Raw genomic sequence first — 54989 nt, forward strand, 5'->3', positions numbered from 1 at the left:
ACCTTGTGCGCGCCGAACGCGGCTTCCATCGCCGCGCGGTCGCGGATGTCGGCCTCGACGAATTCGAAAGCCTTCCCCGTGATGCGAGTCACCCGTTCCTGCACGGAACGGTTGGCGTTGGACAGGTTGTCGACCACCACCACCTCGTGACCTGCGTTCTGCAGTTCAACCACGGTGTGCGAACCGATATAACCCATGCCGCCGGTAACCAGAATCTTCATCAATACACTTCTTTCTAAATAGTTTTGTAAATATTTGCAAGGCACGGAGAAATAGGCAGATTTCCTTGCCCTTTTCGAAGGATGCTTTCCTCCAGGCATCGTCAATAATTGTAACGTGAATGAGCCACTGCGCCCGCCGACCAATAGCGACCGACTGACGTAACACCTGCCTGCAAGAGCGGAGACCAACGATGAACGTGAAGAAATTTACAGCCCCGACTTCCCGTGAGGCCCTGCGCAAAGTGCGTGATGCCCTGGGACCGGACGCGGTCATCCTGTCGAACCGCCCGGTGGACGGCGTGGTCGAGATCCTGGCGCTGGACAACGACGACGTCGCCTCGCTGGCTTCGCCGGCGCCGGAGTCGGAAATGGCGGCCCCGCGCCCCCAGCTGAACCATCTGGACGATGCGCCGGCGGCACCAGCGGCCCGCACGCTGCATGCAGCGGGCCGTATCGACGGACCGGCACCGCGCCCCTACAGCGCGCCGTCATTCGAAGTCCCGGCCGAGCCGGCAGCAGCAGCGCCCCGCACGCCGATGGCCCGCCCGGCCATGCCGTCCTTCCACGACCTGGAAGAACCGGCCCCGCAAACCTACGCCAACCGCCGCGCCCCGCAGCCGGAAGCGCCAGCCTTCGACATGGCCGCGATGACGGCCATGATGTCGGCCGCGATCGCCCAGGCCAAGGAATCGGCAGCAAGCGCGGCTGCCAGCGCCGCCGCCGCCGAGATGCAGGGCATGATGAGCGAGCTGCGCGCGATGCGCGGCATGATGGAATCGCAGCTGTCCGAGCTGTCCTGGGGCAGCACCCAGCAGCGCGAGCCGCAGAAGGCCGCCGTGCTGCGCGAGATGCTGGGCGCCGGCTTTTCGGCCAGCCTGTCGCGCTATCTTGTAGACAAGCTCCCGGCCGGCAAGGATGCCGCCGAATCGCTCCGCTGGATCAAGACCGTCCTGGCGCGCAACATCACCACCATGAGCGACGAAGACGCCATCCTCGACCGCGGCGGCGTGTTCGCCCTGGTCGGCCCGACCGGCGTCGGCAAGACCACCACCACCGCCAAGCTGGCGGCGCGCTGCGTGATGCGCCACGGCGCGGAAAAGCTGGCCCTGATCACCACCGACGCCTACCGTATCGGCGGCCACGAGCAGCTGCGCATCTACGGCAAGATCCTCGGCGTGATGGTGCACTCGGTGAAGGACGAGGCCGACCTGCGGATCGCCCTGAAAGAGCTTCGCAACAAGCATACCGTGCTGATCGATACCATCGGCATGTCGCAGCGCGACCAGATGGTGACCGAACAGGTGGCCATGCTGACGGAGAGCGGCGCCAACGTGCAGCGCCTGCTGTGCCTGAACGCGACCTCGACCAACGAGACCCTGAACGAAGTGGTGCGCGCCTACCAGGGCAGCGGCCTGGCCGGCTGCATCATGACCAAGCTGGACGAAGCCGCTTCGATCGGCGGTGTACTGGACGTGATGATCCGCCAGAAGCTGAACCTGTATTACGTGTCGACCGGCCAGCGCGTGCCGGAAGACCTGCACCTGGCCGACCGCGCCATGCTGGTCGACCGCGCCTTCCGCAACAAGAAGGAGGCCGCGGCCCAGTTTTCCGACGCCGACCTGCCGCTGATGATGGCCGGCCTCGGCAACCTGAACAGCGACCGTTCGCTGCGCGAGGTGTATGTTGGCTAGTTTCGACTTCGACCAGGCCGAAGGCCTGCGGCGGATGCTGGCCGGCCCCAAGCCGCGCATCGTGACCTTCCTTTCGGCGACCCCGCAGGACGACAAGGGCGCCATGCTGATCAACCTCGGCGCCTCGCTGGCGCAGAGCGGCAACGACGTGCTGATCGTCGACGCCTGCGAGCGCGACTACGGCGTGGCCCGGCGCCTGGGCGTGGACCGCGGTCCCGGCCTGCTGCAGGTGGCGCGCCAGGAGTGTGCGCTGAACCAGGTGATCCATCCGGCGCCGCAGGGCTTTTCGGTGGTGACGATGAATAGCGTCGTTCCCGCGGAGGCGGGAACCCAAGTTCCTGTGAGTGGCCGGGGACGCCAGCAAACTTGGCCCCCCGCCTACGCGGGGGCGACGGAGGATGCGCGCCGCCTGGCGAAAACCTTCGACGTGCTGGTCAAGCAGGCGGCCGGCAGCATCGTCATCGTCGACGGCGAATTCAGCGAGGAGGGCGGCTTTCCGGTGCCGATCATGGCCTCGTCGGAGATCGTGGTCCAGGTCTCGACCGGCGCGACATCCATCACGAATGCCTATGCCTTGATCAAGCGCCTGTCCCAGCATCTGGGCCGCCGTCCCTTCGGTATCCTTGTCACCGGCGCTACCGAAGCCGAGGCGAAGGTGGTATACGATAATATGTCATCAGCGGCAACACGTTACCTGGCGGTAACACTCAATTCGATGGGTTCCGTACCCGCCGACGAGTACCTGCACCGCGCCGCACGCCTCGGGCGGGCCGTGGTCGACGCTTTCCCGCTGGCGGGCGCTTCGGTGGCATTCCGCCGCCTGGCCGGCCGTTTTGCGACAGGCATGAGCCACGCGGCATAAGAGAATACGAATAAGCAAAAATGTACACGGTTAAAGGGAAAGCGGACAAGAATCACTTGCTGACGGAGCATATGCCGTTGGTGAAGCGTCTCGCCCACCAGATGAAGGCGAAGCTGCCGCCGTCCGTCGAAGTCGATGACCTGGTACAGGCAGGCATGATCGGCCTGCTCGATGCGATCGGCCGCTACGAAGAGAACCACGGCGCCCAGTTCGAGACCTATGCGGTACTGCGGATCCGCGGCGCCATGCTCGACGAACTGCGCAGCAGCGACTGGATGCCGCGCTCGACCCGCCAGAACATGCGCAAGGTGGAGCAGGCGATGGCCGCGCTGCAGCAGCAGCTCGGCCGTCCGCCCAGCGAATCCGAAGTGGCGAAATCGCTCAAGCTGCCGCTGGCCGACTACCAGGAGATGCTGGGCGATTCCGGCGGCCACCAGCTGCTCTATTACGAAGACTTCCACAGCGGCGAAGGCGACGAGGGCAGCGACAGCTTCCTCGACCGCTATGCCGTCGACGAGGACGACCCGCTGCGCGCGCTGATGGAAACCGACTTCCGCCAGGCCGTGATCGACGCCATCGACGCCTTGCCGCCGCGCGAAAAACTGCTGATGGGCCTGTATTACGAGGAAGAGCTGAACCTCAAGGAGATCGGTGCGGTGATGGGCGTGTCGGAGTCGCGCGTCTCGCAGCTGCACAGCCAGGCCGTGGCCCGCCTGCGCGCCTACCTGCGGGAGCGCGCGTGGACATAGCCAGCCTGCTCGGGCTGCTGCTGGCGATCGCCGGCATCATCGTCGGCCACACTCTCGACGGCGGCAAGTTCTCCTCGCTGGTGCAGCCGGCCGCGTTCGCGATCGTGGTGGTCGGTACCTTCGGCGCCGTCCTGCTACAGACCAGGAAATCCGCCTTCATCCGCGGCCTGCGCATGCTGCGCTGGGTGTTCGCGCCGCCGCCCGACCGCCGCCAGCACCTGGCGCGCGAAATCCACCTGTGGAGCCTGTCGGCGCGCCGCGACGGCCTGCTGTCGCTGGAACAGTACATGGCGAAGGCCGATCCCTTCATCCAGAAGGGCCTGCGCCTGGTGATCGACGGCATCCATCCGGACAAGCTGCGCAGCCTGCTGGAAACCGAGATTAACAGCTACGAGATGCGCGAGCGCCAGGCCGCCCGCATCTGGGAGGCGGCGGCCGGCTATGCGCCGACGGTCGGCATCCTGGGCGCCGTGCTGGGCCTGATCCACGTGATGGAAAACCTGAGCGACCCCTCGCGCCTGGGCGCCGGCATCGCGGTCGCCTTCGTCTCCACGGTGTACGGCGTGGGCTTGGCCAACCTGCTGTTCCATCCGGTGGGAAATAAACTCAAAGGGATCGTCGCCGAGCGCGTGCTGCAGTACGAGATCCTGACCGACGTGTTCCACGACCTCGCCACCGGCGACACCACCCGCGTGCTCGAAGAACGCATCGCCTGCCTGATGGCGCAGCACTGATCGGGCCGGGCACATGGCGCGCCGCAAACCCTTCGTCGAAGACAGCGAGAACCACGAGCGCTGGCTGATCTCCTACGCCGATTTCATCACCCTGTTGTTCGCCTTCTTCGTCGTGATGTACGCGGTCTCGGTGGTCAACGTCGGCAAGTACAAGGTGCTGTCGGACGCCCTCGGCGACGCCTTTGGCGGGCGCGGCGCCGCCACGAAAATCAATCCCTCGGTCGAAACCGACCCCTTGCCGCTGCCGCTGGCGAACATCATCGCGCACAAGCGTGCGGAGGCGGCCAAACGCGAGCGCGAGCGCCTCGACCTGCTGGCGCGCAAGCTCGACAGCGTGCTGGCGCCGCTGGTCAACAGCGGCAAGGTGCGCGTCACCCGCAACGCCCGCGGCATCACCATCGAGATCAACGCCAGCGTGCTGTTCGACGAGGGCGACGCCGGCCTCACTGGCAATGCGCGTGAAACCCTCGCCACCGTGGCCGGCCTGCTGAAGGACGACCCGCATGCGATCGAGGTCGAGGGCCACACCGACACCACCCCGATCGCCAACGCGGCCTTCCCCTCGAACTGGGAGCTGTCGGCGGTGCGCGCCACGACCGTGGTGCGGCTGTTCATCGAGAACGGGGTGGCGGAGCGCCGCCTGGCGGCGATCGGGCGCGGCGCCAACCAGCCGATCGCGCCCAACGACGATCCCGTCGGGCGCGCGCGCAACCGGCGCGTGGCCGTCACCATCCTGGCCGGGACCGGCACGGAGTAATCCACCCTGCGCACGCTTGGCATTTCAGCCATGCCGGAGCACAATCGTTCAACCCGACAGGAGATGTCGATGCGCAGACGAACGATGCTGTGCGCCGCGCTGTGGCTCATGACGGCCACCGCCGCGCGCGCCGATGGAGGAGAACTGATGAATGTGCATGCGAGCCTGAGCGTCGACGCCAGGCATGACAAGGTGCTGGTGACGTTCAGGATCGAGAACCGCGGCGAGCGCAGGGTCGGCCTGCCGCGCGAGATCGCGGCGGATACCGAACTGGCGCGTCGCCTGTTCGACCTGCGCGAGCATCCCGGCGAGGCGCCGGTGCCGTACACGGGCCGCATGGTCAAGCGCGGCCCCTTGACCCTGGACGACTACGTCGAGCTGGCGCCGCACTCGGCCCACGCGCACACCATCGACATCACCCATGCCTACGCCTTCCGGCCCGGCACGCACACCTATGTGATCCGTTACGAGGGCAGCGCGCTGGCGGACGTGCGCCAGCTCGACTCCGCGGCCGATATCAAGACCGACGCGGTCATGTTCAGCCATACCCAGAAATAGGATGCCCAGGTAGCGCACCGGCAGGCCGTCGCGCGTGACCTCGAACAGCGGGGCCTCGATGGCGCCGAACGGCGTTTGCCACTTCAGCAGGTATTGGGTGGCCGCGGTCGCGTTGGTGACGCTGACGTCGACCACCACGTTGTCGCTCTTCGCCAGGTTCTGGCGTTCCGGCGCGACCCGGATCGTGACGTCGGCGGCCGCCGTCGCGGCGCCGGACGCGGCCAGCAGGCCCGTTGCCAGCGCCGCCCCGATGATCGTTTTCCAGTCCATGTTTCCTCCCTCTGCTTGTCCAAAAAACGGTTGTAGCAAGCCGGACGCCCGGGAATATTGCCGTGCCGCAAGAAACCACACGATGAGTGAGGCTTTAGCGCAACGGATTGATTGTTTGTCACAGATTAGGTTTCTTGGTGCAGTGCACGATTGTTAGAATGTAATGATGCTGGAAGAACATATGAGTTTCACGACAGAAATTCCCGCGTCCTGACCGCTCTTGCGCTGCCCAAACAACGCGCGTAACTGACCCACGAGATGCGTCCCACAGCACCCCCGAACCACCGCGCTTGCGCCTGCCGCGGTGGCTGCCGCATTAGCGCGCCCGATGGGCGCAACCATCGTCGGGCGCATTCATCGAACATGGGTTTATGAGCGGATCAGACAATTCAGTGGCAGCGATCGCAAGCGAGATCGGACTGGACGAGCGCGAGATCGCGGCGCGCAAGCGCTTCCTCGAACTGGGCGGGGAAGACGAGGCCCTGCTGCGCGAAGTGCACGCCCTCACCGGCGCCGACGGCGCCTCCTTTTCCGAAGCCTTCTACAACCACCTGCTGGAGTTCGGCGAACTGCGCGCGCTGCTGAAGGACGATGCCGTCATGGCGCGCCTGCACGACACCCTGAGCGTGTATTTCCACAGCCTGACCGCCGGCGACTACGGCCCGGACTACGTGCACGACCGCCTGCGCGTCGGCGTGGTACACCAGAGCATCGGCCTCGAGCCGAAGTGGTATATCGGCGCCTACCGCAAATACCTGGCCGAGATGATTCCGCTGCTGTGGGAGCGCTTGAAAGGCGATCCGGCGCGCTTCGGCGCCGCCTACAAGGCGGTGTTGAAGGTGGTTGCCTTCGATATCGGCCTGGCCCTGGACACCTACGGCCACGCCGGCCAGCGCAGCGTCCTGCAGTACAAGAACTACCTGGAGCAGGTCATCGACGGCATGCCGGCCGGCCTGCTGGTGGTCGACGCCGGACTCCGCGTCCGCTCGATCAACGCCACCATGAGCGCCATGCTCGGCGTTCCCGAGGACGTGCTCGGCGCCCACCCCGAACTCGAAGCCTTGATTCCGGCGCCGGAACTGGGCGAGCGGGTGACGGCCGCGCTGCGCACCAGCGCGCCGCAGGATGCGGTGGTGGTGCCGGTGTACGGCCACGCGGACGGCGTGCGCTGGTTCGAGTTCAACATCCGCCGCACCCGCCAGGCCGGCGACGAGCTGCTGCTCCTGATCGGCCAGGACGTCACCTTCCGCCGCCAGGCCAGGCTGCGCCTGCAGGAGAGCGAGGAGTTCTTTCGACTGACCTTCAGCCAGGCCGCGGTCGGCATCGCGCTGCTGTCGCGCGAAGGGCGCTTCCTGCGCGTGAACCGCAGGCTGTCGGGTATCGTCGGCTATACCGAGATCGAACTGCTGCAGCGCTTCTTCCACCAGATCACCCATCCGGACGAGCTGGATGAGGACAAATCCCTGGTGGCGCGCCTGGTGGCAGGAGAAGTCCGCGACTTCCAGCGCGAGACGCGCTACCTGTGCAAGGACGGGCGCGAGGTCTGGGTGGCGCTGAGCGCCTCGACCATGCGCGAAGCCGCCTCCGGCCAGCTGCGCCTGATCGTCGCGGTCGAGGATATCTCGCGCCGCAAGCAGGCCGAGGAAGCGCTGCTGCGCATGGCCAGCCACGACGCCCTGACCGGACTGCCGAACCGGCTATTGCTGCAGGACCGCCTGGTGCAGGCGATCGCCCAGGCCCAGCGCGCGCGCCGTCAGGTCGGGGTGATGTTCATCGACCTCGACCGCTTCAAGCACGTCAACGACAGCCTTGGCCACGAGGCCGGCGACCAGCTGATCGTCGAGATCGCGCGCCGCCTGTCCGGCGTGCTGCGCGAGAGCGACACCGTGGCGCGCCAGGGCGGCGACGAATTCGTGGTGGTGCTGGCGGACCTGGCCGGGCCGGACGATGCCGCGCTGGTGGCGTCCAAGCTGCTCGAGAGCCTGTTCCAGCCGCTGGCGCTGTGCGGCCAGGAGGTGTTCCCGTCGGGGAGCATCGGCATCGCCATGTACCCGGGCGACGGGTGCGACAGCGAAGCCCTGCTGAAGGCGGCCGACAGCGCCATGTACCGCGCCAAGGGCAGCGGCGGCAACCATTACGCCTTCTATGCGGCCGATCTCGCCGTCAAGGCCGAGCAGCACCTGCGCATCGAGAACGGCCTGCAGCGCGGCCTGCTGCGCGGCGAGTTCCTGCTGCATTACCAGCCCCAGGTCGATGCCGACAGCGGGCGCATCGTCGGCATCGAGGCGCTGCTGCGCTGGCAGCCGGACGGCGGTCCGATGGTGGCGCCGGGCGACTTCATTCCGCTGGCCGAGGAAACCGGCCTGATCGTACCGATCGGCGAGTGGGTGCTCGAGGAGGCGCTGCGCCAGCAGGCGCGCTTTGCGGAACTGACCGGCGGCGCGCCGCCGCGCATGAGTGTGAACATGTCGGCGCGCCAGTTCCGCGAGCGCGACGTGGCGGCCAACGTCGAGCGCCTGCTGCGGGAAACCGGCTGCGAACCGTCCTGGCTGACGCTGGAGATCACGGAAAGCGTTCTGATGGAGAACCCGGCCGCGGCCGCCGACACCATGGAGCGCCTCTCTGGCATGGGCGTGCACCTGGCCGTCGACGACTTCGGCACCGGCTACTCGAGCCTGGCCAACCTGAAACGCTTCCCGATCCACTGCCTGAAGATCGACCGTTCCTTCGTGTCCGACATCGCCGGCAGCGACGCCACCGAAGGCGATGACGCCGCCATCGTCAAGGCGGTGATCGCACTGGCGCAGTCGATGAAGCTGGAGGTGATCGCCGAAGGCGTGGAAAGCGCCGCCCAGCTGGACTTCCTGGGCGCGCATGGCTGCAGCCGGATGCAGGGCTTCTACTTCAGCCGGCCGGTGACGGCGGAGCGGGTGGAGGAGTTACTGAGGGAGCAGGGCGGCTGATCGTCGTGCCGGGCATTGCCCGCCCCGACGGTGATTTCGCGGGACGGCGGAATTAGCCGACCACGAACCGCCGCGAAGGCCCCGACCCCAGCGCCTGGCCGGCCGGGCCGTACACGGCGGCGCCGGCCGAAGCGGGGCGCAGTTCGTTCAGCATGTTCTGGGTGTGCGCCAGCTGCTTGTTGACCAGCATGCTGTTGACGCGATTGAGTTCCTTGGCTTCGCGCGTGAGTTCGAGCAGGCGGTTCCAGTCGGCGCGCACGTCGGCGTTGCCGCCCACCGCCAGCCAGGGCTCCATGCCGGTCTCGCCGGCGGGGAAGCCGGCGGTGCCGAGCGCCTTGTGGCGCAGTCGTGCCAGCTCGGCCGCTTTCTGTGCCAGCTGCAGCTTCTTCGGGGTAATGTTGGCGAGGCCATCGGCATCCGCATCGATCAGGAACTGCTGTTCCGATTTCATCAGCTCCACGATGGAGCCGATCAGTTGCTGTTCGTCGCGCAGCGTTGCGCCGGGGGATGCAATGGCCATGTCTTATCTATCGTTTGCGGGAGTGCAGCAGGTCGCGTACCGTTTCCAGCAGGCCATCCGCCACTTTCTCCGAATTTACCTGGAACTGGCCATCCGCGATGGCCGCCTTGATGCGCTCGACTTTCTTGGCGTCGAACACCTGATTCGTACCGCCGGCAGCCAGCGCCTGGCCCTGCGAGGACAGGCGCACGGTGTCGGATGCTGCGGGCGTGGTCGCGCTGGCAACGGCAGCCGCCGCGTTGTCGGCGCTTTTCGCGTTGGCGGGCGGCGTATTGTTCGCCTGAACGCCTGCGTTGTTCTTGAGGGTATCGTTGATTTTCACAGCATTATCCTTTGCAGTTCGGAACAGAAAGCCCGGGATCTGCATTCTGTAACGGCCTGGCTGCCGAAAACTTTAGGATACTCTCAAGCTCAAAACGCGACTTCCACCAGGCCGCCGGCCTTCGCCGTCCCGCTGACCACCGTGCCGGACGCCGTGCGCACCTGTACCACCTGGCCTTCGCCGGCGGTGCCGATCGCGCGGCCCTCGGACGACACCGAAAAACCGTTACCGGTCAAGACCAGGCGTACCGCCTGGTTCTGCTGCACCACCGGCTTGCTGCGCAGAGTGTCCAGGCGCAGCGGCGTGCCGGCCGCCAGCGAGACGGTCGGGGTGCGCCCGATCGCCTGCGCCATGTCGGTGATGATTCCGTTCGGCATCGCCGCGATGTCGCCTTTTACCAACATCAGCTGGCCTTGCTCGACCGGCTGGCCCTGGGCCAGCGGCACCGCCGCCGCCACGTAGTCCGCCTTCACGTTCACCTGGGCCTGTACATAGATGGTCCAGTTCGACGGCGCCGTGCAGCGCACCCCGACCGTGGTCTTGCCCCAGGCGCGCGCGCCCGGCTGCAGGAAGGCTTCGGGCGCCGGACAGCTGGCCAGCGCGGTGCGGGCGTCGACCGCGCCCACCTTCACCGAGACTTCGCCCGGCAGGCCGGCGGTCTGGGTCAGCAGGAACTGCTCGACCACGGCGCGCAGCGCGTTCACGTTCTGGACGCCGGTCGCGGCCGCGGCAAGGCCGGGCAGGGCGAGCAGAGGAGCGGCCAACAGGGAGACAAACAGGGTGCGGAGCATGGGAAAAAGGCTTGCGAGGAGATTCGATGCTGCCATCTTAGGCGTCCCGATCCGGTACTGAAACCTGGAATAGCCGCGGTTTGGGTCTCTTTATTGCCCGATTGGAAGACTCAACAGGCCCGTATGATCGATGCTGTCCAATAAGTGAAGGCCCGGAGGCGGCATGATCGGCAAACTCGACGATTACCTGCGTTTTAACGAAACGGCGCTGAGCCTGCGCTCGCAGCGCCAGGAACTGCTGGCGTCCAATATCGCGAACGCCGATACGCCCAATTACAAGGCGCGCGACATCGATTTTTCGAACGCGCTGCAGAGCGCGCTGTCACGCGGTGCCCAGCAGGGCGGGCTGGCCACCACCGCCCAGGGCCATATCGCCAACGGCCCGGTGGCGGCGGACGGCAAGGCGCTGACGGACGGCACGCCGGTGCTGTACCGCAACGTATCCCAGGGCGCGGTCGACGGCAACACGGTCGACATGGACACCGAGCGCACCCAGTTCGCCGACAACGGGCTGCGTTACGAAGCCGGCATCACCATGATCAACCACCAGATCCGCAACCTGCTCGCCGCCATCCAGGGAGGCCAGTAACCATGTCGCTATTTAACGTATTCAATGTCGCCGGTTCGGCGATGAGCGCCCAGTCGCAGCGCCTGAACACCACCGCCAGCAACCTGGCGAATGCCGACAGCGCCACCAGCGCCACCGGCGAAGCCTACCGCGCCAAGCAGGTCGTGTTCGAGGCCGTGCCGGTGGCGTCCGGCTCCACCGGCGTCAAGGTGCGCGAAGTGGTGGACGATCCGTCGCCGATGAAGCAGGTGTACGACCCGAAGAATCCGCTGGCCGACGGCAAAGGCTATGTGACGATGCCGAACGTGAACGTGGTCGACGAGATGGTCAACATGCTGTCGGCATCGCGCTCCTACCAGACCAACGTCGAAACCATGAACGCGGCCAAGACCATGCTGCTCAAGACCCTGACGATCGGTCAGTAACACTGAAAGCCCCTATCCATGACCACCGTGAATACCAATACCGGATCGACCACCACCATCAACGACCTGATGGCGACCATGAACGGCAAGCCCGCGGCCACCAGCGGCGACAGCGTGCAGGCCGATACCGACAAGTTCATGACCCTGCTGGTCACCCAGCTGAAGAACCAGGATCCGCTGAACCCGCTCGACAACGCCCAGGTCACCAGCCAGCTGGCGCAGTTGCAGACCGTGACCGGCGTGAACAAGCTGAACGAGACCCTGAACTCGCTGAAATCCAGCTACCAGAGTTCGGAAGCGATGCAGGCGACCAGCCTGATCGGCCACGGCGTGCTGGTCGACGGCAGCAACGTGACCCTGTCGAGCAGCAAGGGCATCCTCGGCGTGGAACTGGGCACCGACGCCGACAGCGTGAAGGTCGACATCATGGACAAGAACGGCAAGATCGTGCAGTCCATGGACCTGGGCAAGCAGAAGGCCGGCGTGATTCCGCTGGCGTGGGACGGCGTCCCCGATGCCACCAAGCTCGACAGCAACGGCAAGCCGATCACCTTGGCCGACGGCAATTACACCTTCCAGGTCACCGCGACCAAGGGCGCGGACAAGCTGAGCGACGCCAAGACGCTCTCCTTCGACAGCGTGGCTTCGGTCACCACCAACAGCACCGACGGCGTCAAGCTGAACCTGCCCGGCAAGGGTGGAGTTGCGCTGGCCGACATCAAGCAAGTCTTGTAAATTCTAGGAGCAGAACATGTCTTTCCAACAGGGCCTGAGCGGCTTGAACGGCGCCGCGAAATCGCTGGACGTCATCGGTAACAACATCGCCAACGCCAGCACGGTCGGCTTCAAGGGCTCGACCACGCAGTTCGCCGACGTCTACGCGCGTTCGCTGAACGGCGCGGGCGGCAACCAGGCCGGTATCGGCGTGGCCGTGGCCGGCATCGCCCAGCAGTTCACCCAGGGCAATATCGAGACCTCGAGCAATCCGCTCGACATCGCGATCAACGGCTCCGGCTTCTTCCGCACCGAGACCTCGGGCCTGGTCCAGTACACCCGCAACGGCCAGTTCTCGCTCGACAAGGGCGGCTACCTGGTGACCCCGCAGGGCGCCAACCTGACCGGCTACGGCGTCGGCCCCAGCGGCCAGATCCTGGCGGGCTCGCCGACGCCCCTGCAGATCAGCACCGCCGACCTGAAGCCGGTGCCGACGTCGAAGGTCGACACCTCGCTGAACCTGGATTCGCGCGCCACCCCGCCGACCAACTTCCCGTTCAATGCCGACGACCCGACCACCTACAACAAGCAGACCCCGGTCGATGTCTACGACACGCTGGGCAACGCGCATGTGATGTCGCTGTACTACGTGAAGACCGGCGCCGGTACCTGGGACGTGTACGCCGGCAGCGACGGCACCGAACTGACCAACGTGAACGTGGCCGCGGCCGGGCAGCAGAACGCCGGCGTGCAGGCCGCGCGCAACACCTGGCTGACCGCCACCAAGGCGGTGCCGCCGGATGCCAACGCGATCTCGGCCGCACTGAGCGACTATGCGAGCAAGGCATCAAGCGCCGTCGTGAGCGCCGCCACCGCCGCCGGCGCCAGCCCCGCGACCATCGCCGCGATCCAGAGCGCGGCCACCAGCGCCGGCAACACCGCCGGCTACAGCCCGGACCAGATCGACAAGGACATCGCCAAGGCCGTTTCCGTGCCGTCGGTGCCGGTCGGCCACCTGAACTTCGACTCGAACGGCGCCCTGTCGGCGCAACTGATGTCGCCGCAGACGCTGCCGCTGACCGTTAACCTGCCGGTGTACCCGCCGACCGGCGCCAATGCCAGCCTGCCGATCAAGCTGAACTTTGCCGGCACCACCCAGTACGGCGCCGACACCAGCGAGAAAAAGACCACCCAGGACGGCTACACCGCCGGTCACCTGCAGCGCTTCTCGGCCGGCCAGGACGGCACCATCCTCGGCCAGTACAGCAACGGCCAGACCAAGCCGCTGGGCCAGATCGTGCTCGCCAACTTCACCAACCCGGGCGGCCTGGAACCGCTGGGCAACAACGCCTTCGCCGAAACCTCGGCCTCGGGCTCCCCGCTGGTCGGCACCCCCGACACCGGCAGCCTGGGCGTGCTGCAATCCTCGGCCACCGAAGCCTCGAACGTCGACCTGACCGCCGAGCTGGTCAACATGATCACCGCGCAACGCGTCTACCAGGCCAACGCCCAGACCATCAAGACCCAGGACTCGGTGCTGCAGACGCTGGTGAACATGCGCTAATAAAATTCGGGGTCAGAGCACATTTCGCTGGAAATTCGGGGTCAGAGCACTTTTTCCAGCAATGTGCCGCCGGCAAAAAAAGCGCGCGTCCGATGGGCGTTGCACTGGAGAGCCAGGGCCTGCATATGCTCGTTAGCTATTTCCTCAAAAAGTGCTCTGACCCCGAATTTCGACAATAAAGTGCTCTGACCCCGAATTGAAGGGACTGGAAAAACATGGATCGGTTGATTTATACGGCAGCCAGTGGCGCCAAGCACATCCTGGAACAGCAGGCGACGACGTCGAATAACCTGGCGAACCTCAGCACCACGGGTTTCCGGGCGCAGTTCGATACGTTTCGTGCCGTGCCGGTCCAGGGCGAGGGCTTGCCGACGCGGGCTTTTGTGGTCGACAACACCACTGGCGCCGATTTTTCTTCCGGTCCGCTGCAGGTGACCGGGCGCGATCTCGACGTCGCGGTCAAGGGCAAGGGCTGGATCGCGGTGCAGAATGCGGACGGCACCGAGTCGTACACGCGCAACGGTTCGCTGCAGATCAGCCCCAACGGCATCCTGCAGACCTCGAACGGCATGACCATTGCCGGCGAGGGCGGTCCGATCACGATTCCGCCGGATGTGACGGTGGCGGTGGGCAGCGACGGCACCATCTCGACCATGTCGACCACCACCACGCCGGCCGCGCCGACGGTGCTCGGCCGCCTCAAGCTGGTGAATCCGAACGAGGCCGACCTGGTGCGCGGCGACGACGGCATGTTCCGCCTCAAGGACGGCAGCAGCGCCCAGGCCGATCCCGCCGTGGCCGTGGCCGGCGGCGCCCTCGAGGGCAGCAATGTGTCGGCGGTGGACTCGATGGTGAACATGATTTCGCTGGCGCGTTCCTTCGAAACCCAAATGAGCCTGCTGAAGAACGCCGAGAATAACGCGACGAAAGCCACCCAGATCCTCGCTTTGACTTGATTGCTGCTGGGACATAATTTCATGGTGGGCGATGGGGTTCCGTCGCCGTATGGAGAACACCATGATCCGTTCCTTATTCATCGCAAAAACCGGTCTCGAAGCCCAGCAGACCAACCTCGACGTCATCACCAACAACCTCGCCAACGTCAGCACCAACGGCTTCAAGAAGTCGCGTGCGGTGTTCGAGGACCTGCTGTACCAGAACGTGCGCCAGCCCGGCGCGCAGAGTTCGCAACAGACCCAGCTGCCGTCCGGCCTGCAGATCGGTACCGGTGTGCGCACCGTCGCCACCGAGCGCATCCACACCCAGGGCAATCCCCAGCAGACCGGCAACGACAAGGACGTGATGGTCAACGGCGCCGGCTACTTCCAGGTGCTGCTGCCCGACGGCACCCAGGCCTATACCCGTGACGGCTCCTTCCAGACCGATTCCAACGGCCAGCTGGTGACCTCCAGCGGCTACGTGCTGCAGCCGCCGATCACGGTCCCGAACAATGCGCTGTCCCTGACCGTGGGCCGCGACGGCACCGTTTCCGTGACCACCCCGGGCCAGACCGCGCCGACCCAGATCGGTTCGATCCAGCTGAACACCTTCGTGAACCCGGCCGGCCTCGAATCGCGCGGCGAGAACCTGTACGTGGAAACCGGCGCCTCCGGCACCGCCAACGCCAACACTCCGGGCACCAACGGCGCCGGCGCGCTGATGCAGGGCTATGTCGAAACCTCGAACGTCAACGTGGTCGAGGAGATGGTCAACATGATCACGACCCAGCGCGCCTACGAGATCAACTCGAAGGCGATCACCACTTCCGACCAGATGCTGCAGAAGCTGGCTCAGTTATGAAACACGTTCTTAGTATCGCTGCGGCGCTGCTGGCCTTGGCCGGCTGCGCCAGCACCCCGACCTCGATCGTCAAGGGCCCGACCTCGGTGCGCCCGATGATCGCCGACGCCGGGCTGCCTTCCGAAGGTGCGATCTACAACAGCAGCAGCTTCCGCCCGATGTTCGAGGACCGCCGCGCGCGCCACATCGGCGACATCCTCACCGTCAGCATCGTCGAAAAGACCTCGGCCAACAAGAGCGGCGCCGCCACCGGCAACAAGTCGGGCAGCGCCAGCTTCGGCGTGCCGGGTCCGCTTGCCGGCAAGCTGGGTGCGAACATCTCCGCCAGCACCGCCAACAAGTATGCCGACGGCGACACCCAGAGCGCGTCGAACGCCTTCACCGGCACCATCGGCGTGACGGTCTCGGAAGTGCTCTCCAACGGCAACCTGATCGTGGTCGGCGAAAAGCAGGTCGCGATGAACAAGGGGATCGAATTCATCCGCTTCTCGGGCATGGTCAATCCGGACACCATCCAGCCCGGCAACATCGTGTCGTCGACCCTGGTGGCCGACGCCCGCGTCGAGTATCGCACCAACAGCACGATCGACCGCGCCGAGCTGACCTCGATGATGTCGCGCTTCTTCCAGTCGATGCTGCCATTTTAAATTTTTGGGGTCAGAGCCCGAATTACTCGGGTGGGCTCTGACCCCAACTGACTAATATTTGGGGGCAGAGCCCGAATTACTCGGGTGGGCTCTGACCCCAACTGACTAATATTTGGGGGCAGAGCCCGGTTCACTCGGGTGGGCTCCGACCCCAACTGACTAGACGATGACTATGAATTTCAAGCTGCTTATCCTGGCCACCGCCCTGATCGGCCCGATCCTGTCGACCCCGGCCCAGGCCGAGCGCCTGAAGGACATCGCCAGCTTCGGCGGCGTGCGCCAGAACCAGCTGTCCGGCTACGGCATCGTGGTCGGCCTCGACGGCACCGGCGACCAGACCACCCAGACGCCGTTCACCGTGCAGTCGATCATGGCGATGCTGCAGCAGAAGGGCATCAGCCTGCCGGCCGGCACCCAGCTGCAGTTGAAGAACGTGGCGGCCGTGATGGTCACCACCTCGCTGCCGGCCTTCGCCCAGCCCGGCCAGACCATCGACGTGACCGTGTCCTCGATGGGCAATGCGAAGAGCCTGCGCGGCGGCACGCTGCTCATGACGCCGCTGCAGGGCGCCGATGGCCAGGTGTATGCCATGGCCCAGGGCAACGTCCTGGTCGGCGGCGCGGGAGCCTCGGGCGGCGGCGCCTCGACCCAGGTGAATCAGCTGGCGGTGGGCCGCATCTCGGCCGGCGCCACCGTCGAACGCGCGGTGGCATCGAACCTCGGTGCCGACAACCAGGTCAAGCTGGAACTGAACACCACCGACTTCTCCACCGCCAGCCGGGTGGTCGAGGCGATCAACGACAAGTTCGGCCCCGGCATCGCCACCGCCCTGGATGGCCGCGTGATCCGCGTGCGCGTGCCGTCGTCGAGCGACCAGCGCGTGTCCTTCCTCGGCATCCTCGAGAACATGGACGTCAGGCCGTCGGAAGCCGCGGCCAAGGTGATCCTGAATGCACGTACCGGCTCGGTCGTGATGAACCGCGCGGTGACCCTGGACACCTGCGCGATCTCGCACGGCAACCTGACGGTGACGATCGGCGCCGATACCCAGGTCAGCCAGCCGCAGCCCGGTTCGCGCGGCGCCACCGTGGTGACCCAGACCCCGTCGGCCTCGGTCAAGAAGGACGCTGGTCGCGTCATCATGCTGAACAATGGCGCCTCGCTGGCCGAAGTCGTGAAGGCGATGAACGCGATCGGCGCGACCCCGCAAGACCTGCTCTCGATCCTGCAGTCGCTGAAGGCCGCCGGCTCGCTGCGCGCGGAACTCGAGATCATCTAAACAGGAAGGCAAACCATGCTCGGCTCGACCTCTGACCTGTCCGGAAAATTCGCGCTCGATACCAACAGCCTGGGCGACCTGAAACAGTCCGCCAAGGCCGGTTCGCCCGAAGCCTTGAAAGGCGCGGCGACGCAGTTCGAATCCATGTTCGTCAACATGATGATGAAGAGCATGCGCGACGCCACGCCGCAGGACGGTCCGATGGACAGCCAGGAGACCCGCACCTTCACCACCATGCTCGACCAGCAGATGAGCCAGAAGCTGGCCAAGCGCGGCATCGGCCTGGCCGACGTGCTGGTGCGCCAGCTGTCGGTGCAGCAGCAGGGCCAGGCGCTGGCCAAGCAGATGCAGTCGGGCGCGCTGGCGATCGGCGCCGACGCCGGCACCGCGCAGGGCGGCGCCGGCACCGCGCGTCTGATGCGCGACGCCGACACCATGTCGACCGACGGCGCCGCTTCCGCTTCCACTTCCGCCTCCGGCATCACCGGCTCTGCGCGCAGCACCAGCGACGCCGGCAAGCCGGCCCACGTGCGCGCCTTCCAGGACAAGCTGGCCGACGCCGCCGAGGAAGCCGAGCAGGTCACCGGCGTGCCGGCCAAGTTCATGCTGGGCCAGGCCGCGCTGGAAACCGGCTGGGGCAAGCGCGTGATCCGCAACCAGGACGGCACCTCCAGCAACAACCTGTTCGGCATCAAGGCCGGCCCGGGCTGGAAAGGCAAGGTCGCCACCGCCGTCACCACCGAGTATGTGAACGGCCAGCCGCACACGCGCGTCGAGAAATTCCGCTCTTACGCCTCGCATGCGGACGCCTTCAAGGATTACGCGAAGATGCTCAGCAATAACCCGCGCTACGAGAAGGTGCTGGCCCATGGCGGCGACGCCGCCACCTTCGCGCACGGCCTGCAGCGCGCCGGCTACGCCACCGATCCGCAGTACGCGGCCAAGCTGTCGCGGATCATCAAGCACTCGCTTGCTTAAAGTTTTAGCGGGTCTTGCCGAAAACAACAGAGTACACAGGAAGAAGAGCACATGTCCCTCCTCAGCATCGGCAAGTCCGGTCTGTACGCCGCCCAGGCGGCGTTGACGACGACCGGCCACAACATCACCAACGCCAACGTGGCAGGCTACAGCCGCCAGGTGGTGGTGCAGGAAACGTCGATTTCGATGGGGGGCAGCAATGGCTTTTACGGCACCGGCACCCAGATCGCCCAGGTCAAGCGCTATTCGGACGAGTTCCTGAACGCCCAGGTGCGTACCGCGCAGGCGGCCAACAGCGGACTCGAAGCCTACCAGGCGCAGGTGACCCAGATCGACAACCTGCTGTCCGATTCCACGGCCGGCCTGTCGCCGGCGCTGCAGGATTTCTTTTCGTCGGTCCAGAACCTGACCGGCGACCATGCCGGCGTGCCCTCGCGCGGCGCGCTGCTGAGTTCCGCCGACACGCTGGCGGCCCGCTTCCAGAGCATGAACCAGCGCCTCGAAGAGATCCGCAAGGGCGTCAACACCCAGGTCACCTCGAGCGTCAACCTCATCAACAGCTATGCCGGCCAGATCGCCAAGCTGAACGACCAGATCGGCAAGCTCGCTGCGGGCGACAACCTGAACCTGCCGAACGACCTGCTGGACCAGCGCGACCAGCTGGTCATGGAGCTGAACAAGCAGGTCAAGGCGACCGTCATTCCGGGCGATAACAACAGCCTGACGGTATCGATCGGTAACGGCCAGCCGCTGGTGGTCGGCTCGAGCGCCTTCCAGCTGGCGGCGGTCGGCTCCGCCACCGACCAGACCCGGATGACGGTCGCCTACGTCACCAATTCCAAGGTGTCGCCGATTCCGGAGAGCGCCCTGGCCGGTGGCGAACTGGGCGGCGTGCTGGAATTCCGCAGCCAGTCGCTGGACCTTGCGCAGAATTCGCTGGGCCGCATCGCCCTGAGCCTGGCCCAGACCTTCAACGACCAGCACCACCTGGGCGTGGACGCCAACGGCAATCCGGGCGGCGACTTCTTCACGGTGTCGCCGGCCGAGGTCACCAAGAACGTCAACAACAACCAGACCAGCACCACCAAGGTCAGCGCCACGGTCGTCGACGCCACCCAGCTCACCACCAGCGACTACAAGGTCCAGTACGACGGCAGCAAGTACATGGTCTACCGCCTGTCGGACAACACGGCCACCGAGATCAAGGGCGACCCGCAGGTCATCGACGGCCTGTCGTTCTCGATCAGCGGCAGCGCCGCCGCCGGCGACAACTTCCTGGTGCGCCCGACCATCAACGGCGCCGCCAACTTCAAGCTGGCGCTGACCGACCAGTCCCAGGTCGCGGCCGGCTCCCCGATCTCGACCAGCATTCCGCTGACGAACAACGGCACCGCCAAGATCAGCGCCGGCACGGTCACCAAGGATTACCTCGCATCGCCGCTCACCGGTCCGGTGAACCTCACTTACTCGGGCGGTAACCTGAGCGGCCTGCCCGCGGGCCAGAAGGTGACGATGATGGTCGGCGGCACCCAGACCGAGATCGCCGCCGGCGACCCGGTCCCGTTCAAGGACGGCGCCACCTATACCGTGGCCGGCATCAGCTTTACGCTGACGGGGCTGCCGAAGGACGGCGACACCTTCACCATCCAGCGCAATACCGGGCCGGGCGACACCCGCAACGCCAGCCTGCTGGGCGACCTGCAGTCGAAGACCATCCTCGACGGCGGCACCGCGACCTACCAGTCGTCCTATGCCCACATCGTCAGCGCGATCGGCAACAAGACCCGCGAGGTCCAGGTCAACGCCGAAGCCGCCGCGACCCAGCTCGAACAGGCGCAGGGCGCGGCCAACAACGTCTCGGGCGTGAACCTCGACGAAGAAGCGGCCAACCTGCTGAAGTACCAGCAGGCCTACCAGGCTTGCGGCAAGGTGATGCAGGTGGCCGATACCATCTTCAACGCGCTGTTGCAGATCGGTCATTAAATAAATAAGCGGAGCAAACCATGGCTTTACGGATCAGTACGAGCGCCATCTTCGCGGCGGGAACGACCAAGCTCAATACGCTGCAGGCCCAGATGGCCAAGACGCAGCAGCAGCTGTCCAGCAACCGCCGCGTCCTGACCGCGGCGGACGACCCGATCGCCTCGGCGCGCGCGCTCGAGGTGACGCAGTCGCAGTCGATGAACAGCCAGTACGGCACCAACCGCACCAATGCCAAGACCTCACTGTCGCTGGTCGAGAACGCGCTCGACGACGCCACCAACCTGCTGGAAGACGTGCAGACGCTGACGGTCCAGGCCGGCAACGGCACGCTGAGCGATACCGAACGCGGCATGCTGGCGACCGAGCTGGAGGCGCGCATGACCGACCTGCTGGGCGTGGCCAACAAGGCCGACGGCACCGGCGCCTACCTGTTCTCGGGCTACCAGACTACCACCATGCCTTTCGTGCAGACCTCGACCGGCGCCACCTACCAGGGCGACCAGGGCCAGCGCGTGCTGAAGGTGGGGGCGATCCGCAACATGGCCATCAGCGAGACCGGCAGCAATGTGTTCGAGAACATCCCGACCGGGAACGGCACCTTCCAGGTGAGCCCGGGCAGCGCCAACCAGGGCAGCGCCGTGGCCAGCACATACTCCGTGACGGACAGCTCGCAGCTGACCGGGCATAACTACAGCCTGAAATTCCAGGTGACGGGCTCGCCGACGGTGACGACCTACACCGTGACCGACGCAAGCTCGAACACCGCCGTGTCGACCGGCACCTATACGGCCGGCCAGCCGATCACCTTCGGCGGCATGTCGATGAAGATCGACGGTGCGCCGGCCGACGGCGATTCGATGAACGTGCAGCCGAGTTCCAGGCAGTCCCTGTTCACCACCCTGACCAACCTGATCGGGGCGCTGCGCACGCCGACCGACACCCCGGCCGGCAAGGCGCTGATGAGCAATGGCGTGACGATGGCGGGCGCCAACCTGGGGCAGGCGCTGGACAACATCCTCTCGGTCCGCGCCTCGGTCGGTTCGCGCCTGAAGGAACTCGACTACCTCGACAGCAGCGGCCAGGACCTGGACATCCAGTATCAGACCACGCTGAGCGGCCTGCAGGACCTCGACATGGCCAAGGCGATCTCGCTGTTCACCCAGCAGCAGCAGACGCTGCAGGCGGCGCAGATGTCCTTCAAGACGATGTCGGGCCTGTCGCTGTTCAACTACATCAGCTGAGCGGAGCCGGCTGGCATATACTTGAGCGATGACCATCGAACCGATCACCATCCGCGCAAGATTCAACCCGCTCATCAAGCCCTTCCTGGTGATGCAGATCGGCGTCACGATGATGCTGACCATCGTCGGCATTCCGCTGGCGATCGCCTGGTTCCTGGGCGTCGGCCGTTGGTGGGCCCAGCATTATTTCGACAAGCTCGAATGCCAGCTGGGCGAGCGCAGCCTGCGCTACCGGAAGGGCATCCTGGTCACCACCGAAAAGACCATCCCGCTGGAGAACATCCAGGACGTGACCTTCATCGAAGGACCGATCCTGCGCCACTTCAACCTCAGCACCCTGAAATTCGAAACCGCCGGACACAGCGCCGGCCAGGCCTCGGACATGCGCCTGACCGGCATCATCGACGCCCAGGCCTTCCGCGCCAGGATCCTGCAGGCGCGCGAAGCCTTGCGCCATGCGCCGCAGCAGAAAAGCGAGGGCGACGAACAGCTGGTCGTGCTGCGCTCGATCGAGGCTAAGCTGGGCGAGATTGCAGAGCTGCTGCGCGCCAGGCAGTAACGCGCTTTCACCGACTCTCTCCGGATGCTTACTACCCGACCGACCAGCCGATGTGCTTCCTTCTCGTCCAGAGACGCGACGTCGGCGCCATCCAGCGCTGCCGTGAGGCGCCATTGGCCGCTGACTGCCTGCTCGTAGCGCTTTCCTGAAGCGGCCTGAGCCGGTAAGGCAGCCAGGGCGGGGGTGGCTTCCAATGGTGGCGGCTCGACCATCGGTGGTTGGGATCTGGCTGCGAATAAGGTCGCCTGACCGAATCATGAAAGGCCGCGGCATAGCGCTGTCCGGCCGGCGTCCTGTTTCAGGACGCCGGCACGATCGCCGGCGGCGGCGCGGCCGGCCGCGGCTGCCCCGGCCTTTCCGCGCCGATGCGCGGGATCCGGCGGCTCGCCTCGATGCCCTGGTTGAACAGGTTCTGCAGCGGCGTGTTCAGGTAGGGAAGGGTCAGGCTCAGCACCAGCAGGCCGGTGCCCAGCGTGACCGGGAAGCCGATGCCGAACAGGTTCAGCTGCGGCGCGGCGCGGGTCAGGATCGCCAGCGCGACGTTGGTGATCAGGAGGGCCGCCACGATCGGCAGCGTGAGCTGCAGGCCCGCCGAAAAGATGCGGCCGCCCCAGCGCGCCATCTCGAGCGGCGCGGCGAGCGACATCGGGGTGCCCGAAATCGGCAGCGTGAAGAAGCTTTCGACCAGCACCTCCACCAGCACCAGATGGGCGTTCATGGCCAGGAAGGCCATGGTCGCGACCAGCGCCATGAACTGGCTGACCGCCGAGGAGCGTCCGGCCGAGTTGGGGTCGAAGAAGCTGGCGAAGGAAAATCCCATCGTGGAGCTGGCGAGTTCGCCGCCGAATTCGATGGCGGCGAACACGAGCCGCATCGAAAAGCCCATCGCCATGCCGATCAGCATTTCCTGGCCGGCGATCAGGATGCCGGCCCAGGAGGTCGGGTCGACGGCGGGGATGGCGGGAATGGTCGGCGCCACGATCGCCGCCAGCAGCACGCCCAGGGTCAGCTTGACCAGGGAGGGCACGCCGGTATTGCCGAAGACCGGCGCGGCCGCCACCAGGCCGAGAATGCGCGTCAGGGGCCACAGCAGGCCCCCGATCCACGCGTACAGCTCGGTGGTCGTAAACGAGATCAACCGATCATGCCCGGAATGCCCGTGAACACGGTGCGCATATAGTCCGTCATCACGGTCAGCATCCACGGGCCGGCCAGCACCAGGGCGACGAACACGCCGACCAGCTTGGGGATGAAGGACAGGGTCTGTTCGTTGATCTGGGTCGCGGCCTGGAAGATGCTGACCACCAGGCCGATGATCAGGGACACCAGCAGCAGCGGCGCCGACACCATCAGGGTGACTTCCATGGCCGTGCGGCCCATCGCGATGACGCTTTCCGGAGTCATTCTCTGCAATCCTTAATTGAAGCTCTGGGACAGGGAACCCAGCAGCAGCTGCCAGCCGTCGACCAGCACGAACAGCATCAGCTTGAACGGCAGCGAGATCACCGCCGGCGACATCATCATCATACCCATCGACATCAGCACCGAGGCGACCACCATGTCGATGATGAGGAAGGGGATGAAGATCGCGAAGCCGATCTGGAAAGCCGTCTTCAGCTCGCTCGTGATGAAGGCCGGGATCAGGACCCGCAGCGGCACGTCTTCCGGGCCCTGCAGCGCCGGCGTGCGCGAGATCTTCACGAACAGCGCCAGGTCCGACTGGCGGGTCTGCTTCAGCATGAAGCCCTTCAGCGGCGCAGCGCCTTTGTCCATCGCCTCGCCCATCTGGATCCGGTTCTCCTGCAGCGGCACATAAGCCTCGGTGTAGATGCGATCGAAAGTGGGACCCATCACGAACAGGGTCAGGAACAGGGCCAGGCCGACCATCACCTGGTTGGGCGGCGCGGTCTGGGTGCCGAGTGCCTGGCGCAGCAGCGACAGCACGATGATGATGCGGGTAAAACTCGTCATCATCAGCAGCGCCGCCGGGATGAAGGTCAGCGCCGTCATCAGGAGCAGGGTCTGGACCGGCAGCGAGTAGGCGGTGCCGCCGCCCGGCGCGGGGCTGGTGGTGAAGGCGGGGATGGCGGGCGCCGCGATGGCGGCCGTGGCTGCGGCGAGCGACAGGGCCATCAGGCCGGCCGCCAGCAGGAAAGTCTGTTTGCGCATTTACTTACGTTTGTCGATGGTCTGCTTCAGCCAGTCGGCGAAGTTGTTCGCTGGCTGCGAATGTGGGGCCAGCGTAGCACCGCTTCCACTCATCTCGGCGCCCTCCTGTTTCGGCATCGTCGCCAGGGCGTTGATGCGGCCGGGCGAGGCGCCCACCACGATCCACTGGCTGCCGACTTCGACCACCAGCACGCGCTCGCGCCCGCCGAGGTTGAGGGCGCCGACCACGCGCAGGTTGGCGCTGCCGGCGCCCGCTTTCGGGCCGTAGCGCTTCAGGAACCAGGCGAGGGCGCCGAGCACGGCCAGCACCGCGATCAGGGCGAACAGGGTCTGCAGCAGGCTGCCGGTGGCCGAGCCGGAAGGGATCTGGACCGGGGCGACCGCGGGCGCGCTGCGGTTGGCGGCGCCGCCGCCGACGGTGGTCTCGGGTGCGTTGGGGCTGGACGGGTTCAGGACCGGCGCGTTGGCTGCCGGTGCCGGGACGGCCGGCGGCACGACCGTGCTGGCCGCCTGCGCATCCTGGCCGGGACTGGCTGTCTGAACGAGCGGTGCCTGGGCGGACGGCGCCGGCTGGGCCGCGCAGGCGACCAGCGGCAGCAGTAAGGCGAGGAGGGTCGGCAGGCGCGCGCTTGTCGTCATTTATTCAGTTTGCGGATACGTTCCGATGGCGTGATGATGTCGGTGAGTCGGATACCGAACTTGTCGTTCACGACCACCACCTCGCCCTGGGCGATCAGGCAGCCGTTTACGAGCACGTCCATCGGCTCGCCGGCCAGGCCGTCCAGTTCCACCACCGAACCCTGCGCGAGCTGCAGCAGGTTCTTGATGGCGATCTTGGTGCGTCCCAGCTCCACCGTCAACTGTACCGGGATATCGAGAATGAAGTCGATATCGTTCGGCGTATCCGGGCGCAGGCCCTTGTTCGAAAAATCCTGGAACACGGCGGCGCTCGCCGCCTGCTGCTGGCTGGCGATCGCAGCGGCTTCCGCGGCCGCCTGTTCGGCGATCGCGGCGCCCCAATCGTCGTCGAGGCTGCTTTGGTCGTCTTGGGTGTCGGACATGGACATTCTCCGGGTCTATTACGTACTACGTGTTATTTGTTGAAGGTTTCGCTGTTGGCGATCAGTCTTTCGACTTTCAGGGCGTACTGCCCGTTCGATACGCCATAGGTGCAGTCCATCACCGGCACGCCGTCGACGGTCGCCTGGATGGTTTCGGGCACCGAGATCGGGATCACGTCGCCGACCTTCATGTTCAGGATTTCGTCGAAGTTCGCCTTGCCGTGGCCGAGCACGGCCACCAGGTCCACTTCCGCCACCTGGATCTGCTGCGTCAGCAGGCGGATCCAGCGCTTGTCCACTTCGAGGGCCTCGCCCTGGATGCTGGACGTCAGCGCATCGCGGATCGGTTCGACCATCGAATACGGCATGCAGAAGTGGATCTGGCCCGACACCGAACCGAGCTCGATGGTGAAGGTGCACGATACCACGACTTCGTTCGGGGTGGCGATGTTCGCGAACTGCGTGTTCATCTCCGAACGGATGTACTCGAATTCGATCGGGTAGACCGGTTCCCAGGACTTCGCATAGGCCTCGAACACGATGTCGAGGATGCGCATGATGATGCGCTGCTCGGTCTGGGTAAAGTCGCGGCCTTCCACACGGGTGTGGAAACGGCCGTCGCCGCCGAACAGGTTGTCGACCAGCAGGAACACCAGGCCCGGATCGAAGACCATCAGCGCGGTGCCGCGCAGTGGCTTCATGTGGATCAGGTTCAGGTTGGTCGGCACCACCAGGTTGCGGATGAATTCGCTGTACTTCGAGACCCGCACCGAGCCGACGGACACTTCGGCGCTGCGGCGCAAAAAGTTGAACAGGCCGACCCGCAGATACCTGGCGAAGCGCTCGTTGATGATCTCGAGCGTCGGCATGCGGCCGCGGACGATCCGCTCCTGCGTTGCCAGGTTATAGGTGCGGACTCCCGAGGTGTCTTCAGGCGCCGCGACATCGTCCTGATCGCCGTTGACCCCCTTTAGGAGGGCATCGACTTCTTCCTGTGAGAGAAAATTATCGGCCATGCTCTATCAAGTCTTACTGAATGCTCATTGGATAATGAACTCGGTGAACAGGACGTCCGAGACATCCTGGTCGTCGCCGTGCGACTCGAAGGGTGTCTTGACCGCGGCCAGGATTTCGCCGGCCAGCTGCTGCTTGCCTTCGACCGTGTTGATCTCGGACGCCTTCTTGCCGGACAGGAGCAGCAGAACGCGGCTGCGCACCTTGGCCATGTTCGCCTTGATGAGCTCGGCCTGCTCGGCGCCGACGACCTGCAGCGTGAACGCGACGCGCAGGTACTGGTCGCCGTTTTCCGGCTGCAGGTTGACGGTGAAGGGCTCGATCGCCAGGTATTCCGGCGGCGCTTCCTTCTTGCCCTTCTTCTTGCTGCCGTGGTCCTTCTTGGCCGGCTCGGCCGCTTCGGCGCCGCCGCTGCCGTGCAGGAAGTACCAGCCGCCGCCGCCGCCCAGGCCCAACACGAGCACGGCCGCGCCGATCATGATGAACAGCTTGCTCTTGCCGCCCGCTGCCGGCGCCGCCGCTGCATCCGCTTTCGGATCAGCTTTCATTTTTGGATTCGCTTTCAAGATACCTCGGTCCCGCTGTGGTTCGTCCCGTCATTATGTCATTATCGGGAAAAAGTGAGCAGGAGCAATGATTGAAAAGAGGGGAGATCGGGGGCTATCTTGTTGTTTCTTAGGCGAACGTGTCGACCATGCCGCGATTGCCGAGCGTTGCGGTGCGGGTGACTGGACGGGCGCTCGCATCCTCGGTTCCGCTGCTGCTTTCGCCACGGCCGCGGCCATTGCCGGCGAAGCCGCCGCTATTGCGCGCCGCCTGCTGCTGGGCCTGGCCGCTGTCCGGCATGCCGGCGTTGACGGTGGCGCTGCCCAGCGCGATACCGCTCTCGCTCATCATTTCGCGCAGGCGGGGAAGGGCGTTCTCGAGGGCCTGGCGCACTTCTTCCTGGTTCGCGGAGAAGGCCACGCTGGCCTGGTCGTTGGTTACCGACAGCACCACCTGCAGCGGACCGAGGTCCGGCGGGTTCAAGGTCAGCGAAGCGGTCTGCTCTTCGCTGCCGACCATGTAGACGACCTTCTGGCCGACCTGGTTTTCCCAGGCATCGGTGCCGACCCGTGCGCTCAGTCCTTCGGCGGCGCCGGCGGCGGCCTGCACGGCTTCCATCACGGCCGGCTGGGCCTGGGCCAGCGCGGCGACGGCGGCCGCCGGTTCGCGGGCCGCGGCGGTCTCGCGCGCCTGCAGCAGGCTGAGTTCCGCGGTATCGATTTGCGGCTCGGCCTGGCCTTTGCCGGCGGTGGCCGCCAGGGCCGCGCGCAGGTCGGCGCCCAGCTTGCCCCCCGCATCCACAGCCGCGCTCTTGTCGTCCGCGCCGAGGGCGGCGCCGGCGGCGGCCAGGGCCGGGTTGCGCAGGGCCGCGGTGTCGGAGAAGGCTTTACCGGCGGTGGTGGCAATGCCGGCGCCGTCCTTCGACACTGACTTCATCGCCGCCTGCAAGGCGGCCAGCTGGGCGGCGTCGCCGCGCTTGCCCTTGCCGGCGGCGCCGCCCAGGGCGTCGTAGGCCTGGGCCGCGGCGTCCGTGGCGGGCAGGGCTTTCGCATCCTTTGGCTGCTGCAGGCTTGCCATCAGGGCCAGCATGGCGCTGGCCGGATCGCCGGCCTGGCCCGATTGCGCATTGTCCTTGCCATCCTGGCTGTCCGCATCGTCGCTGTCCCTGGCTTCGGCGGTCTTGTCGGCATCGGCCGGCTGCGCGGCTTGCTCCGGTTTCGAGGCTTCCTGCGCGCCGGCGCCCGCGTCGGGCTGGGCCGGCTTGTCGGCGGCATTGGGCTTCGGCGCCTCCGTCTTCGGGGCGGGCGCGGGCGCGGGGCTTGGCGCCGGCTGGCGCAGCTCCATCTCGTTCGACAGCATGGAGCTGAACTGGGCGCCGTCGCTGCCGGCGGAAGCGCCGTTGCGCTGGGCCGGCGCCTGGGCGTTGGTGTTCAGCTGGATCGGAAGGGAATTGGTCTGCATCGTTGTCTCGTTCAGCGTTTCATGCGTGCGGTGCGGGCCGCGAAGTCGTCCATCGTCTTCTGGTCGCGCCTGGTCTCGATCGCCAGCGCCTGGGCCGCCGCGCGTTCGTTCAGGGTGCGGTAGGAGAGGCGTTTGCGCTCGCTCTCCTGCAAGGCCTTGCGTTCGGTGTCGGCCTTGTATTCGGCATGCTTGATCACTTCGTGCTGGCCGTTGATCGCGTTGTCCAGCTTGCCCAGGAAGGCCACGAAATTCGCGTAGGCGAAAGGCGTGATCCCGTTCATCTGGGCCTGGTCCAGGCGGTCCGCGTAATCCTGGCGGTAACCCAGCAGCATCTGCAGCTTCTGTTCGGCTTCCTCGACCGCCTTCAGTGCCACCCCCAGGCGCTTGGCACGGTTGTCCGACTCGCGCTGTGCGAGGTCGACGAGGGTCTGGAGTGCGGAGGGGTTGGCCATGGTAGGTCAAGTATATCGGCCGCGGGCTTCGCTCAATCAGCCGAACAGAGAGGTCAATTCCCCCAAGCTCTGCAGCATATTGGCGTTGTCGTGGATTTCCTGGCACAGGAAGGCCTCGATGCGCTCGTGCAGGACGATCGCCTTGTCCAGCACCGGATCGGTGCCGGCCACGTAGGCGCCCACGCTGATCAGGTCGCGCGAGCGTTCGTAGCGCGAGTACAGCTGCTTGAGCGTGCGCGCCGCCTGCTGGTGCTCGCGCGAGGTGATGTTGTGCATCGCGCGCGAGATCGATTGTTCGATGTCGATCGCCGGATAGTGGCCGGCTTCGGCCAGGCTACGGTTCAGGACGATGTGGCCGTCCAGGATACCGCGCGCGGCGTCGGCGATCGGGTCCTGCTGGTCGTCGCCCTCGGACAGCACGGTGTAGAAGGCGGTGATCGAGCCGCCGCCTTCCTGGCCGTTGCCGGCGCGTTCCACCAGCACCGGCAGCTTGGCGAACACCGAAGGCGGATAGCCCTTGGTGGCCGGCGGCTCGCCGATCGCCAGCGCGATCTCGCGTTGCGCCTGCGCGTAGCGGGTCAGCGAATCCATGATCAGCATGACATTCTTGCCCTCGTCGCGGAAGTGCTCGGCGATGGCGGTGGCGTAGGACGCGCCCTGCATGCGCAGCAGCGGCGGCGAGTCGGCCGGTGCCGCCACCACGACGGAGCGGGCGAGACCTTCCTCGCCCAGGATCTGCTCGATGAATTCCTTCACCTCGCGTCCCCGTTCGCCGATCAGGCCGACCACGATCACGTCGGCGGTGGTGTAGCGCGCGATCATCCCCAGCAGCACCGATTTGCCGACGCCGGTACCGGCGAACAGGCCGAGACGCTGGCCGCGGCCGACGGTGAGCATCGAATTGATGGCGCGGATGCCGACGTCCAGGGTGTCCGAGATCGGCGCGCGCTCCAGCGGGTTGATCGGGCGCGCGTTCAGCGGGCCCATCTCGGTGCTGTCGAGCGGGCCCTTGCCGTCCAGCGGGCGGCCGGCGCCGTCGACCACGCGGCCCAGCAGGCCCCAGCCTACCGGCAGGTGGCGCGCGCGGTCCATCGGGCGGCGGCGCGGATGATCGACGCTGCCGGGCTTCGGCACGCTCGGCTCGACCGGGAACACGCGCGAGCCGGGCACCACGCCTTCGACGTCGGATTGCGGCATCAGGAACAGGCGCTCGCCCTCGAAGCCGACCACTTCAGCCTCGATGCGCGCGCCCGATGCGACCGGAATGGTGCAGGCGCTGCCCACCGCCAGCTTCAGGCCGACACATTCCATCACCAGGCCGGCCACACGGGTGACGCGGCCCGAGACCTGCATCGGCTCGACGAAATCGAGCACGTTGCCGCAGTCCTTCAGGTAGGCCTTCCAGCGCGCGGTGTGGCGGTCGAGGCCCGCTGCTTCGTTCATCCCAGCCACTCCACGTTGCGGCCCAGCGCATGCGCCAGGCGCTGCCAGCGCGAGGCGATCTGGGCGTCGATCTGGTTGCTGGCGGTGTCGATGCGGCAGCCGCCGCGCGCGACGTGGGCGTCTTCGACGATGCGCCAGCCGGTCTTTTCGAGTTCGTGGCCGATGCCGCCGCGGACGATCAGGGCGTCTTCCGGATGCAGGACCAGCAGGGCAGGCTGCTGCAGGGTCGGCAGGTAGTCGACCGCTTCGCGCACCACCGGCAGGATCAGTTCGGGGCGCACTTCGAAGGCGGTGCGCACCATGTTCTTCGCCAGGTGCAGGGCCAGTTCCAGCACGTCGGCGGCGATGGCTTCGTCGGCCTGGGTGACAGCTTTGCCGAAGTCGGCGGCGATGCCCTGCAGGTGGCTCAGTTCGGCGGCGGCTTCGGCGCGGCCCTCGGCCAGGCCGTCTTCGTAGCCGCTGGCATGGCCGGTGGCGAGGCCGGCTTCATGGCCTTCGGCATAACCCTGCTGGCGCGCCGCTTCGCGGATCGCCTCGAGTTCCTCTTCGCCGATTGCCGGCGCCATGGGGGGCGGCGCGGCTTCCATCGCGCGCTGGGCGGCCAGTGCCTGGGCCTGGGCTTGCGCGGCGGCGGCTTCGGCCGCCTGGCGTTCGGCGACCCGGCTTGCGCGCTCGTCGCCGAAGGAGGTCATTTCCCAGCGCTTGAACATGGGCTGGACGTCTTTCGAGTTCACCATCAGACGAACGAGTCCTCACCCTTGCCGCCCAGGACGATCTGGCCTTCGTCGGCCAGGCGGCGGACGATCTGCAGGATCTGCTTCTGCTGGGATTCCACTTCGGACAGGCGCACCGGTCCCTTCGAATCGAGGTCTTCGCGCATCATCTCGGCCGCACGCTGCGACATGTTCCTGAAGACCTTCTCGCGCAGATCCTGCGAGGCGCCCTTCAGTGCGATGATCAGCATCTCGGACTGCACTTCGCGCAGCAGCAGCTGGATGCCGCGGTCGTCGATGTCGATGATGTTATCGAACACGAACATCTCGTCCATGATCTTCTGGGCCATGTCGTTGTCGTAGTTCTTGATGTTCTCCATGACCGAGCTTTCCTGCTCGCCGCTCATGAAGTTCAGGATCTCGGCCGCGGTGCGCACGCCGCCCAGCGAGGACTTCTTGATGTTCTCGTTGCCCGACAGGAGCTTGGTCAGCACGTCGTTCAGCTCGCGCAGGGCGGCCGGCTGGACGCCGTCCAGGGTCGCGATACGCAGCACCACGTCGTTGCGCAGGCGGTCGGTGAAGTATGCCAGGATCTCGCAGGCCTGGTCGCGCTCGAGGTGGACCAGGATGGTGGCGATGATCTGCGGGTGCTCGTTGCGGATCAGTTCCGCCACCGAGGGCGAGTCCATCCACTTCAGGCTTTCGATGCCGGAGGCGTCCTTGCCGCCCAGGATGCGGTTCAGCAGCACGGCGGCCTTGTCGTCGCCGAGCGCCTTGGTCAGCACCTGGCGGATGTACTCGTCCGAGTCCAGGCCGACGGTCGACTGCAGGTCGACGCGTTCGCGGAATTCGCCCAGCACGGTGGTCACTTCCTCGTGCTGGACCGCCTTCATCTGCGCCATTGCCGCGCCCAGCTTGAGCACTTCGCGCGGGCCGAGGAACTTCATGACCTCGGCCGCTTCGGATTCGCCCAGGGCCAGCATCAGGATGGCCGCCTTGTTGACGTTGTCTTTGTCTTTGTCTTTGTCGCTCATGTCTTATTCGGCGCCCAGCCATTCCTTGATCACGTTTGCCACGATGCGCGGGTCGTTCTGCGCAAGGGTCTTGGCCATCTCCAGGTTGCTCTTGTAGACGATGACCTGCTTCTGTGCTTCCGCTTCGCGCGTAATGCGTGCGATTTCATCGTGGTCCGGCTCCGGTTCCGGCTCCGGTTCTTCCGGTTCCGGCTCCGGCGGCATCTCGACCGCCTGGTCGAATTTCTTCATCACCGGCTTCATGATCGGACGCAGGATGCGGTACCAGAGGAACAGCAGCACCAGCGCGATGAACACCCACTTCGCGACGTCCTTCGCCATCGGCAGGTTGTTCGGGTCCTTCCACCAGTCCGGGGTGACGTCGGCCGGCTTGTCGACGCCGTCGAACGGGGCGTTGGCCACGTTCAGGGTGTCGCCGCGCGCCTGGTTGTAGCCCATCGCCTGCTTGACCAGTTCGTTGATCTGGGCGACTTCGGCCGCGCTGAGCGGCTTGATCACGACCTTGCCGGTCTTCGGATCGACGCTGCGGCGGTAGTTGACCACCACGCCCACGGTCAGGCGCTTGATGCCGCCCATCGGCTTCTGCTCGAAGCGCAGGGTCTTGTCGACTTCGTAATTGGTGGTGGCGTTCTTGCTGGTCGGGGCGGCGGCCGCTGCCGCATTGCCGGTCTGCTGGCCGGCGCTTGGGGCGGCGCCGTCGATCGGAGCGGTGGCCACGCCCGGCGGCTGGTTCGACAGCGCGCCCGGGATGCCGGACGGGTTCTGGCTGCCCGGACCGGTCGACTCCGAGGTCTGCTGGCTGCGGATCGCCTGCGGTTCCGGCGGCGAATTCGGCTTGTACAGCTCGGCGGCGGTGTCGACCTGGGCGAAGTCCACTTCGGCGGTCGCCTCGGCGCGCACATTGTTCTGGCCGACGATCGGGGCGATGATCGACTCGACCTGCTTGACGATGTTCTGCTGCAGCGCCTCGACGTACTTCAGCTGGTTCGGATCGAGCTGCTTGCCGTTCTTGGCGCTGGTGTCGGAAAGCAGGGTGCCGTTCTGGTCGACCACGGTCACGTTGGACGGGGTCAGTTCCGGCACCGACGATGCCACCAGGTGCACGATGGCGCTGACCTGGGCCTGGTCGAGGGCGCGGCCCGGCTGCAGGTTGAGCAGCACCGAGGCGGTGGGCTTCTGCTGGTCGCGCACGAACACGGAGGGCTTCGGCAGGGCCAGGTGCACGCGCGCCGACGACACCGCCGACACCGACTGGATCGAATTCGCCAGCTCGCCTTCCAGCGAGCGCTGGTAATTGACCTGCTCGACGAACTGCGAGGTGCCCAGCTTCTGGTTCTCGAGCAGCTCGAAGCCGACGTTGCCGGCACGCGGCAGGCCCTGGGCGGCCAGCTTCAGGCGCACGTTATGCACCTGCTCGGCCGGGATCAGGATCGCGGTGCCGCCTTCGGAAAACTTGTACTTGACCCCCATCTGGTCGAGCGACGCGGTGATCGCGCCGCCGTCGCGGTCGCTGAAGTTCGAGAACAGCACCTTGTAGTCGGGCGCCGAGCTCCACAGCCAGATCGCGGCGATGACGGCCATGGCGGCCGCGATGGCGCCGCCGATGACGACTTTCTTGCCCATCGGGGTTTCCCAATACTTCGGCTTGGGTTCGGCGTGGGCGCCGAGATCGTCGTCGAGGAGGGGTTCCGCTGCTGTTGCCATGGTTGGTGGTCGGGGATGTAGGGTAGTTGAACGCCATTATGAAGCCGTACGGCAACATCCAATACCGGGAAAAGGGGGGTGTTTACGGTGCTGCTCAAAGGCAGGCCTTGCTGGGGCGCTGATATTCTGACAGCCTGAATGAACCTGTTTTCAAGAGGCGGACATGAATATCGGCGGAATCGACAGCAGCCGTATCGAAGCGATGATGGCGCAACTGAAGGCGGCAGCCACCAGGCCGGCCATGCCCTCGGCGGGCTCCGCGGCATCGGCGCTGGCTTCCGGCGGCGTGGGCGGGATCGGCGGGATCGGCGGCCTGGGCAAGACGGGCGGCGCGGAAGGCGTCGAGTCGTCGTCGAAGGTCAGCTTTTCGGATGCGCTGAAAGCCCAGCTGGACAACGTCAGCAAGGCCCAGGACCAGGCCGACGAGATGGGCAAGAAGTTCGCCGCCGGCGACGATTCGGTCAGCCTGTCCGATACGATGATCGCAATGCAGAAGGCCAGCATCACCTTCCAGGCGACCGTGCAGGTGCGCAACAAGCTGGTGTCGGCCTATCACGACATCATGAACATGCAAGTCTAAAATTCGGGGTCAGAGCACTTTTTGGGACAAATTCGGGGTCAGAGCACTTTTTTGCGCAATGCCCTTTCGGCAATAAAAAACAGGCCGCTGTCGTCGCCCCCGCTGGGGCGCCGGAACAGCGGCTTTTTTGTTGACGGAGCAAAATTGATCAAAAAAGTGCTCTGACCCCGAATTTCAGCCAAAAAGTGCTCTGACCCCGAATTTCAGCGGGTCAGACCAGGCCGGCCAGGCGGGCGTTGCGTTCGCGCTCGAGCTTGGTGATGTAGCGCTGCACGGCGGCGAGGTTGCCGCGGGAGATGTCGACGAACTGGCAGCCGAGGCGGCGGTTGGTCTTGTTGTTCAGCAGAGTCATGTCCAGCGAGTTGCGGATCTGCAGCGAGGTCATGACCGGGCCGATGTCCGGCAGCTCCAGGCGGCAGCCGACGTAGGTTTCGCCGATGGTGGTGCCGAGCACCTGTTTGTTGTCGAGGATGGCGATGCCGCCGCAGCTGATGTCGGCCAGCGGGAAGGTCTCGAGCTTGCCGCCCAGTTCGGCGGCCAGGGGGATGGTCACGCGCACCGGATTGCTGACCGGGGTCGCCATCCGGTAGAACTCGCGGCGCTGCAGGCGGATCAGGCTGGCGGGGATGTTGGCGCGCACCGCGGTGCCGCCGTCGTAGCTGAGCTCGCGCAAGCCGTCCGCGCCGAACAGGATGCGGATCTTGTCGAGCGAGGTTTCGCAGCGCACCGTGCCGGCGGCGACGATGCGTTCGCTCTGCTCGCGGCTGACCGGGCGGTCGAGCACCATGGTATTGGTGTCCGGATCGACGTCGAGGATCGAGGTGACGCAGACGTCGGCCTCGCCCCGGATCAGCACGCGGACGAGCTGGTTCTTTTCGGCGATCTGGCGCAGCAGTGCGACGATTTCCCTGCGCGACTCCACTTCATAGTCGTGCCAGGCTTCAAGTTCGGCATCAGTGATTGCTTGCATCTGTTCCAACCGGTGATTCTTCTGGTTGCAGGAGTCGCTTCGTGTCCGGGGGCGGGGATAAGGCCTGGCCGGTAGCTTGCGCTGACTCAATATAATAAAGCCATGCCAACAGTTCGGCAATGGCGCGATAGAGAAGGGGTGGAATCTGCCGGTCGAGGTCGACTTCCATGAGCAGCGCCACCAGTTCCTTCGACTCGTGCACGAACACGCCGGCGCCGCGCGCGCGTTCGATGATCTGTTCGGCGACCAGGCCCTGGCCCTTGGCCACCACTTTCGGCGCCGGATCACCGGTGCCATAGGCCAGCGCCACCGCATGCTGGCGGCGGCTGTTATCGGCGCTCGTCATCGCCGTGGATCGCCAGGGTGTTCAGGGGCGTGCCGGCGGCGGCCAGGGCGTCGGCCAGGCGGCCGCTGCCGGCTTCCAGCAGGGCGCGTGCCGATTCCGGCGCGTCGAGGCGGATGTGCAGCTGGTCGCCGGTCAGCACGACCTGCGCCTTGACCTCGCCCAGCTGTCCGAAGCGCAGCCGCAGGCTGCTTTGCCAGCTGCCGCGGGCGCCATCGCCGTCGCCATCGCCGTCATGCCGGCCCGGCTCGCGTTCGGGCGCGTCGCGCTCGATCTCCCAGCGCAGCTCCTGGCCCGGCCACAATTGGCCCTGCCAGGCCACGCGCGCCTGCTCGTGGGCGTTCAGTTGCTGGTTGATGAGCTGGGCGGTGGCCGGATCCGAGGGCGGCGGCATGCCGCGCGCCTGCGGTTCGGCGGCCAGGTCGGCCAGCGGACGCGCGCCCTGTGCCCACTCGGCGACGTGCGCCTCGTAGAACAGGCCGCTCTTCGCGAGCCCCTCCTGCAGCGCCGCCGCGACCCGGGCGGCGTCCGCGCTCGGCGCCGCCAGCAGCGGCGTGCGGCCGGCGACTGCCGCCGCCGCGCCATCCTTCTGGGCCGCGGCGATCACCTCGCCCAGCAGCTTGCCGGCGGCGCTGATCGACGCATGTTCGGTATCGGCGCCCGCCTCGGGCAGCCTGGCCGCCGCCAGGCTGGTGGCCAGCATGGCGGCGGCACGGACCGGCGCCGCTTCGCCGCCGCCGATCCAGGACAGCGGCAGCGCCTGCCGGAAGTCGCCCTCGGGAGGCGCTGGCCGGGTTTCGGCAAAGGCGCTGCCCTGGCCGGTCTGGAGCTGGAAGGTGGGACGCGGGGTCAGCGCCACCAGGGTCAGCGGCAACTGGGTGCCGAGCTGGGTGCCGGGCGGCAGGGAAAGGCGTGCGGCCAGGTCGTTTATGCGCACGACGAAGCTGCCGTCGGGCAAGCGCGCCAGCACCTGGGCCTGCAAGGATTTGCCCAGCAGGCTGGCCAGCGTGGGCTGGCTCGCCTGCTGGCGGGGTTGGCCGGTCGCCTCGATGCCGGCGACCGGCACGGTCTGGCCGACCGGATTCGCGCCGGTGGAAGTGAGGCGCGTGGCCATTTCCGCCTCAGACGCCTCCGTAGGCGTTGACCAGCCTGCGCTGGGTGGTGGTGCTGTTGATCATCGCCGACAGCTTTTCCATCCACGGCATGGTGAGGTCGCGGATGTGGCGGTCGGCATCGAGGATCTTCTTGATCAGCTCCACCTTGCGCTGGCGTCCTTCAGGGGCGAGGGCCACCTCGCCGCTGTCGCGCAGGCGCGCCACGTGGAGGGTGCACGACTGCTCGAGTTCGACCAGGCGGTCCCACTGTGCGCTGCGGGCGGCGCTCAGCATTTCGCCGGTGATGCGCTCGAGCGTCTCGTAGGTCGACAGCATTTCGTCGCCGGTCATCATCAGGCGCTCGCCAGGATCGGTGCCGCGTTCGGGACTGCCGCAGGCGCCGCCGGCGTCTTGCCGATCGAGGCCCAGGCGTCGCGCAGGTCGACCAGCAGGACCTGCACTTCATCCAGCATGTCCACCGAGTTCTTCAGGTTGGCCTGCAGCAGGCGGTCGGTCATGTAGCCGTAAAGACCGTCCAGGCTGTTGGCGATGTCGCCGCCGGCCTTCTTGTCCAGGCTGGCGCGCAGGCCGTCGTTGACGATCTCGATGGCGCGCGAAATCGATGCGCCTTTTTCCTGGATCTTGCCTGCCTTCATATGGAGGCGTGCGGAGTGGATCGCGGCGAGTGCGCCGTCGAACAGCAGGACGATCAGCTCATGGGGCGACGCGGCGACCACCGAGGTCTCCAACCCTACCTTGGCGTAAGCTTGCACGCCGCGTGGCGTCATTCCAAACATCTTGAACCTCCGTGTGAAACTTTTCGATTTGAACGGACTGTAATGTACCTAGTTAACGGCCGGATTCATCCGAACTTAAGAGCAATGAATCCCTGCTATTTCACTGCTTGGCCGGGTTTGTCATAGTGTCAATCCCGTCGCGCACCCGCGCCAGCACCGCGCTCCAGGGCTCGCCGCGCCGCTGGCGGATCAGGCGCGCGCGCGGATACCAGGGGCTGTCGCTGCGATCCAGCAGCCAGCGCCAGTCGGTGGCGGCCGGCAGCAGGATCCAGACCGGCTTGCCGAGGGCGCCGGCCAGGTGGGCGATGCTGGTGTCGACGGTGATGACGAGATCCATCGCCGCGCACAGCGCCGCCGTGTCGCCGAAGTCGGCAAGGCGCGCGCCGAAGGTGCGCACCGGACTGGCGGCGAGCGGGGCGGCATCCTCGGGCCGGTGGCGGTCCTGCAGCGAGACGAAGTCGCAGGCCGGGCTCAGGATCTCCGCCAGCGTGGCGAAATCGATGCTGCGCCGCTGGTCGTCCCTGTGCTCCTGGCTGCCGCGCCAGGCCAGGCCCACGCGCGGTCTGTCCGCCGGTCCGAGCAGGGCGGTCCAGGCGGCGGCCCTGGCGGCATCGGCCCGCAGGTAGGCCGGCGGTGCGGGGATGGTTTCGAGCGCGCTGCCGAAAGCCAGCGGCAGCGACATCAGCGGGCAGTGGTAGTCGAACGGCGGCAGCGCCTCGCCGCGCGCCAGGACCATGGCCGGTCCGGCCAGGGTGCGCATCAGGTTCACCAGAGTGGGCGGCACCTCGAGGATGACGCGGGCGCCGCGCGCCGCCGCCAGCGTGGCGTAGCGGCAGAACTGCAGGGTGTCGCCGAGGCCTTGTTCGGCGTGCAGGAGTATGGTCTTGCCGCCCAGGTCCTGTTCCCCCAGCCACAGCGGCTGTACAAAGTCACGCCGCTGGCGCGACACCGACAGGTGCGAGACCCGCCAGCGCCACTCGTAGCCGCGCCAGCCTTCGGCGAAGCGGCCGTGGCGGAGATGGAGCAGGGCCCGGTTCCAGTGGGCCTCGGCATTGCCGGGCTGGAGCCGCAGCGCCGAGTCGAAGCTGTGCAGGGCGTCGTCGTGGCGTCCGAGTTCCTGCAGGACGGCGGCGCGGTTGTTCCAGGCCGGGCCATCGTCCGGCTGCAGCGCCAGCGCCTGGTCGTAGCAGGCGAGCGCCTCGTCGAAGCGGCGCAGCGCCTGCCAGGTGTTGCCATAGTTGTACCAGGCGTCCACATTGGCGCGGTCCAGCTCCAGCGCCCGCGCATAGCTGGCCAGCGCTTCCTCGAGGCGGCCGCCCGCCTTGAACACATTGCCCAGGTTGCCGTGCAGCGCCGAGACGCCGTCGCCGGTCTCGCGGGCGGCCAGCAGGAATTGCTCCGCCGTGGCGAGGTCGCCGGCCTGCCAGGCGAGGATGCCGATGTGGTGCAGCAGGTCGAACTGGCCCGGCTGCAGCAGCAAGGCCTGCTCATAGGAGGCCAGGGCCTGGCCCAGCGCGCCCTGGCGATGCAGCGCGAGTCCCTGTTCGAACAGATGCGCGGCCCGCGGATCGATGAAGCCGCTCATCTGGGGCCGCCCGCCAGCGCATCGAGGTCGGCGCGCACCCGGGCCAGCACGGCGCTCCAGTCCTCGCCGTATCCCTGGCGGACCAGGCGCGCGCCCGGATACCAGGGGCTGTCGCCGCGCTCCAGCAGCCAGCGCCAGTCCGGCGCATACGGCAGCAGGATCCAGACCGGCTTGCCGAGGGCGCCGGCCAGGTGGGCGATGCTGGTGTCGACCGTCACCACCACGTCCATGACGGCGCACAGGGCGGCGGTGTCGCCGAAGTCGTGCAGCTGCGCGCCGAAGTCGCGCACCGCGCCGGCGGCGAGGGCCGTCGCATCGCTCGCGCGGACCTCCTTCTGCAGCGAGACGAATTCGCAGGCCGGCGTGAGCGCCTGCGCGAATTCGGCGAAGGCGATGCTGCGGTGATGGTCGTTCGTGTGGTCCGGATTGCCGCTCCAGGCCAGGCCGGCGCGCACGCGGGCGGCCGGGCCCAGCAGCGTATTCCACTGCGCGATCCGCTCGGGGGCGGCGCGCAGGTAGGAAGGCGCGGCCGGGATGGTGGCGAGTTCGGTGCCGAAGGCCAGCGGCAGGCTCATCATCGGGCAGTGGAAGTCGAAGTCGGGCAGCGCCTCGCCACGCGCCAGCACGCGCGCCGTGAAGCTGGACTGCGAGCCGGTCAGCGAGCCGGACAGCAGGCCCATCAGCGCCGGCTGCACCTCCAGGATCACGCCGGCGCCGCGCGCCGCCAGCAGGCCGGCATAGCGGGCCATCTGGATCGTGTCGCCCAGGCCTTGTTCCGCCCACAGCAGGATGGTCTTGCCCGCCGGGTCCTGCTCGCCCAGCCACAGCGGCTGCTCGAAGCGCTGCAGTTCGCCGTCCTGCATCAGCTGGTCGACCTTCCAGCGCCATTCGTTACCCTGCCAGCCTTGCGCCAGGCGTCCGCGCAGCAGCGCCAGCAAGCCGAGGTTCCAGTGTGCGGCGGCGAGTTCCGGATCGAGTCCGATGGCGTGCTCGAGGTCGGCCTGGGCCGCATCGAGGCGTCCCAGGTCCTTGAACAGCTTGGCGCGGTTGACGTAGGCGTCGGCGTAGTCCGGGCGGCAGGCCAGTGCCCGCGCGAAGCTGTCCAGCGCGGCCTCGTGCCGGCGCAGCCGCAGCAGCAGGTTGCCGCGGTTGTTGTGGGCTTCGGCGTGTTCCGGTTGCAGCTTCAGCGCGGCATCCAGGCTTTCCAGTGCGGCGTCGAAGCGGCCCATCTCATCGAGCGCCCTGGCGCGGTTCACGAGGGCGTCGGCATAGTCCGGGCGGCAGGCCAGTGCGCGCTCGAAGCTTTCCAGCGCCGCTTCCTTGCGCCGCTGGCGCATCAGCAGGTTGCCGCGATTGTTGTGGGCTTCGGCATGCCCCGGCTGCAGCCCGAGCACGGCGTCGATGCTGGCCAGCGCTTCCGCCAGCAGCCCGAGCTGCTGCAGCGCCACGGCGCGGTTGTTCCAGGCCTGCACCAGGCCGGGATCGAGCGCGAGCGCCCTGTCGTAGCCGGCCAGCGCTTCCTCGTGACGGCCCAGCGCCAGCAGGGTGTTGCCGCAGTTGTAATGGGCGTCCGTGTATTCCTGGTCGATTGCGAGCGCCTGCGCGTAGGCGGCCAGCGCCGCCTCGTGGCGGCCGCAGGCCTTCAGGACGTTCCCGAGCGCGTTCCACACCGCCACCGCGCCGCCGTCGATCTCGAGGGCGGCGTACTGGAATTGTTCCGCGGTGGCGTAGTCGCCGGTCTGGTAGGCGAGGATGCCGATGTGGTGCAGCACCTCGGCGTAGCCTGGCTGCAGCTGCAGCGCCTGTTCGTACGCCGCCAGCGCCTCGCCCAGCGCGCCCTGGCGGTGCCACTCCAGGCCCTGGGCGAACAGCCGCTCGGCCCGCGCTTCGATTGGGCCGCTCATGGCCGGCTTTCCGCCAGGGCGTCGAGGTCGGCGCGCACGCGCGCCAGCACGGCGCCCCAATCCTCGCCGAGCTGCTGGCGGTACAGGCGCGCACTCGGATACCACGGACTGTCGCTGCGTTCCACCAGCCAGCGCCAATCGGCCGCATAGGGCAGCAGGATCCAGACCGGCCGGCCCAGCGCGCCGGCCAGGTGGGCGATGCTGGTATCGACCGCCACCACCACATCCACGGCGGCGCACAGGGCGGCGGTGTCGGTGAAGTCGTGCAGCAGTTCGCTGAGATCGCGCACCGCGCTGTCCGCGAGCAGCGGCAGGTCGGCTTCGCGATGCTCCTTCTGCAGCGAGACGAATTCGCAGGCCGGCGTGAGCACGCGCGCGAATTCCTCGAAGGGGATGCTGCGGTTGTGGTCGTTCTTGTGGACGGGGTTGCCGCTCCACGCCAGGCCCACGCGCGGACCGCGGGCAGGGCCCAACAACTCACGCCAGCCGGCTTCCCGGACGGGGTCGCTGGACAGGTAGGCGTCCGGGGCCGGGATCGTGGCCAGGGTGGTCTTGAACGCCAGCGGCAGGCTCAGCAGCGGGCAATGGAAATCGAAGGCCGGCAGCGCGTCGCCCTTGGCAATCACCTCGGTGGCGCCGGGCAGGGGCTGTATCAGCTTCACCAGCGGCCGCTGGACTTCGACGATGACGCGCGCGCCGCGCGCCGCCACCATCGGCACGTAGCGGCAGAAGTGCAGGGTGTCGCCCAGCCCCTGCTCGGCATACAGCAGGATGGTCTTGCCCGCCAGGTCCTGCTGGCCGAGCCACAGCGGCTGGGGGAAGTCGCGGTTTTCGCGGAACACCGCCAGGTGCTCGGCTTTCCAGCGCCATTCGTAGCCGTCCAGGCCCTGGCCGAATTCACCCATCCGCATGCACACCAGCGATTTGTTCCAGTGGGCGGCGACGAAGTCTGGCTTGAGCTCGATCGCCTTGTCGAATTCGCGCAGCGCGGCATCGAACTGGCCGATGCCCTCGTACAGGTTGCCGCGGTTGTTGTAGATCATCGGCTCGTTCGGGTTCAGCGCGATCGCGATGTCATAGCTGGCCAGCGCGCCTTCCGTGTCGCCCATGTCCTGCAGCAGATTGCCGAGGTTGAGATGACCGCTGATTTCCTTCGGGGCGATCCCGATCGCGCGGGCCAGGCTCGCGCGGGCCGCGTCGTGGCGGCGCAGCCTTTGCAGGGCGATGCCATGCCCGACCAGCGCGTTGTAGTGCGCCGGCGCGAGCGCGAGCGCGCGCTCGTAGGCTTCCACGGCCTCCTCGCAACGGTCCAGTTCGCGCAGCGTATTGCCGCGCACGACCTGGGAATCGGCGTCATCGTCTTCCTTCAGGGCGATCGCCTTGTCGAAGCTGGCCAGCGCCGCTTGATACTCTTTCCGGCGATGCAGCAGCAGGCCGCGGTGGAGGTGGGCCAGGCGGTTGCCGGGATCGGCGGCGATCGCCGCCTGCAGGCACTCCAGCGCCTCGTCGTGGCGGTCGCATTCCATCAGGAGCCGTCCGCGCTCCAGCTGGGCCTCGGCATAGGCGGGCCTGAGCGTGGCCGCGCGTTCATAGGCGGCCAGCGCGCCGTCGTGGTCGCCGCGCGCGCGCAGCAGGTCGGCCTTGCGCTTGTGGGTTTCGGGTACCTCGGGCCCCAGCGCCAGCGAGCGCGCGTAGCTTGCCTGCGCCTGCTCGTAAAGGCCCAGTGCGGCCTGGTTGGAAGCGAGGTTCGACCAGCCGTCCGCGTAATCGGGCTGGATCCCGATGGCGGTCTCGAAACTGCGCATCGCCTCGTCGCGGCGGTGCAGGTAAACCAGGATGTTGCCGCGGTTATTGTGGGCGGCCGCCAGGCCGGGCGCCAGGGCCAGGGCCTGGTCGACGCTCGCGAGCGCCGCGGCGTAGCGTTTCAGGTCCTGCAGCACGACCGCGCGGTTGTTCCAGCCCGAGACGTCGCCCGGCAGCAGCGCCAGCGTGCGCTCGTAGCTCTGCAGGGCGTCCTCGAGCCGGTCGAGGCGCCGCAGCACGTTGCCGCGGTTGTAGTGCGCATCCGCATTCGCATCGTCCAGCCGCAGGGCTTCGTCGTAACAGGCCAGTGCCGCCGCATGCTGGCCGAGGGCCTGGTACACATTGCCCAGGTTGCCATAGGCGGTCGACACCTGGGGATTGCGCTCGATGGCGGCGCCGATGAACTGCACGGCGATGTCGTGATTGCCCGCATGATAGGCCGCGATGCCGATGTGGTGCAGGGCGTCGAAATGACCCGGCTCGCGCTGCAGTGCCTGTTCGTACAAGTGGACGGCCGTGCCCAGGTCGCCGCGGCGGTGCGCGTCCAGTCCCTGGGCGAAGAATTCGTCGGCTTGGCTCGGTGGTGCTTGGTCGATGGTGTGCATGCGCGGGATGTCCAGTTAAAGAAAACGCCGGCGCTGACGAAAACGGCAACAGCAGCGCGGGCGAGTTTTGACAGCCAGCATTGTAGCGAGAGGCAGCGAAGATTTATTGCCCGTTGTAATCGTGAAAGCGCCCTTAATTCAAGGGTTTGCACGATGGAGGGTGTAGCAGGGAAATCATGAAAAGTTGGCCATATCCAACTTTTTTTAAAAAATACCCTCAAGCTTTTTCGAAGCACTCCGTTAAAGAAATCAACCCCGCTGAACAAGCGACGAACCAACAAACGAACTTACCAAGCCGTACTCTGATAACAGGAGAACCACCATGTCCGTCATTAACACCAACCTGGCTTCGCTGAACGCACAACGCAACCTCGGCACCTCCGCCAACGACCTGTCGACCTCGCTGCAGCGCCTGTCCTCGGGTCTGCGTGTGAACAGCGCCAAGGACGACGCGGCCGGACTGTCGATCGCCACCAAGATGGACTCGCAGATCCGCGGCATGACCGTGGCAGCGCGTAACGCCAACGACGGCATCTCGCTGATCCAGACCGCTGACGGCGCACTGTCGAACATCTCCGACGCGCTGCAGCGTATCCGCGAACTGGCGGTGCAGGGCTCGAACGGCACCAACGGCACTGCCGAATGGAGCAACATCAACACCGAAGTCCAGTCGCTGAACACTGAAATCGGGCGTATCTCGACCGACACCAAATTCAACGGTGCAGCAGTGCTGAGCGGCACCGCCGCCACCAAGGACATCCAGGTCGGCGCCGATACCGGCCAGAAGATCACCATCAGCTTCGGCTCCGACACCGCCTTTGCCGGCATGACCATCGGTGCGATCACCGACGGCGCCTCCGCAACGGCAGCCCTGGCCCAGGTCGACAGCGCCCTGAGCGCACTGAATACCGAGCGCGCTTCGCTGGGTACTGCGCAGAACCGCATGGGCTACGCGATCAACAACCTGAACAGCTCGATCGAAAACCAGTCGGCCGCCAAGAGCCGCATCATGGATACCGACTTCGCTGCTGAAACCGCCAAGCTGACCCGCGCCCAGATCCTGCAACAGGCCGGTACCGCGATGCTGGCCCAGGCGAACCAGGTGCCGAACGGCGTGATGAGCCTGCTGCGCTGATCGAACGTTATAATTCGGATAGGAAAGCTGAGCGAGGTGTTGCGGAAACACCTCGCCTAGCGTCGTTTTGGAAAGGAGTGTCGTGATGCTGAATCCCTTATCTGGTAGCGTACAGGCTGCGCCCGGGAACGCAGCGGCGCCGGCGTCCAATTCGCCATCCAGGGGGGCGCCGGCTGCACCGGGCGCCAACGCCGGCAACCAGGGATCGGCGCCGGCTCGCGATGCGGTGGAAAACGCGGTCGGCAAGCTGAACGAGAATCCGCAGTTCACCGCCCAGGGCCTGCGTTTCTCGATCGACGAGGAAAGCGGCAAGACGGTGGTCAAGATCGTCGACACCTCGACCCAGGAAGTACTGCGCCAGTTCCCGAGCGCGGAGGCGCTGGCGCTGGCGCACTCGATCGACAAGATGCAGGGCCTGCTGTTGCGGGAAAAAGCATGATGGGCGCCTAGCGCCCTTTTTTCTTTTGATAAGGACACACGATGGCAATCGTTTCGACCGGTATCGGATCAGGTCTGAACATCGAATCGCTGGTCACCCAGCTGATGCAGGCCGAGAGCACGCCGCTGACCCAGCTTCAGGCCAAGGAAACCAGCTACAAGTCGAAGCTGTCGGCCTTCGGTACGCTGAAAAGCGCGATTTCCTCGTTCCAGACGGCCGTCAAGTCGGTCACCGGTACTTCGCTGGCTGCGCTGACCGCCGCTTCCAGCGACGAAACCATCATGAAGGCCAGTACGCCTGCAGGCGGCGGCGCCACCGCCGGTACGTATGCCATCGAAGTCAGCAAGCTGGCCACCAGTGACAAGCTGAGTTCGGCCGGCGTCGATCCCACCAAGATCTTCAGCCCGGCGAACAGCTCGATGACGATCAGCGTCGGCAGCGGCAACCCCGTCAACATTCCCCTCGACGATTTCTCGATGTCGGGACTGGCGAGCGCGATCAACGGCGCCGATGCCGGCGTGACCGCCACCGTCATCAACGACGGCACCATGAACCACCTGGTGGTCACGGCCAAGGATACCGGTTCGGCCAACACCGTGAAGATCGCGGCCACCGGCAGCGTGGCCCAGTTCGATAATACCGATCCGATGACGACCACGATGAGCTGGCAGCAGAAGGCCGGCGACGCTCAATTCACGGTCGACGGAATGCCCGTGGTCAAGTCGTCCAATACCGTGACCGACGCGATCAAGGGCGTGACCCTGAACCTGGCCAAGACCAATGTCGGCGCTCCGGTCAATGTGACGGTCGCCAAGGACTCGGACACGATCAAGAAGAACGTCCAGGGCCTGATCGACGCCTACAACAAGATCGCGAGCACGGTCGGCAACCTGACTTCGTACAACACCTCGACCAAGACCGGCGCCGTGCTCAACGGCGACTCGTCGGCGCGCGGCATCCTGAGCCAGCTGCGCAGCGAACTCGGTAAGGCGACATCGGATGCGGGCGACCTGAAGAACCTGTCCGACATCGGCATCGTGTTCCAGCGCGACGGCACCTTGATGCTGGAGAAGCCCGACAAGCTGCAGAAGGCGATCGACAGCAACTTCGACAACCTGAGCAAGCTGTTCTCGTCGACCAGCGGCGTCGGCACCCGCCTGACCGCCCTGACCACCGACATGCTGGGCTCGAAAGGCGTGATCCAGACCCGCACCGACGGCATCAACGACACGCTCAAGCGCATGAGCGACCAGGAAAGCACGATCCAGGACCGCCTGACGCAGACCGAAGCGCGCTACCGGAAGCAGTTCAACGCGCTCGACACCGCGATGGCCAACATGAAGAGCACCAGCAACTACCTGGCCACGCAGCTGGCCTCGCTGTCTTCCTCTTACTAACCGTCTAACTGTCGGCGATCACCACGCGGTTCTTGCCGCTGGTCTTGGCCTTGTACATCGCATTGTCGGCGCGCGCCATCAGCGCGGCCTGATCCTCGTTCTGGCGGCGCAGGGCCACGCCGCAGGAGAAGGTGATCAGCATCTTCTCGTTCTCGTGCAGGAAGAAGTGCCTGGTCAGCTCGCGCTGCACCCGCACCATCGCCGCGCTGGCGGCTTCCACAGTCGTCTCCGGCAGCAGGATCAGGAATTCCTCGCCGCCGAAGCGCGCGATCACGTCCATCGAGCGCAGCGTGTCCTTGACCACTTTCACCAGATGGCGCAGGGCCTTGTCGCCGGCCAGGTGGCCGTAGGTATCGTTGAGCTTCTTGAAATTGTCGAGGTCGAGCAGAGCGACGCACAACGGCGTGCCGCGGCGGTCGGCGCGCGCGCTTTCGCGCTCGAACACGTCGTCCAGGCCGCGCCGGTTCAGGCTGCCGGTCAGCTGGTCTTCGCGCACCAGTTCGCTCATGTGCTGCAGCTTCGCTTCCAGGTCCTTGATGCGCGCTTCCGCTTCCTGCACCTCCTGGTGGGCGGCCAGCATGCGGTCGCGCGAGGCCAGCGCCTCGGCCTGCACCGCGCGGGTCTCGCGCAGCACTTCTTCCAGCACCAGGTTGAGTTCCTCGATGTTGGCGGCGGCGCGGATGCGTTCCGAGAAGCCGCCGATCTTTTCCTGGTAACTGCCGGTCGAGGCCGCCACCGAGCCGAGCCGGTCGATGAAGGTCATCATCATGTTCTTCATGGTCGACTTGACGTCGGCGATGCCGGTCTTCAGCTGGCCCTGCTTGTAGATGACGTCCTTCAGGCTGCGCGTCGCGTCTTCCAGCGCGCGCGCGTCGAGCGGACCGGAAATCAGGTCCTGGACTGCGGCGATCTGGCCGCGCATCCAGCTGTCGTCGTCCAGCAGTTCGCTGACGTTTTCCAGCAGCAGCTTGAACAGGCGCAGCAGCAGCTCCTGCTGCTCGCCGCTGTCGCCGCTCTTCAGTTCGATCTGGTAGCAGAGTTCCTTCAGGCGTGCGCCGATCTCGTGCAGCGCCGCCTCGTCGTGCGCGGTCCTGACGGCGGCGCCCAGCGATTCGGCCTCGCCGGCCAGCGGCGACCCCGCCGGCAGCAGGGCGGCCACGGCGAAGCTCAGGGTGCGGCTGAGCAGGTCGCGCATCAGCTTGGCTTCGGCGTTCTCGACGCCCAGCGCCATCACCGGATGGGTGTGGCGGCGCAAGTGCTTCTCGGCCAGCTGCGACAAGGTGCGCGCATAGCCGTCCCAGTCGCGCTGCTTGACCGCGCGGTTCAGGCGGGTGCCGAACTCGGCCAGTTCGCCGGGCGTGTCGGCGAGACGGTAGGCAAAGCCGGACAGCACGTTTTCCGCGCCCGGGTCCGGCTCGGGAGCCGGGGCGGCAGGCGGCGCCGCGGGCAGGGCGAGGCCGGCGATCTCGTTATAGATCTCGCGGTAGGCGTCGGGCGTGGGCGCGATGCGCCGCGTCGCCAGGCGGCGAAAGGCTTCCCGGGCGATCTCGGCCGGGTTCAGGGGAGAGCTGGACATGTGCGACGTTGCTACTTCGAATAGTTATTATCGCCATCGTAACGCTGTTTCCTGATGTCGATCGATCGAAAAAACACCGGAATACCACTCAGTTATGCGGAATGTATTGACATGGTGGAAAGTTCCTGGTCAATCAGTCAATGAGCTGATTGCGGATGGCGTAATGGGTCAGCTCGGCGCTGGTCTTGAGCTTCATTTTCGACAACAGGCGCGAGCGGTATTCGCTGACCGTCTTGACCGACAGCGACAGTTCCCTGGCGATCTCGCTGACCGTCTTGCCGGAGGCGATCATCGTGAGCGTCTGGTATTCGCGGTCCGACAGGGTGTCGTGGACCGGCTTCTCGTGGTCTTCGCCGAGCTGGGCCGCCAGCACCTGGGCCAGCTGGGCGCTCACGTAGCGCTGGCCGCCGGCCACCTGGCGGATCGCATTGACCAGCTCGCGCGGCGCGCTCTGCTTGGTCAGGTAGCCGGAGGCGCCCGCCTTCAGCGAGCGGATCGCGTACTGGTCCTCCCGGTGCATCGACAGCATCAGCACTGCCAGCTCCGGTTTGTCGTCCTTGATCTGCTTGAGCACTTCGATGCCGTTGCGGTCGGGCAGGGAGATGTCGAGCAGGAGCACGTTGCAGCGCGACTTGCGGAACAGCTTGACGGCGTCAAGGCCGGTCTCGGCTTCGCCGACGACGGAAATGTCGCGTTCCTCGGCGAGGATCTGTTTCAGGCCGGCACGCACGATGGCGTGGTCGTCGGCGATAAAAACGCGGATGCTGGCTTTTTCTGTCATGCTCGGGTTAGTTCGGATTGCAGCCTGATCTTGACGACCACCATCGTGCCGCCGCCGGGCGCGGGCGACAGGTTCAGGGTGCCGCCCAGCGCACGGGCCCGCTCGCTCATGCCGCGCAGCCCGAAGGAGTGCGGCTTGACGCGGTCGGCCGGGGTGATGCCGCGGCCATTATCGCAGATGGAGAGGGTCAGGTGCTGGCGCTGGCGGCGCAGGGTCACCGTGACCCGGGTGGCGTGGGCATGCTTGGCGATATTCGTCAGCGCTTCCTGGAAGATGCGGAACAGGGCGCTGGCGCGGTCCGGGTCGAGTTCGCCCTCGATTTCCTGGCCGTCGGCGGCGCCGTCGATACGCACGACGCAGGCGATGCCCATCTGCTTCTCGAACTCGCGCGCCTGCCATTCCAGCGCGGCAACGATGCCCAGGTCCAGGGTCGACGGCCGCAGGTCGAGCGAGATCCGGTGCACGGCCTCGATGGTGCGGTCGACCAGGCTGTCCAGGTAGTCGGCCTTTTCCTGCAGCACCTTTTCCTGCGGCAGGCGCGCTGCCAGCATGGCCAGCGCCATCTTGATCGCCGTGAGGTTGCCGCCGAGATCGTCGTGGATCTCGCGCGCGATGCGGGTGCGCTCCTGTTCCTTGACCTGCTCGATGTGCTCGGTCAGCTCGGCCAGGCGGGCGCGCGAGCGGCGCGTCTCTTCCTGTTCCAGCTTGCTGGCCGTGATGTTGGTCATGATGCCGTCCCACTGCATGCCGCCGCCGTCGAGCGGGGACGGGGTGGCGCGCAGGTTGATCCACTTGACGTCGTTCCAGGTGTCGTTGATCCGGATCCTGCCTTCCCAGTTCCAGGCGCTGCCGTTCGCCTTCGAGGCCAGCATCGCGTCCTGGTAGCTCTTGCCATCTTCGGGCAGGATCAGTTCCGGGAAGCGCGTCGGATCCTGCTGCAATTCGCTCACCGACAGCCCGAGCAGGGCGCCGCAGCCCTCGCTGAGGTAGGGAAAGGCGCTGCTGCCGTCCGGGTGCAGCACGAACTGGTAGACCAGTCCCGGCGTATGGTCGACCACTGCGTTGAAGCGCGCCTGGTACTGCTGCAGGGCAGTGCTGGCGGCGTGGGCGAGCGACTGGTCGTCGCCGATCGCCAGGAACAGCGAGCGGCCGTCGCGCAGGATGCGCAGGAAGCATAGCTTGATCGGATAGCGGCTGCCGTCGGCGCGCAGGAAACGGGTAGCCAGGCTGACCTGGGCGCCGACTTCCGGACCCAGCGAGGCCAGCAGTCCTTCGAGTTCGGCCCGGTCCAGCGCGGGGGCGAGGTCGAGCGGCGTCATCGCGTTCAGTCGGGCCAGGTCGTGGCCGAGGTTCTGGCGCGCCGCCTGGTTGACGTCGACCAGCAGCAAGGTGTCGGCATCGATCAGGTAGATCTCGGTGGCGGCGGCCTGCATGGCCGGGGCCAGTTTCGTCTCATTGTTCATCTTGTTGTTCCATCAGCGGCGCCGTGCGCGCCATTGGACGACGAAGCGCCGCAGCACCCGGGAGGCGCGGCTCGCGTGGCGGCTGCCGAAGCGGGCGCCGCGCCGGTTGCGCCAGCGGCGCAGCGTGCGCCGCATGGCCCGCAGCAGCCGTCCGGCCTGCACGAAGGCGTGGCTGGCGCGCAGCCGGCCGACCCAGTGGTCTTTCAGCGTCATGAACCAGCCGTGGCAGCGCGCGAACCAGCCGACCGCGAGCAGGGTCGGCAGGGTCAGCGCGTACAGCCGCGCCACCACCGCCGCGCCGCCCAGCTTGGCGACCACGATGGTGGCGATGCCGGACACCGCATGGCCGTGCGCGATCGCCACCACGGCCAGCAGCTTGACCGGCAACAGCAGCAGGCCGGGCAGCACGAACAGGCACAGCGCGCCCCAGGGCGGCAGCAGACGCACGCGCGCTTCGAGCGCCGCCAGCAGCGGCCAGCGCGCCAGGCCGGCGCCCAGCCATGCGCCGACGTCCCAGCACCATTCCTCGAGTAGCAGGAAGAGGGCGGCCAGGTGCACCAGCGGCGCGAACAGCCGGGTACGCGCATTCGTCATGGCTCGTGTCATGCCCGAATGATACGGGAAATGGCGGCGTCCGCCGTCACGGCCGTGCCGCGCGCACATCATATTCGTGCGCTTGCGGCTACAATAGGACGCATGAACAAGGCATTTGTAAAAGAGTCCGATAACGACGACGATGACGAAGCCCTGGCGCTGGCCCAACAGATTCCGGCCGGCTCCAAGAACTACATCACCCCGGCCGGGCACAAGGCCATCAAGGACGAGCTGCTGCAGCTGATCGACGTCGACCGGCCGGAAGTCGTGCGCGTGGTGCACTGGGCCGCCTCGAACGGCGACCGTTCCGAGAACGGCGACTACATCTACGGCAAGCGGCGCCTGCGCGAGATCGACCGCCGCATCCGCTTCCTCACCAAGCGCCTCGACTCGGCCTTCGTGGTCGATCCCTCGGTCCACCACGGCAACGACCAGGTCTTCTTCGGCGCCACCGTCAGCTATCTGAACAAGGCGGGCGAGGAGCACACCGTCACCATCGTCGGCATCGACGAGCTCGATCCGCTGAAGGGCCGGATCAGCTGGGTCTCGCCGGTGGCGCGCGCGCTCACCAAGGCGCGCGAGGGCGAGGTCGTGACCCTGCAGACGCCGCAGGGCACGGACGAGCTGGAAATCCTCAGCGTAGACTATCCCGAACCCATTACGGACTGATTCATGAAACACCCCTCCCGGTCGGCGCGCGAGCCGGATCCCCTTGCCGCGCTGCGCTCGGCCACCGCGAGCCGCCACCAGGCGCTCGACAGCGGGCTGCCGATCGGCGCCGACGATGCCTCCCTCGGCGATTACGCTTCCCATCTCGCCATGCTGCGCGCCTGGCTGGCACCGCTGCAAGCCTGGCTGACGGGCTTCGCGGACGGACCGCAATGCGGGCCGCAATTCGATCAGGCCCAGCGGCTGGCCCTGATCGAGCAGGACCTGGCCGAGCGCGGCATGCCGGCCGCGCCGCTGCCCGCGCCTGCGGCATCGGACTGGCCGGCCGCCGCCAGCCCCGCCTGGCGCTGGGGCGTGTGCTACGTGATCGAAGGCTCGCAGCTGGGCGGCGCCGTCCTGTACCAGCGCCTGCACCGGCGCCTGGCCCCGCATCCGCTGCGCTACCTGAAGGGGAACGAGGCCGGTCCCGGCCCGCGCTGGCGCAGCTTCATGCAGGTGCTGCGCGAGCAGGTGCGCAGTCCGGAAGAGATCCTGGAGGCCTGCGCCGGGGCTTGCGCGGCTTTCGACAGCATCCTCGCGCTGGATAGGTACCGCGATTCCTGATCCGCGAATTGTTTTAGAGGTTAATTTCTTATTCGTATTATTTCTTAATTCAAATAATTCAATTAAGAATTGTGTAAATACATAGTCCGGTTTTGAGTCCGGTTAAAAGCCTCATAAGCAAATAAATCATCATCATTTCCGTGGTCTAAAACAGGGGAAATGATGAGACAGTTTTACGAATACCATCCAGTCATCGGCTATCGCTACATTCCCGGCCTGCGGGTTCGTATCCCGCACGAAGGCGGCGGTTACCTGATGCAAGTCAACGGACTAGGCTTCCGCCCCGATAAAGAATTTGTGCAGGAACGTAGGCCGGGACATCGGCGCGTGCTTGTGTTCGGCGATTCCTTCACGGCCGGCGATGCCGTGCCGAACCGCCGGCGTTATACGGAATTGCTGGAGACATATTTATCCGCCAGCGAGGCCGGCCCGGTCGAATTATTCAATTTCGGCCTGTCTTCCACGGGTACCGACCAGCAATATCTGATCTGGCGTGAATTCGCCCAGGACATCGAACACGACCTCGTCGTGATTGCGGTATTCGTCGAAAACATCCGGCGCGTCAATGCCCGTTTCCGGCCTCACCACGACGAGCACGGCCGCGAGCGCATTTACGCCAAACCCTATTTCCAGCTCGAAGACGGCGAGCTGCGGCTTTGCCAGGTGCCGCCGCGCCGCGAACCCTTTGACGAAGCCGGGTTGAGCCCCGAGCAGGCCGCTGCGGTCGACCAGGGCGGACGCTTCATGGCGTTGCGCAGGATGGTCACGGCTCTCGGCGTGCGCGACGTGGTGCAGAAGCTTACCCAGTACCAGCCGCTGCCGCATTACGATTCGCCGTCGAGCCCGGCCTGGCTGCTGATGCGGGCCATCCTCGCGCAGTGGATCGGTGCACTCGGCAAGCCGGTGCTGCTGCTGCCGATTCCCCTCCCGCAGCACCTCGACCAGACCTGCGACGCCGCGCCTTACCAGGCCCGCTTCGCCGAACTGGCGGCCGACCTGGGCTGTGCGCTGCACGATCCTTTGCCCGGGCTGCTGCGCATTGCCCCGGCCGAGCGGCGCCGCCTGCGCTGGGAAAAGGACATCCATTTCACGCCGGCCGGACACGAAGCGCTGGCGCGCTCGCTCGAACCCGTGCTGGCCGGTATGCTGGCGCAAAGGCCGAGCCCTTTGCCGGCGGCTGAGCTGCGGGAGCTCGCATGAGCGCGACCATCCTGGGCATTGCCGGCTACTACCACGACGCGGCGGCGGCGCTGGTGCGCGACGGCGTGATCGTCGCGGCCGCGCAGGAAGAGCGCTTCACGCGCAGGAAGCACGACCCTTCGTTTCCCGTCAACGCCATCAACTACTGTCTCGAGGAAGGCTTCGTCGATGCCGTCGATCTCGACGCGATCGTGTTCTACGACAATCCGCTGCTGACCTTCGACCGTGTGGTGCAGAACGCCTGCGCGGGCGGGCCGGACGGACGCAGGCTGTTCGCCCAGGCCGCCGGCAATCTGCTGGGCGACAAGATCTGGGTCAACGAGCACGTGCAGCGCGCGCTCGGCACGCTCGGACGGGAAGGGCGGGTGCTGTTCACCGAACATCACATGGCGCATGCCGCCAGCGCCTTCTACCCTTCGCCCTTCGACAGCGCCGCGGTGCTGACCATCGACGGCGTCGGCGAATGGGCCACCACCAGCCTCGGCCTGGGACATGGGCGCAGGCTCGAGCTGTTCGCCGAAATCGACTACCCGCACTCGCTGGGCCTGCTGTACAGCGCCTTCACCAGCTTCTGCGGCTTCAAGGTCAATTCCGGCGAATACAAGCTGATGGGACTGGCGCCCTACGGCCGTCCGAAATACGCCGACCGCATCCGCGACCACCTGATCGACATCCGCCCGGACGGCTCCTACCGGCTCGACATGGCCTGGTTCGGCTATATCGACGGCATGGCGATGGCCGGGCCGCGCTTCGCGGAGCTGTTCGACGGTCCGGCGCGCGCGCCCGAGTCGCAGATCACGCGGCGCGAGATGGACCTGGCGGCCAGCATCCAGCAAGTGACCGAGGACATCGTCCTCAGGACCGCGCGCCACCTGCGCCGCCTCACCGGCGAAAAGAACCTGGTCCTGGCCGGCGGCGTGGCGCTCAACTGCGTCGCCAACGGCAAGCTGGCGAAGGCCGGGCTGTTCGACGGCATCTGGATCCAGCCGGCGGCGGGCGATGCCGGCGGCGCCCTCGGCGCGGCGCTGATGGCGCACCACGGCTACTTCGAGGCGCCGCGCGCGCGTCCGGCCGGGGCCGGCGACGCCCAGCGCGGCAGCTACCTGGGGCCGCGCTATTCGAGTGCGGAGATCCTCGCCTTCCTCGACCGCAAGGGCTACCGCTATCACCGCATCGCGGACCGCGACGAAAGGCTGGGGCTGGTGGCCCAGGCGCTGGCCGCAGGCAAGATCGTCGGCTGGCTGTCGGGGCGGATGGAATTCGGCCCGCGCTCGCTGGGCGCTCGCTCGATCCTGGGCGATCCGCGCAACCCGCGTACCCAGGCCACGATGAACCTGAAGATCAAGTACCGCGAGTCGTTCCGCCCGTTCGCGCCGGCCGTCCTGCGGGAAAAGTGCGCCGACTATTTCGACTACGACGGCGACAGCCCCTACATGCTGACGGTGGCGGCGGTGCGCGAGGACCGGCGCCGGCCGATGGATACCAGCGCCTTCGAGGGCGGCGACGACGACATGATGGCGCTGATCAACCAGCCGCGCAGCGACGTGCCGGCCATCACCCACGTCGACTATTCGGCGCGGATCCAGACCGTCGACCGCGACAGCCATCCGGAATTCCGCGCCCTGATCGAAGCCTTCGAGCGCCTGACCGGCTGCCCG

General features: G+C 66.4%; 56 protein-coding genes (1 of these 56 running past the window's edge). 27 read left to right on the forward strand and 29 right to left on the reverse strand.

Features of this window, described 5'->3' with window-relative positions; translation table 11 throughout:
* Positions 1 to 221, reverse strand: a 221-nt coding sequence (locus AB4Z32_RS13335) for an SDR family NAD(P)-dependent oxidoreductase (RefSeq protein ID WP_442122331.1), incomplete at its 3' end; no start/stop codon positions are given.
* A 191-nt stretch (positions 222 to 412) separates the two neighbouring features.
* Between AB4Z32_RS13335 and flhF the strand changes: the two genes are divergently transcribed.
* The 7 genes from flhF (at position 413) to AB4Z32_RS13370 (ending at position 8805) form a co-directional block, all read left to right on the forward strand.
* Positions 413 to 1912 carry a flagellar biosynthesis protein FlhF gene (gene flhF, locus AB4Z32_RS13340; RefSeq protein WP_442122332.1) on the forward strand — a complete coding sequence of 500 codons (1500 nt, stop codon included), beginning with the start codon at positions 413 to 415 and terminating at the stop codon, positions 1910 to 1912.
* Positions 1905 to 2774 carry a MinD/ParA family ATP-binding protein gene (locus tag AB4Z32_RS13345; RefSeq protein WP_442122481.1) on the forward strand — a complete coding sequence of 290 codons (870 nt, stop codon included), beginning with the start codon at positions 1905 to 1907 and terminating at the stop codon, positions 2772 to 2774. Before flhF ends, AB4Z32_RS13345 begins: the two co-directional genes overlap by 8 nt.
* A gap of 20 nt (positions 2775 to 2794) precedes the next feature.
* On the forward strand, positions 2795 to 3523 hold the full coding sequence (locus AB4Z32_RS13350; RefSeq protein ID WP_442122333.1) for an RNA polymerase sigma factor FliA: 729 nt from the start codon (positions 2795 to 2797) through the stop codon (positions 3521 to 3523).
* Positions 3514 to 4257 carry a flagellar motor protein gene (locus tag AB4Z32_RS13355; protein WP_442122334.1) on the forward strand — a complete coding sequence of 248 codons (744 nt, stop codon included), beginning with the start codon at positions 3514 to 3516 and terminating at the stop codon, positions 4255 to 4257. The genes AB4Z32_RS13350 and AB4Z32_RS13355 overlap by 10 nt, the downstream gene beginning before the upstream one ends.
* Positions 4258 to 4270: 13 nt before the next feature.
* Positions 4271 to 5014, forward strand: a complete 744-nt coding sequence (motD, locus tag AB4Z32_RS13360; protein WP_442122335.1) for a flagellar motor protein MotD — start codon at positions 4271 to 4273, stop codon at positions 5012 to 5014.
* A gap of 69 nt (positions 5015 to 5083) precedes the next feature.
* Positions 5084 to 5572 (forward strand): hypothetical protein, encoded by a 489-nt coding sequence (locus tag AB4Z32_RS13365; protein WP_442122336.1) that lies wholly within the window; start codon positions 5084 to 5086, stop codon positions 5570 to 5572.
* 662 nt (positions 5573 to 6234) lie between these two features.
* Positions 6235 to 8805: an EAL domain-containing protein gene (locus tag AB4Z32_RS13370; RefSeq protein ID WP_442122337.1), complete on the forward strand. Its 2571-nt coding sequence runs from the start codon at positions 6235 to 6237 to the stop codon at positions 8803 to 8805.
* Between the two features lie 52 nt (positions 8806 to 8857).
* On the opposite strand, the gene AB4Z32_RS13375 is transcribed toward AB4Z32_RS13370, so the two are convergent.
* From AB4Z32_RS13375 to flgA, 3 genes are all read right to left on the reverse strand, one after another.
* Positions 8858 to 9325, reverse strand: a complete 468-nt coding sequence (locus tag AB4Z32_RS13375) for a flagella synthesis protein FlgN (RefSeq protein WP_442122338.1) — start codon at positions 9323 to 9325, stop codon at positions 8858 to 8860.
* Between the two features lie 7 nt (positions 9326 to 9332).
* Entirely contained in the window at positions 9333 to 9647 is a 315-nt protein-coding gene (gene flgM, locus AB4Z32_RS13380) for a flagellar biosynthesis anti-sigma factor FlgM (RefSeq protein ID WP_442122339.1), read from the reverse strand.
* Positions 9648 to 9736: 89 nt separating this feature from the next.
* Positions 9737 to 10438: a flagellar basal body P-ring formation chaperone FlgA gene (gene flgA / locus AB4Z32_RS13385; RefSeq protein ID WP_442122340.1), complete on the reverse strand. Its 702-nt coding sequence runs from the start codon at positions 10436 to 10438 to the stop codon at positions 9737 to 9739.
* Between the two features lie 163 nt (positions 10439 to 10601).
* Here flgA and flgB point away from each other — a divergent pair, with 163 nt between their 5' ends.
* The 12 genes from flgB to AB4Z32_RS13445 all read left to right on the forward strand — a co-directional run bounded on the left by flgB (position 10602) and on the right by AB4Z32_RS13445 (position 22196).
* On the forward strand, positions 10602 to 11027 hold the full coding sequence (flgB, locus tag AB4Z32_RS13390) for a flagellar basal body rod protein FlgB (RefSeq protein WP_442122341.1): 426 nt from the start codon (positions 10602 to 10604) through the stop codon (positions 11025 to 11027).
* Between the two features lie 2 nt (positions 11028 to 11029).
* A complete protein-coding gene (gene flgC / locus AB4Z32_RS13395; RefSeq protein WP_442122342.1) occupies positions 11030 to 11431 on the forward strand; it encodes a flagellar basal body rod protein FlgC in 402 nt (133 codons plus the stop codon).
* 18 nt (positions 11432 to 11449) lie between these two features.
* Positions 11450 to 12166, forward strand: coding sequence for a flagellar hook assembly protein FlgD (locus AB4Z32_RS13400; protein ID WP_442122343.1), 717 nt, complete (start codon positions 11450 to 11452; stop codon positions 12164 to 12166).
* A 16-nt stretch (positions 12167 to 12182) separates the two neighbouring features.
* Positions 12183 to 13709 carry a flagellar hook protein FlgE gene (locus AB4Z32_RS13405; RefSeq protein WP_442122344.1) on the forward strand — a complete coding sequence of 509 codons (1527 nt, stop codon included), beginning with the start codon at positions 12183 to 12185 and terminating at the stop codon, positions 13707 to 13709.
* Positions 13710 to 13924: 215 nt separating this feature from the next.
* Positions 13925 to 14665, forward strand: a complete 741-nt coding sequence (gene flgF / locus AB4Z32_RS13410) for a flagellar basal-body rod protein FlgF (RefSeq protein WP_442122345.1) — start codon at positions 13925 to 13927, stop codon at positions 14663 to 14665.
* Between the two features lie 61 nt (positions 14666 to 14726).
* Positions 14727 to 15509, forward strand: a complete 783-nt coding sequence (gene flgG / locus AB4Z32_RS13415) for a flagellar basal-body rod protein FlgG (RefSeq protein WP_442122346.1) — start codon at positions 14727 to 14729, stop codon at positions 15507 to 15509.
* The gene (locus AB4Z32_RS13420; protein ID WP_442122347.1) at positions 15506 to 16156 is read left to right on the forward strand and encodes a flagellar basal body L-ring protein FlgH; all 651 of its coding nucleotides are present in this window, start codon (positions 15506 to 15508) and stop codon (positions 16154 to 16156) included. The genes flgG and AB4Z32_RS13420 overlap by 4 nt, the downstream gene beginning before the upstream one ends.
* 172 nt (positions 16157 to 16328) lie before the next feature.
* Positions 16329 to 17435, forward strand: coding sequence for a flagellar basal body P-ring protein FlgI (locus AB4Z32_RS13425; RefSeq protein WP_442122348.1), 1107 nt, complete (start codon positions 16329 to 16331; stop codon positions 17433 to 17435).
* 15 nt (positions 17436 to 17450) lie between these two features.
* A complete protein-coding gene (gene flgJ, locus AB4Z32_RS13430) occupies positions 17451 to 18413 on the forward strand; it encodes a flagellar assembly peptidoglycan hydrolase FlgJ (RefSeq protein ID WP_442122349.1) in 963 nt (320 codons plus the stop codon).
* 51 nt (positions 18414 to 18464) lie between these two features.
* Entirely contained in the window at positions 18465 to 20396 is a 1932-nt protein-coding gene (gene flgK, locus AB4Z32_RS13435; RefSeq protein WP_442122350.1) for a flagellar hook-associated protein FlgK, read from the forward strand.
* 20 nt (positions 20397 to 20416) lie between these two features.
* Positions 20417 to 21637: a flagellar hook-associated protein FlgL gene (gene flgL, locus AB4Z32_RS13440; protein ID WP_442122351.1), complete on the forward strand. Its 1221-nt coding sequence runs from the start codon at positions 20417 to 20419 to the stop codon at positions 21635 to 21637.
* Positions 21638 to 21665: 28 nt separating this feature from the next.
* Positions 21666 to 22196, forward strand: a complete 531-nt coding sequence (locus AB4Z32_RS13445) for a PH domain-containing protein (protein WP_442122352.1) — start codon at positions 21666 to 21668, stop codon at positions 22194 to 22196.
* Between the two features lie 298 nt (positions 22197 to 22494).
* On the opposite strand, the gene fliR is transcribed toward AB4Z32_RS13445, so the two are convergent.
* From fliR to fliF, 13 genes are all read right to left on the reverse strand, one after another.
* Positions 22495 to 23334, reverse strand: a complete 840-nt coding sequence (fliR, locus tag AB4Z32_RS13450) for a flagellar biosynthetic protein FliR (RefSeq protein ID WP_442122353.1) — start codon at positions 23332 to 23334, stop codon at positions 22495 to 22497.
* Entirely contained in the window at positions 23331 to 23600 is a 270-nt protein-coding gene (gene fliQ / locus AB4Z32_RS13455; protein ID WP_442122354.1) for a flagellar biosynthesis protein FliQ, read from the reverse strand. The genes fliR and fliQ overlap by 4 nt, the downstream gene beginning before the upstream one ends.
* A gap of 12 nt (positions 23601 to 23612) precedes the next feature.
* Complete coding sequence (gene fliP, locus AB4Z32_RS13460; RefSeq protein ID WP_442122355.1) at positions 23613 to 24365, reverse strand: flagellar type III secretion system pore protein FliP; 753 nt, start codon at positions 24363 to 24365, stop codon at positions 23613 to 23615.
* The gene (gene fliO / locus AB4Z32_RS13465) at positions 24366 to 25004 is read right to left on the reverse strand and encodes a flagellar biosynthetic protein FliO (RefSeq protein ID WP_442122356.1); all 639 of its coding nucleotides are present in this window, start codon (positions 25002 to 25004) and stop codon (positions 24366 to 24368) included.
* Entirely contained in the window at positions 25001 to 25426 is a 426-nt protein-coding gene (gene fliN / locus AB4Z32_RS13470) for a flagellar motor switch protein FliN (protein WP_442122357.1), read from the reverse strand. The genes fliO and fliN overlap by 4 nt, the downstream gene beginning before the upstream one ends.
* A 32-nt stretch (positions 25427 to 25458) precedes the next feature.
* Positions 25459 to 26442: a flagellar motor switch protein FliM gene (gene fliM / locus AB4Z32_RS13475; RefSeq protein ID WP_442122358.1), complete on the reverse strand. Its 984-nt coding sequence runs from the start codon at positions 26440 to 26442 to the stop codon at positions 25459 to 25461.
* A gap of 24 nt (positions 26443 to 26466) precedes the next feature.
* Positions 26467 to 26988, reverse strand: a complete 522-nt coding sequence (gene fliL, locus AB4Z32_RS13480) for a flagellar basal body-associated protein FliL (protein ID WP_442122359.1) — start codon at positions 26986 to 26988, stop codon at positions 26467 to 26469.
* A gap of 127 nt (positions 26989 to 27115) precedes the next feature.
* Complete coding sequence (locus tag AB4Z32_RS13485; protein ID WP_442122360.1) at positions 27116 to 28447, reverse strand: flagellar hook-length control protein FliK; 1332 nt, start codon at positions 28445 to 28447, stop codon at positions 27116 to 27118.
* An 11-nt stretch (positions 28448 to 28458) separates the two neighbouring features.
* Positions 28459 to 28899: a flagellar export protein FliJ gene (gene fliJ / locus AB4Z32_RS13490; RefSeq protein WP_442122361.1), complete on the reverse strand. Its 441-nt coding sequence runs from the start codon at positions 28897 to 28899 to the stop codon at positions 28459 to 28461.
* A 36-nt stretch (positions 28900 to 28935) separates the two neighbouring features.
* Positions 28936 to 30342 (reverse strand): flagellar protein export ATPase FliI, encoded by a 1407-nt coding sequence (gene fliI, locus AB4Z32_RS13495; protein ID WP_442122362.1) that lies wholly within the window; start codon positions 30340 to 30342, stop codon positions 28936 to 28938.
* Positions 30339 to 31079, reverse strand: a complete 741-nt coding sequence (locus AB4Z32_RS13500) for a flagellar assembly protein FliH (RefSeq protein WP_442122363.1) — start codon at positions 31077 to 31079, stop codon at positions 30339 to 30341. Before AB4Z32_RS13500 ends, fliI begins: the two co-directional genes overlap by 4 nt.
* Positions 31079 to 32089 carry a flagellar motor switch protein FliG gene (gene fliG / locus AB4Z32_RS13505; RefSeq protein WP_442122364.1) on the reverse strand — a complete coding sequence of 337 codons (1011 nt, stop codon included), beginning with the start codon at positions 32087 to 32089 and terminating at the stop codon, positions 31079 to 31081. Before fliG ends, AB4Z32_RS13500 begins: the two co-directional genes overlap by 1 nt.
* Before the next feature lie 3 nt (positions 32090 to 32092).
* On the reverse strand, positions 32093 to 33793 hold the full coding sequence (gene fliF, locus AB4Z32_RS13510; RefSeq protein WP_442122365.1) for a flagellar basal-body MS-ring/collar protein FliF: 1701 nt from the start codon (positions 33791 to 33793) through the stop codon (positions 32093 to 32095).
* 163 nt (positions 33794 to 33956) lie between these two features.
* On the opposite strand from fliF, the gene fliE reads away from it, so the two are divergent.
* Positions 33957 to 34373 (forward strand): flagellar hook-basal body complex protein FliE, encoded by a 417-nt coding sequence (fliE, locus tag AB4Z32_RS13515; protein ID WP_442122366.1) that lies wholly within the window; start codon positions 33957 to 33959, stop codon positions 34371 to 34373.
* Positions 34374 to 34584: 211 nt separating this feature from the next.
* Here the strand turns inward: fliE and AB4Z32_RS13520 are convergent, their stop codons facing one another.
* The 8 genes from AB4Z32_RS13520 to AB4Z32_RS13555 form a co-directional block, all read right to left on the reverse strand.
* Positions 34585 to 35343: a flagellar brake protein gene (locus tag AB4Z32_RS13520; protein WP_442122367.1), complete on the reverse strand. Its 759-nt coding sequence runs from the start codon at positions 35341 to 35343 to the stop codon at positions 34585 to 34587.
* Positions 35327 to 35689 (reverse strand): EscU/YscU/HrcU family type III secretion system export apparatus switch protein, encoded by a 363-nt coding sequence (locus AB4Z32_RS13525; protein ID WP_442122368.1) that lies wholly within the window; start codon positions 35687 to 35689, stop codon positions 35327 to 35329. Before AB4Z32_RS13525 ends, AB4Z32_RS13520 begins: the two co-directional genes overlap by 17 nt.
* On the reverse strand, positions 35673 to 36800 hold the full coding sequence (fliK, locus tag AB4Z32_RS13530) for a flagellar hook-length control protein FliK (protein ID WP_442122369.1): 1128 nt from the start codon (positions 36798 to 36800) through the stop codon (positions 35673 to 35675). The genes AB4Z32_RS13525 and fliK overlap by 17 nt, the downstream gene beginning before the upstream one ends.
* Before the next feature lie 7 nt (positions 36801 to 36807).
* Positions 36808 to 37134, reverse strand: coding sequence for a flagellar protein FliT (locus tag AB4Z32_RS13535; RefSeq protein ID WP_442122370.1), 327 nt, complete (start codon positions 37132 to 37134; stop codon positions 36808 to 36810).
* Complete coding sequence (gene fliS / locus AB4Z32_RS13540) at positions 37134 to 37568, reverse strand: flagellar export chaperone FliS (RefSeq protein ID WP_442122371.1); 435 nt, start codon at positions 37566 to 37568, stop codon at positions 37134 to 37136. The genes AB4Z32_RS13535 and fliS overlap by 1 nt, the downstream gene beginning before the upstream one ends.
* A 109-nt stretch (positions 37569 to 37677) precedes the next feature.
* On the reverse strand, positions 37678 to 39162 hold the full coding sequence (locus AB4Z32_RS13545; RefSeq protein ID WP_442122372.1) for a tetratricopeptide repeat protein: 1485 nt from the start codon (positions 39160 to 39162) through the stop codon (positions 37678 to 37680).
* A complete protein-coding gene (locus AB4Z32_RS13550) occupies positions 39159 to 41066 on the reverse strand; it encodes a tetratricopeptide repeat protein (RefSeq protein WP_442122373.1) in 1908 nt (635 codons plus the stop codon). Before AB4Z32_RS13550 ends, AB4Z32_RS13545 begins: the two co-directional genes overlap by 4 nt.
* Positions 41063 to 43474: a tetratricopeptide repeat protein gene (locus AB4Z32_RS13555; RefSeq protein WP_442122374.1), complete on the reverse strand. Its 2412-nt coding sequence runs from the start codon at positions 43472 to 43474 to the stop codon at positions 41063 to 41065. Before AB4Z32_RS13555 ends, AB4Z32_RS13550 begins: the two co-directional genes overlap by 4 nt.
* Before the next feature lie 322 nt (positions 43475 to 43796).
* Here AB4Z32_RS13555 and AB4Z32_RS13560 point away from each other — a divergent pair, with 322 nt between their 5' ends.
* The 3 genes from AB4Z32_RS13560 to fliD all read left to right on the forward strand — a co-directional run bounded on the left by AB4Z32_RS13560 (position 43797) and on the right by fliD (position 46445).
* Positions 43797 to 44609 (forward strand): flagellin N-terminal helical domain-containing protein, encoded by an 813-nt coding sequence (locus AB4Z32_RS13560; protein ID WP_442122375.1) that lies wholly within the window; start codon positions 43797 to 43799, stop codon positions 44607 to 44609.
* Positions 44610 to 44694: 85 nt separating this feature from the next.
* The gene (locus tag AB4Z32_RS13565) at positions 44695 to 45048 is read left to right on the forward strand and encodes a flagellar protein FlaG (RefSeq protein WP_442122376.1); all 354 of its coding nucleotides are present in this window, start codon (positions 44695 to 44697) and stop codon (positions 45046 to 45048) included.
* Between the two features lie 41 nt (positions 45049 to 45089).
* Positions 45090 to 46445: a flagellar filament capping protein FliD gene (gene fliD / locus AB4Z32_RS13570; RefSeq protein WP_442122377.1), complete on the forward strand. Its 1356-nt coding sequence runs from the start codon at positions 45090 to 45092 to the stop codon at positions 46443 to 46445.
* 4 nt (positions 46446 to 46449) lie between these two features.
* On the opposite strand, the gene AB4Z32_RS13575 is transcribed toward fliD, so the two are convergent.
* The 4 genes from AB4Z32_RS13575 to AB4Z32_RS13590 all read right to left on the reverse strand — a co-directional run bounded on the left by AB4Z32_RS13575 (position 46450) and on the right by AB4Z32_RS13590 (position 50859).
* Positions 46450 to 48021, reverse strand: coding sequence for a GGDEF domain-containing protein (locus AB4Z32_RS13575; RefSeq protein ID WP_442122378.1), 1572 nt, complete (start codon positions 48019 to 48021; stop codon positions 46450 to 46452).
* A 133-nt stretch (positions 48022 to 48154) separates the two neighbouring features.
* Complete coding sequence (locus AB4Z32_RS13580) at positions 48155 to 48802, reverse strand: response regulator (RefSeq protein WP_442122379.1); 648 nt, start codon at positions 48800 to 48802, stop codon at positions 48155 to 48157.
* A complete protein-coding gene (locus tag AB4Z32_RS13585; protein WP_442122380.1) occupies positions 48799 to 50265 on the reverse strand; it encodes a PAS domain-containing sensor histidine kinase in 1467 nt (488 codons plus the stop codon). The genes AB4Z32_RS13580 and AB4Z32_RS13585 overlap by 4 nt, the downstream gene beginning before the upstream one ends.
* Before the next feature lie 12 nt (positions 50266 to 50277).
* A complete protein-coding gene (locus AB4Z32_RS13590) occupies positions 50278 to 50859 on the reverse strand; it encodes a hypothetical protein (RefSeq protein ID WP_442122381.1) in 582 nt (193 codons plus the stop codon).
* Between the two features lie 102 nt (positions 50860 to 50961).
* On the opposite strand from AB4Z32_RS13590, the gene greB reads away from it, so the two are divergent.
* The 4 genes from greB to AB4Z32_RS13610 form a co-directional block, all read left to right on the forward strand.
* Positions 50962 to 51528, forward strand: coding sequence for a transcription elongation factor GreB (greB, locus tag AB4Z32_RS13595; protein WP_442122382.1), 567 nt, complete (start codon positions 50962 to 50964; stop codon positions 51526 to 51528).
* Between the two features lie 3 nt (positions 51529 to 51531).
* On the forward strand, positions 51532 to 52131 hold the full coding sequence (locus AB4Z32_RS13600) for a biliverdin-producing heme oxygenase (protein WP_442122383.1): 600 nt from the start codon (positions 51532 to 51534) through the stop codon (positions 52129 to 52131).
* 159 nt (positions 52132 to 52290) lie between these two features.
* On the forward strand, positions 52291 to 53331 hold the full coding sequence (locus tag AB4Z32_RS13605) for an SGNH/GDSL hydrolase family protein (protein WP_442122384.1): 1041 nt from the start codon (positions 52291 to 52293) through the stop codon (positions 53329 to 53331).
* Positions 53328 to 54989: the 5' portion of a carbamoyltransferase family protein gene (locus AB4Z32_RS13610; RefSeq protein ID WP_442122385.1), read on the forward strand. Its footprint extends 186 nt past the window's final position; only the first 1662 of its 1848 coding nucleotides appear in the window; it begins with the start codon at positions 53328 to 53330; its stop codon lies beyond the right edge, outside the window. The genes AB4Z32_RS13605 and AB4Z32_RS13610 overlap by 4 nt, the downstream gene beginning before the upstream one ends.

The organism is Massilia sp. 2TAF26 (assembly GCF_052115005.1).
Taxonomy (GTDB): domain Bacteria; phylum Pseudomonadota; class Gammaproteobacteria; order Burkholderiales; family Burkholderiaceae_D; genus Telluria.

What these genes read in the sequence shown, in the direction of transcription:
- AB4Z32_RS13445 (WP_442122352.1), top strand. Translation starts at nt 21,666, where the DNA reads ATGACCATCGAACCGATCACCATCCGCGCAAGATTCAACCCGCTCATC.
- AB4Z32_RS13525 (WP_442122368.1), bottom strand. Translation starts at nt 35,689, where the DNA reads ATGACGAGCGCCGATAACAGCCGCCGCCAGCATGCGGTGGCGCTGGCC.
- flgK (WP_442122350.1), top strand. Translation starts at nt 18,465, where the DNA reads ATGTCCCTCCTCAGCATCGGCAAGTCCGGTCTGTACGCCGCCCAGGCG.
- flgG (WP_442122346.1), top strand. Translation starts at nt 14,727, where the DNA reads ATGATCCGTTCCTTATTCATCGCAAAAACCGGTCTCGAAGCCCAGCAG.
- fliG (WP_442122364.1), bottom strand. Translation starts at nt 32,089, where the DNA reads ATGAGCGACAAAGACAAAGACAAAGACAACGTCAACAAGGCGGCCATC.
- greB (WP_442122382.1), top strand. Translation starts at nt 50,962, where the DNA reads ATGAACAAGGCATTTGTAAAAGAGTCCGATAACGACGACGATGACGAA.
- fliK (WP_442122369.1), bottom strand. Translation starts at nt 36,800, where the DNA reads ATGGCCACGCGCCTCACTTCCACCGGCGCGAATCCGGTCGGCCAGACC.
- AB4Z32_RS13400 (WP_442122343.1), top strand. Translation starts at nt 11,450, where the DNA reads ATGACCACCGTGAATACCAATACCGGATCGACCACCACCATCAACGAC.
- AB4Z32_RS13500 (WP_442122363.1), bottom strand. Translation starts at nt 31,079, where the DNA reads ATGGTGAACTCGAAAGACGTCCAGCCCATGTTCAAGCGCTGGGAAATG.
- fliO (WP_442122356.1), bottom strand. Translation starts at nt 25,004, where the DNA reads ATGACGACAAGCGCGCGCCTGCCGACCCTCCTCGCCTTACTGCTGCCG.
- AB4Z32_RS13375 (WP_442122338.1), bottom strand. Translation starts at nt 9,325, where the DNA reads ATGGCCATTGCATCCCCCGGCGCAACGCTGCGCGACGAACAGCAACTG.
- AB4Z32_RS13585 (WP_442122380.1), bottom strand. Translation starts at nt 50,265, where the DNA reads ATGAACAATGAGACGAAACTGGCCCCGGCCATGCAGGCCGCCGCCACC.
- motD (WP_442122335.1), top strand. Translation starts at nt 4,271, where the DNA reads ATGGCGCGCCGCAAACCCTTCGTCGAAGACAGCGAGAACCACGAGCGC.
- fliL (WP_442122359.1), bottom strand. Translation starts at nt 26,988, where the DNA reads ATGAAAGCTGATCCGAAAGCGGATGCAGCGGCGGCGCCGGCAGCGGGC.
- AB4Z32_RS13560 (WP_442122375.1), top strand. Translation starts at nt 43,797, where the DNA reads ATGTCCGTCATTAACACCAACCTGGCTTCGCTGAACGCACAACGCAAC.
- fliF (WP_442122365.1), bottom strand. Translation starts at nt 33,793, where the DNA reads ATGGCAACAGCAGCGGAACCCCTCCTCGACGACGATCTCGGCGCCCAC.
- AB4Z32_RS13565 (WP_442122376.1), top strand. Translation starts at nt 44,695, where the DNA reads ATGCTGAATCCCTTATCTGGTAGCGTACAGGCTGCGCCCGGGAACGCA.
- AB4Z32_RS13575 (WP_442122378.1), bottom strand. Translation starts at nt 48,021, where the DNA reads ATGTCCAGCTCTCCCCTGAACCCGGCCGAGATCGCCCGGGAAGCCTTT.
- AB4Z32_RS13420 (WP_442122347.1), top strand. Translation starts at nt 15,506, where the DNA reads ATGAAACACGTTCTTAGTATCGCTGCGGCGCTGCTGGCCTTGGCCGGC.
- AB4Z32_RS13365 (WP_442122336.1), top strand. Translation starts at nt 5,084, where the DNA reads ATGCGCAGACGAACGATGCTGTGCGCCGCGCTGTGGCTCATGACGGCC.
- AB4Z32_RS13555 (WP_442122374.1), bottom strand. Translation starts at nt 43,474, where the DNA reads ATGCACACCATCGACCAAGCACCACCGAGCCAAGCCGACGAATTCTTC.
- AB4Z32_RS13600 (WP_442122383.1), top strand. Translation starts at nt 51,532, where the DNA reads ATGAAACACCCCTCCCGGTCGGCGCGCGAGCCGGATCCCCTTGCCGCG.
- AB4Z32_RS13580 (WP_442122379.1), bottom strand. Translation starts at nt 48,802, where the DNA reads ATGACAGAAAAAGCCAGCATCCGCGTTTTTATCGCCGACGACCACGCC.
- AB4Z32_RS13350 (WP_442122333.1), top strand. Translation starts at nt 2,795, where the DNA reads ATGTACACGGTTAAAGGGAAAGCGGACAAGAATCACTTGCTGACGGAG.
- flhF (WP_442122332.1), top strand. Translation starts at nt 413, where the DNA reads ATGAACGTGAAGAAATTTACAGCCCCGACTTCCCGTGAGGCCCTGCGC.
- flgF (WP_442122345.1), top strand. Translation starts at nt 13,925, where the DNA reads ATGGATCGGTTGATTTATACGGCAGCCAGTGGCGCCAAGCACATCCTG.
- fliE (WP_442122366.1), top strand. Translation starts at nt 33,957, where the DNA reads ATGAATATCGGCGGAATCGACAGCAGCCGTATCGAAGCGATGATGGCG.
- AB4Z32_RS13605 (WP_442122384.1), top strand. Translation starts at nt 52,291, where the DNA reads ATGATGAGACAGTTTTACGAATACCATCCAGTCATCGGCTATCGCTAC.
- flgC (WP_442122342.1), top strand. Translation starts at nt 11,030, where the DNA reads ATGTCGCTATTTAACGTATTCAATGTCGCCGGTTCGGCGATGAGCGCC.
- fliI (WP_442122362.1), bottom strand. Translation starts at nt 30,342, where the DNA reads ATGAACGAAGCAGCGGGCCTCGACCGCCACACCGCGCGCTGGAAGGCC.
- fliP (WP_442122355.1), bottom strand. Translation starts at nt 24,365, where the DNA reads ATGCGCAAACAGACTTTCCTGCTGGCGGCCGGCCTGATGGCCCTGTCG.
- AB4Z32_RS13425 (WP_442122348.1), top strand. Translation starts at nt 16,329, where the DNA reads ATGAATTTCAAGCTGCTTATCCTGGCCACCGCCCTGATCGGCCCGATC.
- flgB (WP_442122341.1), top strand. Translation starts at nt 10,602, where the DNA reads ATGATCGGCAAACTCGACGATTACCTGCGTTTTAACGAAACGGCGCTG.
- AB4Z32_RS13485 (WP_442122360.1), bottom strand. Translation starts at nt 28,447, where the DNA reads ATGCAGACCAATTCCCTTCCGATCCAGCTGAACACCAACGCCCAGGCG.
- fliJ (WP_442122361.1), bottom strand. Translation starts at nt 28,899, where the DNA reads ATGGCCAACCCCTCCGCACTCCAGACCCTCGTCGACCTCGCACAGCGC.
- AB4Z32_RS13535 (WP_442122370.1), bottom strand. Translation starts at nt 37,134, where the DNA reads ATGATGACCGGCGACGAAATGCTGTCGACCTACGAGACGCTCGAGCGC.
- AB4Z32_RS13545 (WP_442122372.1), bottom strand. Translation starts at nt 39,162, where the DNA reads ATGAGCGGCTTCATCGATCCGCGGGCCGCGCATCTGTTCGAACAGGGA.
- fliQ (WP_442122354.1), bottom strand. Translation starts at nt 23,600, where the DNA reads ATGACTCCGGAAAGCGTCATCGCGATGGGCCGCACGGCCATGGAAGTC.
- fliS (WP_442122371.1), bottom strand. Translation starts at nt 37,568, where the DNA reads ATGACGCCACGCGGCGTGCAAGCTTACGCCAAGGTAGGGTTGGAGACC.
- fliD (WP_442122377.1), top strand. Translation starts at nt 45,090, where the DNA reads ATGGCAATCGTTTCGACCGGTATCGGATCAGGTCTGAACATCGAATCG.
- AB4Z32_RS13550 (WP_442122373.1), bottom strand. Translation starts at nt 41,066, where the DNA reads ATGAGCGGCCCAATCGAAGCGCGGGCCGAGCGGCTGTTCGCCCAGGGC.
- fliN (WP_442122357.1), bottom strand. Translation starts at nt 25,426, where the DNA reads ATGTCCGACACCCAAGACGACCAAAGCAGCCTCGACGACGATTGGGGC.
- AB4Z32_RS13520 (WP_442122367.1), bottom strand. Translation starts at nt 35,343, where the DNA reads ATGCAAGCAATCACTGATGCCGAACTTGAAGCCTGGCACGACTATGAA.
- AB4Z32_RS13405 (WP_442122344.1), top strand. Translation starts at nt 12,183, where the DNA reads ATGTCTTTCCAACAGGGCCTGAGCGGCTTGAACGGCGCCGCGAAATCG.
- fliM (WP_442122358.1), bottom strand. Translation starts at nt 26,442, where the DNA reads ATGGCCGATAATTTTCTCTCACAGGAAGAAGTCGATGCCCTCCTAAAG.
- flgJ (WP_442122349.1), top strand. Translation starts at nt 17,451, where the DNA reads ATGCTCGGCTCGACCTCTGACCTGTCCGGAAAATTCGCGCTCGATACC.
- AB4Z32_RS13590 (WP_442122381.1), bottom strand. Translation starts at nt 50,859, where the DNA reads ATGACGAATGCGCGTACCCGGCTGTTCGCGCCGCTGGTGCACCTGGCC.
- flgA (WP_442122340.1), bottom strand. Translation starts at nt 10,438, where the DNA reads ATGCTCCGCACCCTGTTTGTCTCCCTGTTGGCCGCTCCTCTGCTCGCC.
- flgL (WP_442122351.1), top strand. Translation starts at nt 20,417, where the DNA reads ATGGCTTTACGGATCAGTACGAGCGCCATCTTCGCGGCGGGAACGACC.